The following is a 57,671-nucleotide window of genomic DNA, read 5'->3' on the forward strand; positions in this document are numbered from 1 at the left end:
TGTCGGGAACGGGCGAGCACCGGCGCCAGCTTCCCTTGACGTCGACGCAGCCCGTCTAACGTGCGGGCACGGCACATCGACGCAAAGATACGGACATTCTTATGGCACTCACCCACAGGGTTGTTGGGTAGGAGTACCACCTTACGGCAAGCACTCCCCCCTAAAAACCGTACGTGCAAGTTTCCCTGCATACGGCTTCAATCACAACTAAGCCAAACCCTCCGATTCAGCCAGCAATTTTCCACTTCAAATTGGGGTTAGCATGGTGTTGTCTGTGACAATCTGGATGGAGCAGCCAGAGGTTCGAAACAGCATCGGAACCGCCATCAATTCGACGGATAAGATGATGAACATGCCATCGGGTGATTGCTGTTATAGCCCCGCCACAGACGGGGCAACGCCCAGACTGTCTATGCCACAGATACTTGAGTTTGAATAGACCCGGGTTTCGTAGACACTTTTTTGCCTCATAATGGAGGCCTAATGAAGGAGTGTTTATGTCAGTCAAAACGTTCACTGAAGAATTCAAAATTGAAGCCGTAAAACAGATCACTGAGCAGTGATACCCTGTATCTGAGGTCTCCTCTCGACTTGGTGTATCCACTAATAGTCTTTACGCCTGGGTTAAGCGCTACCAGAAGCCCGAGCCGCAGCGTAAGCAGGACGATGCACTTCAGCATGAAGTAAAGCGCCTCAGGCAAGAACTTAAACGAGTAACTGAAGAGCGGGATATCTTAAAAAAGGCCGCCGCGTACTTTGCAAGAACGTCAGGCTGAAGTACGCCTTCATTAAAAAAATGTCGTCCTTTTATGCTGTACGCAGGTTATGCATGGTTCTTGGCCTCCATCACAGCGGTTATTACCAGTGGCTAAAGCGGCCTAAATCTTTGCGTACCCGGCAAGATGAACGGCAAACAGGCTTGATTAAACAACTGTGGCTTGAAAGCGGTACGGTTTACGGCTATCGAAAAATCTGGCTCGATATGAAAGATCTGGGTGAATGCGTCGGACGTAACAGGATCGCGCGCCTGATGAGGCTCGCTGAACTAGCATCTCAGACTGGATACCGAAAACGACGCTATTACGGTGGCGGAAAGCCTTCTTTTGCCAGTCCAAATTACCTTGAACGCCAGTTCGTTGTCCCAACCCCAAATACGCATTGGGTGAGTGACATGACTTATATAAGGACGCATGAGGGTTGGCTGTATCTGGCTGTTGTTCTTGATCTCTTCTCACGCAGAGTTATCGGCTGGAGCATGGGCGGACGAATGACCGCTGAGTTAGTAATGGATGCATTATTGATGGCGGTATGGCGACGTAAACCAACGGCAGAAGTATTAATCCATTCAGATCAGGGCTCTCAATATACGAGCGAAAGATGTCAGCATTTTATGACAGCTCACAATTTAAAAAGCAGCATGAGTCGTCGGGGTAATTGCCATGACAACGCAGTGGCAGAAAGCTTTTTCCAGTTGCTAAAACGGGAACGCATAAAGAAACGGATCTATAAAAATAGGGAAGAAGCGAAGGCGGATATCTTCGATTATGTCGAGATGTTTTATAATGCTAAACGCCGCCACAGTGCCTGTGAGGATCAACCCCCTGCAGTTTATGAAAGTGCCTGGTTCATGAGGCACGGAACAGTCTAGGAAACTAGGGTCTATTCAGTTTATCAACGATTCACTTATGTTGACCATACCAATCAGCCTAGCCCTGCCCCGGATGAAGCTTCCAGGTCCACGTCTCACCTCACGGCAATACCTGCGATTCGGTACATTGTCACTTGAGCTTCACACCCCACGGTTACCCGCAACGCATGTCAAGTTAGGCTACCTCCCACGGAAGGAAGGGTTTCACTGCCAACTAGCAGTCTAGAAAACCGTCAGTCGCATGAAACAATTACATCATCAGCTTCGAGTCGCACATGCACTGTTTCTGTGGATAGTTTTGGCACCATTTTTTCAGGCAGAACAGCCACCTGGTTGAAACGGGCAAAATTTTCCTTGCAGGACAGCAAATATATCCAATAATACTGTATATAAACACATGTATCATGAGGTGTCCGTTATGTTGCGTTTTCTCTCACCGGCTTCCGATCCCACGCTGTTCACCGCGCCTTTATTTATTGAGCGTTGCCCGGCAGGATTCCCTTCACCGGCAGCGGACTATACAGAGGACGAACTGGACTTAAATGACTACTGTATTCGACATCCTGCTTCTACATTTTTCGTTCGTGCTATTGGCGACTCGATGAAAGACATGGGTCTTCAGTCCGGCGATCTGATGGTCGTCGACAAAGCGGAGAAGCCCCAACAGGGAGATATTGTCATCGCGGAAACAGACGGAGAATTTACCGTTAAGCGCCTTCAGCTTAAACCGCGTATTGCCTTGATCCCGATGAACCCTGCGTACCCTACTCTTTATCCGGAAGAGCTGCAGATTTTTGGTGTCGTGACCACATTCATACACAAAACTCGTGGTAACGACTGATGTTTGCCCTCGCGGATGTAAATTCGTTCTATGCCAGCTGTGAGAAGGTCTTTCGGCCCGACTTGCGCGATAAGCCTGTGATCATTTTAAGCAACAATGACGGTTGCGTAATCGCCCGCTCGAAAGAGGCAAAACGCCTGGGCATAAAAATGGGCGTTCCGTGGTTTCAGTTAAAATCAGCCGACTTCCCGGAGCCGGTTATCGCGTTCTCAAGTAATTATGCGCTGTACGCCTCACTGTCGAACAGGGTCATGTCCCATCTTGAGGAGCTGGCTCCCCGCGTCGAGCAGTACTCAATTGACGAGGTGTTTCTGGATGTCCAGGGCATCGACAGCTGCATGGATTTTGAAGACTTTGGGCGGCAGCTGCGCGAGCACGTCGGCAACGGAACCGGCCTGACAATCGGGGTAGGGATCGGGCCAACCAAGACGCTGGCCAAATCTGCACAATGGGCATCAAAAGAATGGCCACAATTTGGCGGGGTACTGGCTTTAACACCCGGAAATCCCCGGCGAACCGAAAAATTGTTGTCCTTGCAGCCCGTGGAAGAAGTCTGGGGTGTCGGTCGCAGGATCTCAAAAAAACTTGCCACAATGGGGATCACAACTGCGCTGCAGCTGGCGCGCGCCAATTCAGTTTTCATCCGGAAAAACTTCAATGTTGTCCTGGAGAGGACTGTCAGGGAACTCAATGGTGAGCCTTGTATCTCTCTGGAAGAATCCCCTCCTCCTAAACAACAGATTGTCTGCAGCCGCTCTTTCGGAGAACGTATCACCACCTATGAGGCCATGCGTCAGGCGGTTTGTCAGTATGCTGAACGGGGGGCGGAAAAGCTGCGCGGCGAACACCAGTACTGCCGACATATATCGGTTTTCATCAAAACGTCTCCCTTTGCCGCCAATCAGCCGTATTACGGCAACGTAGGCACAGAAAAACTGCATACCCCTACTCGTGATACCCGGGATATCATTAACGCTGCAGTGCGTGCTCTGGAGAGAATATGGATACCAGGGCATCGATACGCAAAAGCGGGAATAATGCTTAACGATTTTACTCCGACAGGTGTTTCGCAGCTGAACCTGTTTGATGATGCCCAACCCAAGGCAAACAGCGACAAACTTATGAAAGTGCTGGACAGTATTAATCACTCAGGTATGGGAAAAGTATGGTTTGCGGGACAGGGTATCAATGCAGGATGGCAGATGAAGCGTGAGATGTTGTCACCGGCATACACAACCAGATGGAAAGAACTACCAGTGGCTATATTACGATGAGCAAGCAACAGATTTCGCATGCGAAATATAAAGAGCCTAGTCACATCATTAGATGTTTATTAGAAAGCCGGTAACGCCGCGCATTGAAAAAAGCAGACTTGTAGTACGCAACCGAGCAGAACTCCAGCATCAACTTAACACAGGATACTGACGACCTATTCGTCAGATAATGTTTTCTCATAATGATGACCTCTCGCTGTAAATGAAGACATTAACAACATCAAGGTGCTCTAAAAAATGGGGCAAGTCACTAATGCAAATTAAGTTGAAGCTGTCATTCGATTGAGGATATATGCACAACTGTCGTCAATAGCTTGAGTAAGTTCTAAAAGATCTTTGCCATTCAAGTTTATGATTTTTGGATCGAATTGTTGCCAATTAACAAGTTCGGTATTTCTGAAACTTTTTGAGTCGTCATGCACAAAAATCTCGATAACTCCATATGGCTCGCCATCTAAATTTTCACCCGTACGGGTTTTAATGTAAAAGGATGCAATAATTTGAGACATAGCCTCTTCATTTTTCTCTACGCGGACGCTAAGACCACCTGATTTTAATTTTTCTTCAATCGATGTTCGGCAAAATTCATCATAAAATTCATATCCTTCCATGATAAGAACATCGTAGTGTTTTTTTGATTCTAAACCCAAAATACTCGGTAAAAAATCTTCTCTATGGAAAAGATACTTTAAAAGAGACTGCAATTCTTCAGTTAAATTGAATATTCTACTCGTTTCAGGATGAGTGGTGTTGACCTCATATATAAGACCCGATGTAATGAGTTTATTAAGCGAACGTAGATTTAGCCCACTCTTTTGGGAAGTGAACTTTACTTGTGCAGCAGTTGCTGATTTAAAACCGCTGATGGATGAGTTCGTCATGATGTAGAGTTTGCGAGCATACTCAATATCCAAGCAAGTAAGATCGCTTAATGCGTTAATATAAAAAAATTTTTCATCGTCGGAGATACAACTTCGAGCCAAACTGACGGTCAATCGAATGTAGTACTCGGTCTTTTTATCTTCATCATCAAGCACCAATTTTTTGACTAATGCTGAAAAATGCTCTCGGGATATTTCAACTTCATCTTCGCAAATTTCACCAATTCCCATGATGTAGTCATCGAAACGTTCACGGCACAACTGAGAATTTATCTCCGAAAACACCTTAAAAAATTGCTCCGCCGCCTGTACATGAGGTCCGGCAATTGGCACCATTTTAGCAAACTCTAAAGCTGCATTTTTCAGGGATTTCCGATGCTGCATCACACCTTTGGATAAGGTTTTCATAGTCATACGCCTTGGTATACTTAATGATTCAGTTTTTTTGAAATCATATATAAGAGCTATAAGGGCTACAACAACTACGTGAATACTTTCATCTATTAACAGATATTTCAGCTGTTATTGATAAGTATCTACTGTTAGCTCTTAGCAGCATTAAAGCATTAATAATTTCTGTGATGTTTTATAACACTGTGCTTTTGAATAGCGTCATGGTCTATCACCGCAACGTAGGCACAGAAAAACCGCATCCCCCTACTCGCGATAACCGGGATATCATTAACGCTGCTGTGCATGCCATGGACAGAATATGGATACCTGGGCATCAATGCGCAAAGGCGAGAATAATGCTTAACGATTTTAGACCGACAAGTTTTTCGCAGCTGAACTTGTTTGGTGATACTCAACCGAGGGCTGGCAGCGACAAACTGATGAAAGTTTTGGACAGCACTAATCACTCGGTCCATGAAAAAAATGTTTTTCAGGAGAGGAGAACAATGCTGTGTAGCAGATAAAACGAGATATATTGTCATCGTCATATACAACAAAATGGCCGGATATTCCTGTAGCGAATATCAGATAAATTTAAAAAATGAAATTAAACTTGGCGATTTCACCGTGAAATCCGAAAAAACACACCATTAAAATCAATTGATTAGACATAAAATCAGCTTGGCGAACATTTCAAGAAAAATCACAATCCAATTTAAAACCTTTGCCGAGGTAAATTACGGCCATTTATTCATAGCTAGGCAAACATACAGTTTCTAAGGCAGGGGATCGGCTAACGTAGTTTGCATATCCCCCCCTGCACATATGAAAAAATAACTGATATTTCTGCAATTATTGTTAGATAGATTTAAAATCTCACAATTTAACGCTTGGCGATTTCACCATGAAATTTACAATATTATTCGTTTTAAATTAATCAGTTACACGCCAAATGTACTTGGCGAATATTTCACATCGAATGGCGAGCTAAGACTTCGTTAATCGCCTGATCAAGTTCATGTTGAACCTCCTTTGACAGCCGACTAAATTCATAACTGAAATTTCTTCCTTTTACCCTTTTGCGAGCAAATTTATCCTTATCACTAAAATTCAATAACTGAGTGATAACTGATTTATCCTTAGAAGGAGGATTGATCAGAGATAACGATGCTCTTTGTATAAGCTTAAGAATATCTGCCTTTTTTACGTCTTCAGGTCGTTCATCATCAGAAATTATCTGGTGTAACGAATTTGATATTTCATCATTCAAAGACAAAAAAGAAATACCTTTCTCACTCAAGTTGCTATCGATTTCCATTAACAGTTTATAATCAGTAAACGACAGTTCAGACTGAACAGGGAAAAGGGAAATAATCTCTTGTGAAACAGATGCAGCCTGTAATGCTCTGGTCACTTTCGCCTGAGACAAGCCTTCAGACAAAGCAATGTCCTTTTGATTGAGACCAGAATTTTTCAATATCATCAGGCGCAATCCAATCTCTCGGATATTATGCTCTTTTGCTGTCTGAATATCTTTTGCAAGTAATCTAGCTTCCTCTGTGCTGAGCTGATCAGAGGTCACCATAACATTCAGACCTGTACCAGCGTGTATTGCTGAAGCTCGTCGACGAGAACCATCTAAAATTTCTATCTGTTCACCATTACGTACACCGATACAAGCAAAAAACTGATTAAATTTTATAGTCCGAAGAATATCCTTGAGAGACTCTTTTGTCAGAGCTGACTGGTCTCGTCCATTTGTTTCTTGTCTTACAAATGTCTTTTTTTCCACTTCAGAGGCAGGGATTACCTCAAGAGTAAACTTAACCCTACGACCAGAATTCAGCGTAAAGTATTGGGTTGTTTCAGCTGCTGAGTTTTCATCTGCATTCGTTTGCGAATTAAACTGTCTACCAATTGTTCTTCTATTTTTTGACATCATGCTTCCTTATTCGCTCTGATAAACTCAATGCGGTCAAATACCCCTTTTGCAAAATCTTCAGCTGCTATTCTGGAACTCTTCAATGCTTCTGAACTGCCATCATAGGTTGCTGGATTTGCAGAAATAACGGTATCAAATGTTTCACCACAGCGCTCAAAACCATCCAGTCTTGGCAAAACTACATCAAGCATATCTGCACCGAAAACTTCTTTTGCCTGACTGTGACAAATTTTGTGGTCGCTTTTATTTAGGAGTTTCGACATAAATCCAATATTTCCAATCAAATTACATTTATGTCCTTCAGCTTCAATACTTTCAATTAAAGCAGGGAGACTTGCTACAAATTTTAAAGAGGAATGAAAATCAACAGTTGCAGGAGGTAGAGGAGTCAATAGTAAGTCTGCTGCAGCGATACCATTTTTTAGAAAAGCATCAAGATGTGGACCGGTATCAACTAAGATGAAATCATAGTCGTGCCTCAGTTTATCAACAATGTTTTCTTTAAGAATGGCATGAACATTTTGTCCTGGAAGATATTCTGCACAGAGATCCTTCCATCTTTCAGCAATAAAGGCATCGTCAATTGATGCTGGAATAATGTCGACTCCAGGAACAACAGATTTAACGATGAAGTCAGAAAGGAGTTCTTCACGGCTTGCATTCTGCAGCATCGCTTGAGCAGCAGTGGTTTCAACCAAACCGATAGCATTTTGATGACTTAAAAACATAGTTAGTGAGGCTTGAGGGTCGAAATCGATTGCCAAAACTCTTAAGTCTTCAAACAACAAATGTGGATGAGCTCTTAAGGCATGCGCCAAAGAAGCAGTTGTTACTGTTTTTGAACCACCACCTTTAAGGTTAGAAACGTAAATGCAAAATGCCTCATGATGGCGATTCCTATACTTAGGCACACCTCGATGGTTATATAAATCAATGACATTTTGCAATGTCATTGCGTACTTAGTGGTATTTCCAGATGGGCGTTTGTTAAAAACATATCCCTGAGATTCCATCTCAGTTACTGCATATTCAACACTCCCTTTGCTTAGTTTCGGTAACTTATATAGTGATGCTTTACTATAAGCTTGGTAAAACTCGTTGAGTTGAAACTCATCTTTTTGTTGTTGAATATGCTCGCTTAGGGAGGACAACATTTTGTTCGCCCTAGAAGCAACTTTTTTTAGCTGTTCCAGATTATCCATGATCTCACCTTTATGATGTTTTTTATCATTTTGTACTAAAAACATCATAAAGCAATAAAAACATTATTTTTTCTTAAAATTTAATCAAAATTTGGATCTGCCTTACAGTTAGAACAAAATTTAGCCATTTAACTGAGAATGAAGCGAGCTATATACGAAACTCAAAAACTAGTAGCGCTCGCCGCAAACAATGACTAGCGGAGTCTGTCATTGTGAGGAAGCGCAATTTCTGCAATCAAGTAAAAACCACGGTCACTCCATACTGCCAGTAGTACTGATTGATTTAGCTGTTATCCACATATCCACGGGATATTTTTTATTAATCTTTTTATGATCATTTTTAAGATCCTTTTTAGAGCATCGATAAATCCAGTCACAGTAAGGCTCTCAGAGGAGTTAGTGTGACAATTTGCCCTTTATCTGTGACAAATAACCCTTAATAGAGCAATGTGTCTGTGACAACCTGCCCTCAACTATGTGACAAACTGCCCTCAGTTATCTTCCTTACCCACAGAGTTATGCTTAAAAGTTGACTATTACTGAATAGATGTGACAATAAATTTACTTGTCACATTTTATATGGAGCAGTAATGACAAACGTTCCTCTGATCAATCAGAAAAAGAGAAAAAACAGCCCACGAATAGTTCAGTCAAATGAGTTAACTGAAGCGGCTTACAGCTTATCTCGCGATCAAAAACGGATGCTGTACCTTTTTGTTGAGCAAATTAGGAAATCAGACGGAACACTTCAGGAGCATGACGGTATCTGTGAAATACAAGTAGCTCACTATGCAAAAACGTTTGGTCTTACTTCTGCAGAGGCTAGTAAAGACATCAGACAGGCATTAAAGGGGTTCGTTGGTAAAGAGGTTGTCTTCTATCGTCCTGAGGAGGATGTAGGGGATGACAAAGGCTACGAATCATTTCCCTGGTTCATTAAACGTGCGCATAGCCCTTCCAGAGGCGCTTATAGTGTTCATATAAACCCCTACCTCATACCTTTTTTTATAGGCCTGCAGAATCGCTTCACGCAGTTCAGATTAAGCGAGACGAAAGAGATTACTAACCCATATGCAATGCGCCTATATGAGTCTTTATGCCAGTACAGGAAGGCGGATGGTTCAGGAGTTGTTTCTTTACGTATTGATTGGATCATGGAACGCTACCAGTTACCACAGAGCTACCAGCGCATGCCTGATTTTCGGCGCAGATTCCTGCAGTCGAGCATAGATGAAATCAACAGCAGAACACCTATGCGTTTGAGTTATATCGAAAAGAAAAAAGGAAGACAAACATCACATATTGTCTTTTCTTTCAGGGATGTAGAATCAATTTAAGGTCAAAGTTTAAGGGGCTTCTGTCACAGTTGTGAGTGCAAATTGTCACAGTTGTAAGTGCAAATTGTCACGGTTAGCAGCTCGTAAGCGACAATTTCATCAATAGCATTACGGCTTATCAACTATTGAGTTGATTGCTATTCAATATAGTTACTCTCAAAGTGATATCTAACATCTTGCTGAATTTAACGCTTCGTATGAGGGTTATTTGTCACAGATTTTCTGAAGGTGATTTGTCACAGTACGTGATTGGTGAACTGCTCCCATTGAATGTCATACCCTGATTGATTACATTCTGATTTCATAACAGTGAACTCATCACAATATGCGTAGCGACTCTTTCATTGGCCTTTCAGTTCATCAATTGTATAAAGATCATATTGAGGACGCGCTAGTAGCTACGCCTACTCGGAACAAAAATTAATACTGTGGTTTTAGCGATACCGCTTGGTATTAGCGTCGGTATGTTTCAGAGGTCACAATGTAAACAGCCATATAGTGAAGGAACGTTACCCACATTGATTTGTCTCACCAACTCAGATAGCCCGTCACTTCGATAATAAAAGTAGCGTAAGTGGCCTTTTTATTGCCTCTCGTTTAATCCCCGCGTTACCTGCTTAAGGTTGTGATTCTACCGACCTTTAAAAAAACGATAAAAGACTTGTTAATAGGTCTTATTTCACGCATTATTAAGACCTATTAAACAGTCTTAAGAGGTGTTCTATGCCTAACATTATTTTGAGTGACACTAGCGCCAGCATCAGCGAATTGAAGAAAAACCCAATGGCAACAATCAGTGCTGGAGATGGTTATCCAGTCGCTATTCTCAATCGTAATCAACCTGCGTTCTACTGTGTTCCGGCTGAACTGTATGAGAAAATGCTCGATGCTCTTGATGACCAGGAACTGGTTAAACTTGTAACCGAACGTAGTAATCAAAAGCTTATCGATGTGGATCTGGATAGCTATCTATGACGTATCAGGTCAAGTTCAGGGAAGACGCTCAGAAAGAATGGTACAAGCTGGATAAGACCATTCAGCAACAATTTGCTAAGAAACTTAAGAAATGTTGTGAAAATCCACATATTCCGTCAGCAAAGCTGCGCGGAATAAAAGATTGCTACAAAATCAAACTACGAGCATCTGGTTTTCGCCTTGTATATCAAGTAATTGATAACCAGTTGATTATTGTAGTGGTTGCAGTTGGTAAACGCGAGCGAAGTGATGTCTATAATCTGGCTAGCGAGAGAGTTAGATAAACTTAGGAAATAACTCAATTAAAGGATTGATATATGGAATTGAAAAATGTTTATGTGAGACTCGAAAAGTTCGCAACGACCGCCCTTAAATCCTTTGTATTCTTTGGGGGCAGTTCAATATTTGCCGTTGCGTTTTTAGTGCTACAAAATTTTTTTCTTGGTCCTAAATTTGAAGAAATTACCATTTCAGTGCTCTTAATCACAGGCGCAGCGGCGGTTGTATCTGCTTTGACAGGGGGACTAATATTTAGTTATTTAGCTTTTTCTAATCCTTTATCAAACAAAAAAATTAAAAAATACAATGCTGAAATATTATATCATTTTAATAGAATTGAATTATTAAAATCTGAAGAATGGGAAGATATTGTTAAAGATTCAATGGGGGGTAAGTATAAGCGCATATCAAGTCAGCAATACCTCATCGATGAAAGGAATCGATTGATAAGACAACATGAGGAACGAATCTCTTTTTATAAAGAAATGCTTTTATGATTTGTTTAAACAAGTGAAACCGATTAAATAACAATCCGAAGCTAAGTGAAGTCACGTCTTTGACCTTAGCTCTACTGGTAGAGCCGGATCTGGCTTGGTAAAATGGCTGTTATGCGTCAAAAAGGGTGATAATTACACAATGAACACAGGATATAGCGATGAAGAACAATAATATTTTAACGCTTATTATCTATAACTATTACTTAGCAAAAGCACGATTTAATTCGATTAAACCGCTATTTATCAGTAAGTTTAATAATAGAACCCCCTTTCTTTGGATGGGTAATTTGAAATCAATCCGCTATTGTTATGCCGATGCCTACTATGAAACATATATTCTTCCTGTTGAATTAGAAGCTCATGACAGGATACAAGAAGAATACTTAGCACTAGCCCCGCATAGAGAATAATGCCACGAAAGTGACCTTTTTATTGCCTCTCGTATTATTCCTCTGACAATCAGATATACATGTTATTCTGTCCTTTCATACTAGCTTTACGAGAATTATCATGCTGTACAAAGAGTGTATTCGTTTTGTGCAGACTTGATTTGAGAAAAATATTTATAGTGACTGCCTAACGGTTATTTTTGAGCATCATCACAGCATCAGCCTCCGGCATATGAAACTGAACCCGGTGGCGTGCCGCGACATCGAGCGCAAACACCTTCGTGTACACTTCAGTCGAACTCAGCGACTTATGTCCCATCAGACTTTGCAATACCTTTAGCGGTATCCCCGCATACAGCATGTGCATGGCATAGGAGTGCCGGAATGTGTGCGGTGTGACGGGCACGGAAAATGTTACGCCATCATTCCCGGCAGCATCCACCGCTTCACTTATCCAGGTTCGGACAGTCCTGTCTGTGATTTCCCAGATACGGGCTTTCTCCGTTCGTCCGGTGCGTTTGTTTCGCCGTTCGAGAGGGATCTTCAGCGTGGCCACCATCATCTGCAGCTGGCTGACATATTGATGATCGGAGAGCGGAACGAGGCGATGTACCTGACTGCCAGCCGGAGCACGACCTGCTGTTCGGGCTGCTTTCTCAGCGCGTTGTTTCAGTGTGGCCAGCTGAACATACGGGTAGGGCGGAGCCAGGGAAAAATCCCCCCTGGTCAGAGCCAGAACCTCATTAATTCGTGCGCCGGTATTCCACAGCGTGGCCAGCAGCATCTTGCGGTGAAGGTCAGGAACATAATGAAGTAGGGCGCTGACTTCTGGTGCCAGTAGATACTTCGGCAATTCATCCTGTATTAAAGCCATTTGACGTAAAGCTAACGCGGCAGGATAGTCGATAGACACTGGCAGTTGCGCAGAAGGAATGGTCATACCCTGAACGGTAAGTGGCGATGGCATCATTATGTGTAACCCATACTGATTAAATCATTATGTTTCATAGCATCTCGTTCAGCCAAAAATATATTATTCAGGGCAGTGGCGCAGCCCGGAGGGTACAGGACATCACGTTGTCACCAGGAGTGTCCGGGCCAGGCAGAACCTCGTAATCGGGCATTGTCGTGATACGGAAAAGGCTGTAATCATCCCAGCTAACGGTCGAATCTTTCAGAATGGCAAGAAGTTCAGCTTCATAGGCGCGCGCATACGGTAGCGACAGTGTGATAGTCTGTGGATCAACCTCATTCCTCAGCCGCGTTTTTTCCAGCGTGGTAGTCAGACGGTATTTTTCCGTCCTGAAGGGTGACTGCCCGCCAATATTCGTCTGAGTGTACGTCATATCAAACACCATCCGGTCGCCTTCGTTCAGCAAAACCACTCCTGTCATCTGGCTTTCAACGGGGATAGGCTTGGCCACATCTTTGACCCGGATTTCAGTTAATCTGTTGCAGACTACCTGGGTTCCTGGCTTCTGAGTTGCGTTGAGTTCCCGCATTTCACTGAGCGTCGCTGCGCCAGCGGGCCCCGTCAGCACCGTGATCATGAGAAGAGGGACCAGTCCTCTCATCGTTGCCATGGTTCTTGCATTTCCAATCATTGCCGTACTCCTGTGATTAAAAATCCCGCTCTCATCTATCGTTATTTTCAGCAGTGTTCACGATTGCATCCACCGCCTTTTCGACAGAAAAGGACAACCTGTCCTTTGGTGAAAAATGCACCCAGTAGCACAGATGCGTGCCATAGTTCTGCCCGGTATGACGAGTTTCATAATCCACACTGAATGCGTAAATTTCCCGGTTGTTTAAATTCCACTGAGTGATCTCGCAATATCGTACATAAAGCTCTTTCAGTTCCTCAAAGAAACTCCCTTCACGGATCGGGCCTGATTCTTTCACAACCTCACGCTGATCCTTAAAATAAGCCACCGTGGCTTTTTTAGATTTGAATTCCTTCTGGCTAAACTTCACAGGTATTGAACGTCCCATCCTGAACTCCTATCTTGTCAGCACAATAATCACTCATCATAATTATTCAGTTCAACATTATTTCTGCCACCCCATAAAACAACGCTTAGAAATAATAACATTAGAATTAATAATCAGACTCATAGTCACCACTGGCAATTACCGGATACCCGTCGAGGCCTGATCCGACTTTTCCTTTATTCTACACTTTCCGGAAGTCACAAACCCGGATAATTGTCTCATCTCGCCATTTTTCACCCCGTAGTGTTATGTCCCGGAAAGGCAGATAACACAACATACAGTGTCATATCCAGCTGAACCACCTACTACATATTGTATCCGGAAAGGAATATACCCGGGAGGACGGGAAGAGATCCGGCTCCTGGGGTTTTCGGATCTTCATAGAAAAAGGAGAAACAGAAAGGTTTTTTTTACACAGGATCACTTGCTAAGAAACTCATTTATGATATTTTTATTTAAGATTACTTAGAAACTTAGAAACTTAGAAACTTAGAAACTTAGAAACTTAGTTCTTGATTCTTGTTTTATAAGTTATCAGGTGACAATAAATAATTTTCTCAGACAGGAGATAGTCATGCCTACGAAACATATCGATGACGGCACAGCCGCCGAACTTGACGAACTCTACGTTCGCTGTGTCACCCTAACGCAACAGCCGGTGAAAGAAGTGGAAGTGTTGCGTCTGGCGATCCAGACGGGGATTGGCAATATCACCGATAACGACATACTTTCTTCCATGTCAGTCAAAGACAGCGTATGGAAACGACTGGCAGAAAAGACCTGGTCGGAGATAACCGCCTGCTGGCCGGAAGACGTGATTGTAGCGCCTAGTTTTGAAAGACTGGCCGGGGAACATTCTGCAACATGGCAGAGTTTATCGTCTAAAACCTGCCGCGTTGAACTGATAAAACGGCTACGTGAAGAGCATTCAGGTTTGTTGTCAGAAACGGAGTGTCAGTTGTTCGGGTATGATTATGGCGGTATGACGGACGAACAACTGCAGGAAAAAGAAGCTGAAGATAAACAGAAAGATACGGAGTTTAGGGGAGGCCTTCCGTCACTGGCCGGGCGTATGTATTCCTCCTTGAGTGAACACGAGAAGTTGCTGGTACGCTATTATCACAAGAACATTAATTTCACCCCAGACGGACAGGGAGATTTTAAGATCCAGTATCAGGAAGACAACCCATGACTCTCCGTCAGATAATGCAGTACATTCGGATAAAGTGGGTCGGTTATCTGATCGTTGGTGTTGTGAGTGCCGGCCTGACCAGCCTGTGCTTGCTGACTTTTATTCTTTTTTATGAGTTATCCCGTACCGGCAGTGCAGCGGACTGGATTGTCTCTCTGGCAAGCGCAGCGATGGCAATCACCGCCGTATTTGCTTTTAAGGTAGCTCGTAGCTGGCTGCCACAGCTGACGACTCAGGAAGGCTACAAGCTGGCCATTGAGCTGGTCAATGACCACTATTTCTGGCTTGATGTGCAAAACCGGATACTGAACGATGTAGAACTTCCTGTCCGTTATATCCGACACCAGAACGACAGAACAAGCATGGGCGAGTCAAAAATTACAGTCGATGAGTTGATAGAAAAACTTGAGCTCACGGTTCTACTGCATAAGGAAAGACGTGACAAAATGCAGCAGATACGTTTTCGCCTTAATACCTATGGTCTTCGTGTTACTGGTGCGTTTGATGCTCGTTTTCGGGCACTGGACACCGCCTATATGCATGCCGCTGATGGTGCCGGTTCAATTTTGCAGATGTTGAAAGAGACGCGTGAACAGTTCAAAATACTTCCGTCGACAGACTCATCTTTATTATCGGATCAGCTCGTTCGAGATACGTATTTACCATTAGCGACCAGGTCGACTGAACAATATGAATTCGTTAGTGAACAATTCAATAAAATGGTAGAGAGCCATGCGTCTATTTTTTCCTCGAACCCCAGTATCGACAAGCTGTTCGAAATTAGAAGATAAAGCCCAGAAAACTGAATCACGGTAAGTATCTTACCCTCATTTCGTAGACGAAAGTTTGGTTTCTGAGTAAGAAATCTAGGCTGCAATCACAATCATATTAAAAAATAAAGGTTTATGACAATGGTAAAACAACGTTATCTTTATATTCTCTTAGGGGTAGCCATAGCAGTCCAAATTATATTTGGGGTTGTCATATATTGTTTTTTTGAGGACTGGGCTAAGAGCGGATCTTTTGGGGATACATTTGGCGCGGTAAACTCACTCTTCACAAGTCTGGCCTTTGGTGCCTTGATTTACACAATCATTCTGCAGTCAAATGAACTTAAAATTCAACGGGAAGAATTGGTCCTCACCAGAGAGCAAATCACTGAAGCCGCAAAGTCTCAAAAAGAGCAGGCAAAGTACACGCTTCTTAGTGCAAAGATTAGTGCCGCAATTTCGAAACAAGAGATTTATGCTAGTCACTATGTGAATGAAAAACAATTTCCAGAACATGAACAATTCAATTTCGGTCAAATTCGCCGCCATCTTGGTGAGTTAATGCAAGAGACTGACAGACTAATTGAGGAGGCTTCAAAGAAGATTGACTAGTTTTCCTGTCGGTAGAACTGGACGTTATAAAGCCGTATCATGACATAAAGGCGCCAGTCTATGTCAAATATACCTTTGTCGGTAATTGGCGCCGTTGCCCAGCATCATCGGTTTCGTTATGACAAGTTCACCTATTCCCCCCCCCCCCGTAAAGCCATACTGATTCCAGTTAGGATGCTCTCAGAAAACATAAGACTAACAATCAACTAGGAATTGTTAGTCTTGCTCTGCCAGCGAGCCACCTGGCGCTCACCAGTATGGCCAGCGATACCTTCACACGTAGCATGCTGAAAGCTGTGAATGGGATGATGTTAGACATGCTTGCGGCCATCGCACGAAAAGACTATGAAGACAGACGTCGCCGTCAAGCAGAAGGTATCAGTAAGGCTAAAGCTGAAGGAAAATATAGGGGCAGGGTGCCTGATGCGCAGAAGCACGAACTGATCCGTACTCTCCGATTTACTAACGGGAAATCACTCCGAGAAACTGCACGTCTGGCTGGCGTGTCAAAATGACAGTAATTCGCGTCTGTAATCGTACTCAAGGAGAGGAGAACGATCCTGTTTAGAGAGGGGTTAATGATGTAAAAAAACCAAGCTAAGCGATATCAAAAATCGATTTTGATACGCATTAGTTTCGAAACGGCTAAAAATTATATTTGAAACCGCTATTTTTTCCGAAATATTCAGTATCATAAACATTCAGGCTTAAGATTATTATTTTTTTAACATATGGTTATTCGCACGGTTGGCCCTCGAAAAGACCATTTACTCAAGTCCTAACAAGTAATAATCTTTCTCTCTTTTTAATATAGTTATATACTTATATATAGGTTGTACTGTTTTCACATATAATAAAATATCTCTTAAAACATCTGGATATTTTTCAATAATTAATAACGCACTCCTTTCTGACTTTTTATACTCATCCCCACCACCAATAAAAATCTCAAGCCTTTTCTGGGACAATATTGCATACTTCGGATTAATGCCATTTTCAAACTCAGTCTTATTCAGCGTATCAATGTCCTTGGCAAGTGCTTCTTTCAATGGTCGTGTTGCCATGAATAGCTCTTCGAATAAATCGTTATTATATATTTCGCTTCGATATAGTTTCCTTTTGCTTCTAACCCTTCTTAATTCCTGTGTATAGATGTCAGACTGCCTTCCATTTTCTTCAATTTTGTTAACAATTTTTTCTTCTCTTATTTTTAATTCATTTTCTTCATCATCAATGAGGAGCATTGAATTTAATGCTTTTATAATTTTCTTCGCTTCAGTGATAAAAAAATCCATTTCTTTTTCTGTCGGTTGATAACCACTATGAACAACTTCATTTCTAATGCGCGCGATTTCCATTATCTCCTTAAAGGAATTATTTTTCCTGAGCCCGAGAGAATTAATTAGCTTTATCATGCCTGTGCCTTTAGCTCCACATTTTTTTAACAACAGCTCAATCTCACTAGCATTATTAACTATAGTTTCAATCATAAAATCGCCCTTAACCTTGTTTGTATGTTTTTCATTATACACTTACATTCCAGAGATCATATGATCTCCATAAATTTTCAGTTAGTTAAACAGATATGTGAAGTAAGATGATGAACTAGATATGGTGATGTGAAATCATTCGGATAGTCGCCATCTTTAGCATCGATTAGAATTACATCAGTGAACAACTAAAACCTCTACTTACCAAAATGATGTCAAGAAACTCTACTGCAGGAATAATCACAACTTGAGCCATCGGAGCGTCGTTCTCTTCTTTTTACCTTTATCAACGGTAACATAAGCACAATTGACAGTAAAAAACTCAAGAATAAAATTGACCAACATCGTTTCTACACTGTTGGCCCTATAATCCCATACATAGATAAGACATATATATTTAAATTGATATCATTTTATATCTTTTTATCCCTTTTATTCTTCTTAGCCTCTGATTTATATCGTTCATTCTCGAAAAACGCCAAGGCAATATCGCTACCAGAAAGATATTTTTTTAAAATCTCATTCTCTTTTTTGTTTAATTTATTTGGTTTTTCATTTAGTTTTTTCATGAGCAGATTCAACGCAGTTATATCATCAGCCCCCATCTCAGAACACATAGCTTTATTTACACTCGAGTTATAAATAAAGACAAGTAATGCATTTTTATTTACTGTGTTTTTATTTATACTGGAAAGAATGAATCCCATATGTTCAGGTGTATATTGCTTATGACCTTTTGAAAATAAATTAATTGTTTTTTCATGATTATGTATGTCTGGTTTTTTACCTGGCAACGGTGTCGGTTTTGAAAAATTAGTTTCTTCTAGTGTATCTAAATAATATGTGAAATGTCTATTTGGACAAGTGGCTGACAATATTTCAATATTGTTGTATATGTAATAAATAGGCAAATTAAGATCATTCACAAAGTGACAGTTCATAACAAACTGATTGCTATCAAATTTAGTTAATTCGTTCTTTTCAAGATCTAAAACTTTGACCTCAAACATATAGATGTAACCATTATCAATAATTGAACAGAAATCTGCTGCGAAGCGATTAAGTCCCTCTCCTTGTTGGTTGGCATAGAAAGATAAATTACTACAGTCAATTTTGTTATCTTGGCAAATTGCTTGTAAAGCTGCCATTATTTGACTTTGAAGTTCATTTTCGGTCATAGAATACCTAATGAAAATAATTTGATTACATTATGTAATCAAAAATAATATCAAATTTTCTTGAAAATAAATAGGCATTTTTAATTATAGATAAAAATCATAAGGCGTTAATCTAATTGATGATGTTAAATAAATACACAATTCAATATTTTCAAGGCAAGAAAAAATATAAATTGCTGAAAAGGTCACTAAGCATCCCCCGAGAATTTTCGTCGGCTGAGGCCAGCTAAAGTCGAAAGGTCAAAAAACAGCCTTAACGTACAATAATTTTCTATATCCAAACTATCCCCTGCAACATAACTTTCCAGCCAAAACACACTGAGTGCGCTTTTACGCTATCAGCCTCCTTGTATCTGCATATCCTTAGCATAAGCCTGTTTTTTGTACATACTGCTATCTACTGAGCGTAACAACTATCACGATTCCTTCATCAGGATATTCCAGTCGGTTGTTCCGTACTCGATGTCGTCGATGATTGTCACCGCGTTAGTATCAAATATTACAGTCGTGGGTCCGTGAAGATATCTGTCCGTAAGTTCGAGTTCCCAGTCATAGATGGGGTTCGAGGGCCTGTGATGTAAAAAACCACGTTAAGGAGATAATTCATTGTTTATGTTGAAATTCAATGGCCTTAACTCCCCGTTCAGAATATCCTCTGATAACGAAAACGTATAATGGCCCAACATATTTATATGACCATGTATCAGCGGCGATAGCCTTGCCAGATGTTCCTCCTCAGGTATTTCGCCCGACTGGCGAAGATGTGACAGCGCCTCTTGCATGTAAAGCGTGTTCCACAACACAACCGCATTGGTCACTAGGCCCAGAGCACCCAATTGATCTTCCTGTCCCTCACGGTAGCGTTTTCTGATCTCGCCGCGTTGCCCGTAGCAAATGGCTCGAGCCACGGCATGACGTCCTTCCCCCCGGTTGAGCTGTGTCAGTATACGGCGTCGATAATCTTCATCATCGATGTAGTTAAGAAGGTACAAAGTCTTATTGACCCGCCCAACTTCCATAATCGCTTGGGCCAGACCTGATGGTCGGGTACTCCTCAGTAGTGAGCGAATAAGCTCAGATGCATGGATGGTCCCCAGCTTTAGTGATCCCGCCATACGCATCATTTCATCCCATTGAGATTCTATCTTTGTCTGCTCTACACATCCCCGCGCAAGCTCATCTAGAGCACCATAATATGCTGTTTTATCTGCCCGCCAGAATACCGCCTCGCCTGCATCTGCCAGGCGAGGGGAAAATTGATAGCCCAGCAACCAGAACAGGCCGAAAATGATATCGCTGGATCCTGCCGTGTCCGTCATAATTTCTACCGGACTTAGCCCGGTCTGTTGCTCAAGGAGTCCTTCCAGAACAAAGATGGAATCTCGAAGCGTACCGGGAACGACAATGCCGTGGAAACCAGAATACTGGTCGGAAACGAAGTTATACCAGGTGATACCACGTCCTGAACCAAAGTATTTGCGGTTTGGTCCGGAATTAACCGTTTTTACCGGTGTAACAAAACGCATGCCATCAGCGGAAGCAACTTCACCACCGCCCCAGTATCCTGCAAGCGGTAGCGTCGACTGAAAATCAACCAACTTAGCATTAGCACTGACCAGCGTTTCTGCCCGCAGATAATTTTGTTTAACCCAGCTCAACCGATGACGAGTAAGCGCAGGAATATTATGTTTTATCAGAGATTCATGCCCTATATTGCAGGCTTCCGCCAACAATGTAGCGCACAGACTGACGTTAAGATCTTGTGCGCGAGCACCTGATTCACTGACGTGGCTGAATTCACGGGTAAAACCGGTTCTGGCATCAATTTCAAGCAACAACTCGGTCAGATCGACGGGAGGGATCAGTTCCCTGATCCTGCGATTCAATTGTATCAGTGCCGGTGGTTCATCTAGTTTATCCAGACTGCTGATCGTCAATGAGGGATACTTACCCTCATTGCTGATGTTGACCGCAGTGTTATGTGCAAAACGCAAAGCGACCGATTTCCATGTTTCATCAAGCCGCGTAGCCAGTTGTTCTGCTGCTTTAATTCCGTCTGTTGGATGACCCAGAGCCCGACATACCGGGATCCGTTGCGCCTGCCATTCAGCCCCCTGAAGCAGTTTCTGACGTGGATCACCCCACCTGTCGCTGTTTTCCAGCCAGATATCACGGCGCCGTAAAGAATCCTGAAGACGTTCCAGCAGGCACAACGAATAACCAGCACGTAGAATCCGACCATCTCTGTCGTAGACCAGGCGTTTCCAGGGGCCGGAAATGATTTGCTCTGGTGCATCGTCGAGAATGCGTTTTTTTGAGCCATTCAGTTCGGCCAGATAATGGATTGCTGACAACGTGTGTTCGCCCGCTGGGGCAGCCTGGAAGTGTAAGTCACGCAACATCGCGTACAGGAACCGTTTTACCCGTCCATATTGTTCCACCATTTCATCCTGAAAGTGGGTATCCTGTGGCCGAGCTAGCTCATTTACCTTACCAACAGACTCGACCAACCTGTCCTTCGGTATACAGCGAAAAATAGCCTGCCGCAATGCTGCATTATCAGTGTTCTCATCAAGTAATAGCGTACATGCCCGCGCCAACAATAATGCAGCACGATCAAGATCCTTCAGGGTTCTGAGTCGCTTTTTTTGTCCGTTATTTTTAGCAGAACGCGTAATATCCAGTATCAGCATATCCAGTACATCCACAGCCTCGTCCAACGCCAAAACTTCCTGCGCTTTCACAAACGCGGTAAGCACCGCCAGCCGTCGCTCTTCAGACATTCGAGCTATATATTTTACCGAAGCCATCCCGGCATAACGGGCCAGATTTCGCAACTGGATAGAGGGAAGACCAGAGAAATTCAGTCGTGAAAATTCCAGGCTGCGCAGTCTGGTATATCGCTCAAGTGCGTCTGTAAAGGCCGGTCCACTGACTGTAACAGGACCTTTTCGCATCTCTTCCAGTATCGATATACGCTGCCCCTCTGGTATTTCAAGTAAACCGTCCAGTTGTGCTTTCTGCCAGCTGTCAGGCAACAAAGCCAGCATCCGCCACAACCGTCGACTTGCCCGTTCACGAATTTCACCAATCAACCGGGTCAGTGTTGAAGCCGCAGGTAACAGGATCTTATTTTGCAGCAACCATGCAGTGGCAAAATCAAACAGCAAGCCAGGACGTTCGTTGCTGAGCCACGCCCGAGTATATAGCAGACGTTTCAACCTGAACGTCCAAGGGAAATCACCAAAATCATGATAATCATAATGGCGCTTGATAAGTCCCTGATGCTCCCAGCGGGTATTCTCTCTTTCGGCATATCGGGAAAGTATCTCTGGTCGACGGATGTTCAGCTGCGTAGCAATGTAAAAACGGATAATTGAGGGAATTTGAAGAGGATCAGAAAGAAATGTTCCCAGGAAGCGTGCTGTTGTTAGCTGTAGAGCGATTCCCAGTCGGTTATGCGTTCCCCGTCGCAGGTTGATAAATGAGAGGTCACGCTCATCGAGATGAAAATACCGGGCCAACTGAACCTCATTTGGCTCGGCCACATAGCGACCGTAGTTTTCTGTCTGCTCTCTGGTCAGAAAGTCATCACTCATTGCGCATCCTTTCGTAAACTGGCGATCTGTTCTATTTTTGATAGTCTCAGATGTTATAAATTTTGAGACCAATGAAAACTGCCCTAAACATGAGTATCAAAAATCGTGATTTATGCCTTATGATACTACGCAGTATCAATATCGATTTATGAGACCAAAATGGCATTATTAGGGTATGCAAGAGTATCAACCAGCCATCAGAAACTGACGAGCCAGGTTACTGAGCTCAACACAGCGGGAGTGAGGGATGATCGAGTGTTTACTGACATGATGTCGGGAGCAACTGATGAGCGCGAAGGGCTGCAGCGACTCCTTGCCAGAGCGGAGAAAGATGACATTATTCTCTGTACAAAAATGGATCGTCTTGGACGTAATACCGCAGATATGATTCGCATCGTGGATACTTGCTATAAAAAAGGCATCGCTATTCGCTTTCTTGAGAACGGCCTTAGTACTGAAGGCACTATGGGAAAAATGGTCATCCAGATACTAGCTGCTGTTGCCGAAGCGGAACGTGAAAGGATCTTGGAACGAACTAACGATGGACGGCAGGCAGCTATGATTAAGGGCGTCAAATTCGGAAGAAAACCTCATAGAAAGGCTGAATTAGCTAATGAATTGATCAATAAGGACGTACAAGTAAAAGAGGTAATGGAAAAAACGGGTATATCACGGGCGACGTATTTTAGGCTGAAAAGAAAAACGGTTACTAACAATATTAATCTTTCCAATAATAAATAAGAAAGATGAGCATTCTTAAAAACCTGAACGGCTTCTATTTAGCAATATTTAAACTCGAAAAAAGGATGTATTCAAATTGAGTCAATATTTAAAGCTTGGCGATGACCAGTCTCCGGTTCAGTTGGACCCACACAGCGAAGTTGGTGCATTTAAAGTCGTTGGACACTGCGCATGGGCAAAACCAGAAGATAAAATCACACCTGACTTTTTGCGTTCAAGAGTAGAACCTTGGTTAACTGCACTTTTTCAGTCTGAACACTTAAATATACTTATTGGCGCCGGCCTTAGTTCGGCTATCCAAGAGTCAGCGACCGGCACCAAACCTCAAGGTATGGGATGGATTGAAGATCTCAAAGTTTGTAAGGCTGAAATAGACAGTTATGTAGCTAAAACAGCAGACGCCTCAGGAAGGGGAAAGGGTAATATTGAAGATCAGATTCGTTCAATTAATGAGTTGATTAAAGGACTAGAGATTTTAACGGTACAAAACCTACCGGTTCCACCATCTCCACCAGGTGCTCCCTCATATCGAAATTTAAAAAGTGAGTTAGTAGAGTTAAATAATGAGCTAACAAGGTGTCTGAAATTATTTTCAGACTCAGTTAGTTATGGTGAAAAATTAATTCGTGATGCAAACAACGATTTAAAAACAGAAACATTTAATTATTTAGTAAGTTTTTTGATGAGTTTTTCAAGTCGAACAGCAACTAGGGATCGATTACATATTTTTACGACAAATTACGACAGGATAATTGAAACGGGCGCTGAAATAGCAGGTCTTCGTTTAATTGACAGATTTGTCGGTACTATAGCACCAATTTTTAGATCTTCTCGGTTAGAAGTGGATTATCATTACAACCCACCAGGGATTCGGGGTGAACCAAGATATTTGGAGGGTGTGGCGCGATTTACTAAATTACATGGTTCATTGGACTGGTATGCTACTGAAGGGGCTATAAGGCGTTTTGGATTGCCATTTGGAGCCTGTTCGGTTGAACCCTTTTTACAGGTGGAAACTACCGGAACTGCAAATTATCAACAATTAATGATTTATCCAAATTCAGTTAAAGACCGTGAAACATCAGAATATCCTTATGTTGAGCTATTTAGGGATTTAGCATCTGCAACATGTCGTCCTAATAGCACCTTGGTAACATATGGTTATAGTTTTGGCGATGAGCATATAAATCGGGTTATTATTGACATGTTGACAATACCCTCAACGCATATAGTAATAATTGCATACGGTGATCCACTTGGTAGAATCATGCGTTTTATAAACGATAGTGGAAGAAAAGCTCAAATATCTTTATTGCTTGGTGATCACTTTGGAGATATAAAGAAATTAGTAGATTTTTATCTTCCTAAAGCCGCGATAGACAGATCATCAATTCGTATGGCGGAGCTATTGAAGTCAAGAGGTTTGTATCGTGCAACTACCTCAAATAATAGTGGGGATTCCGAATGAACTCATTTCCCATTGAACAAGGTGAGCAACTCAGGGTAGGTACTGTAGATTTTGTTTCACCCAATGAAATTAGAGCACTATTAGATATCGATTCACCTGATGCTGTCGCTTTGAATGCAGGCACACCTAGAAATTTTCCTAGAGTAAACAGCTATGTATTAGTCTCATGTGATAATGGTTACTTAGTTGGGCAAATAGAGTGGCTTGCAGTTGAGCATTCACCTTATCCTAAACAAAGAGATATTCAAGATTTTGGTCTAGTAAACCTACCATTTCCTCGAAAAAAAATAAGTTTAAATCCAGTCGGAACTCTTAAACGCTTTTCCAAAGATGGTACTGATTATTTTAAATTTCAACGCGGCTCTGAATCATTTCCTTCTATTGGTTCAGCTATTTTACTACCAACAGATTTACAGCTTAGATCAATTGTCGAGTCTGGTGATAATAGACGAATAGTTATTGGGCAAAGTCCACTTACTAACAATGCTAATGTAGCCGTAGACCCTGATAGATTATTTGGTCGTCATATAGCAGTACTTGGTAATACTGGTAGTGGTAAGTCTTGTTCTGTCGCAGGATTAATCCAATGGTCACTCGAAGCTGCAATGGAGTCAGAAGTAAAACCAAACGCCAGATTTATTATATTAGACCCCAATGGCGAGTATGTACGTGCTTTGGGACCAACTACAAAATTTAAAGGCAGAATTTTTAAAGTCGAAGCTGGGGAAAATGAGCATCAACTCCAAGTGCCATCTTGGTTTTGGAATAGCTCGGAATGGGCATCATTTACGCAAGCGAGTCCTAAAGCCCAACTTCCTTTACTAAAGCGTTCTCTAAGGGCAATGAGAAACGAAGATTTTGAACTTGAAACAACCTCAAATATAGAAATAAAACGTTTTCTAGGGAATGTTCTCATAACCTTAAAACATGATAAAAGTTCAGGGAAACCCTTTGGAGCTTGGGGGCCTGCAAAAGGCTTTAACGAGATAATGGGTAAATGGATTGAAAGCTTTGAAGGATACAGAGATAAACTTGGAAATAACAACTTAACGAATGTAATCACAATAATGTCTAAATATAGACAAGATAGGAATGTACAGTACGCAACCATGCAAGCGACCGTGCCTGAAATAGATAGCATTATCGAGAGTGTTACCTCTGCATTTAGAGAGTTCGGAGGGTTTGAGAAAGAGTTACTACCAAAGAATGAAGATATACCGTTACCATTTGATGGTAATAACTTGGTTGCCTATTTAGAAGCTCTTGCTCAAGAAAATGGCAGTGAACAATATGTTGAATATTTGGTTGCCAGAATACGCACCATGCTCTCAGATACAAGGATGAGATCTGTTACTAATGATGCTGATAATCGGATTGACTTAGCTAAATGGTTAGAGAAATATCTTGGTACCGATTGTTCAAGAGATGATAACAGTTGTATTTCTATAATAGATCTATCTCTAGTTCCAAGCGAAATTACTCACATTGTTACTGCTGTGATTTCAAGGATTATTTTTGAATCATTGCAACGCTATAGAAGACTATATAATAAATCTTTACCTACGGTACTTGTAGCTGAAGAAGCACATACATTTATTAAACGGTATCGTGATGACTCTGAAAATCAGGATGTCGCAGCTGTTTGCTGCCAAGTGTTTGAGAAAATTGCACGAGAAGGCAGAAAATTTGGTCTTGGGATGGTGGTTTCCTCGCAACGACCATCAGAATTATCACCTACAGTTTTATCTCAATGTAATACTTTTCTTCTGCATCGAATTAGTAATGACAAAGATCAGGAGCAAGTTCATAAAATGGTACCTGATAATTTGCGAGGATTACTCCGTGAGTTGCCTTCACTGCCATCCCAACATGCAATACTGATGGGCTGGGCATCTGAGCTTCCTGTCCTGGTTAAAATGAAAAATTTGACGAAAGATCAGCAACCCCATTCTGATGACCCTGACTTCTGGGATGTTTGGACAAGAAAGTATGCTGATGGGAAATTGGTCGAGAGAACTGTCGATTGGGGAGCTGTTGTAAAGGAATGGCAACAAAAGTGATCTGCGGCAGAAAATGAAAGCGGGAGGGCAGATCGGAATTGAAGGAACTTTATGTCATCAATCTACTTGGTGTTGCGTTCCGTTGTCCCTCAGCCCACCATGACGACTGAAGTGGCTGTAAACGCAGTACCTATCAATTTCAATATAAACAATGAACTAACGCTGTTAGCGTGGTTTTTTGCATCATTGGCCCTCAAACCCCACTTATCACGAATTTTGGGAACGCAGAAGCGACTGAATATCCACGGTTACATCATCAGTCTCCTGGTTATCACTGTCCTGGGTCAGCTCATCAATATACTGACGGATTTGTGTCGTCTGACTAAGGTAATAACAAAGTTTAAGGGCTATACGAGCTCTGGACTTTGATTCCCCAAGGCGTTCAAATGCTCTTAGGCGAAGTTGTTCGGGCGAGTATCCGTCTTTCGAAGATGAGGAATAAATATCAATCACTTCAGTATACAGCTTTGCGAAACTATGCTTTTTTTTATCACTCTCATCAGTGTGGTAAATTATTTCCGCATTGCTCAGATCTTGCTGCCTCAACAATATCCAGCCGTACAGAGTCTGGCTTGCCGGTATGTTCTCATATGGTATATGACCATTGCTATTGGCATAGATATACTCATTCAGTAAGTTTTTGAGTCGCGCATCCAGGTTAGCAAGTTTCATACGCAGTTGCCTTTGGGCATTATCAATTTTGTTATGAAGCGCGAGATTCAGTATGAGCATAGGGGTTTGGGGAGCAACGGAACAGTAAACACCGTTAATCGGTTAATTTAAATGGCCATTAATTTATTAATCAATAGATTATACTTCTTCATTAAAAGCTCCCAGCCTGCCTAATCAGATTGATAGTGAATGAGTTTGCAACATTTGGCCTGTCGGACAGCATAACTGAAGGTCATGTCGTCTGAAGCCGCGCTGAAATAACCAAAACCAGCCTCCTTTGTTATCAGGTGTCAGGCCCATATCCCGAAAACCCGCCCGGTAAAGCGTGGGAATAGCATCTGCAAGCGTGCTATTGAACCGGATACGGACATAGACAAGTCGGCTGTAAGGAAGACGAATTATTTCATCTATCACCCTGTGCGTCGTCTGGTAAAGAGTGACTTCTGTACGATCGCCAATGTCGGTAATATCCAGTGGTAAGGCTGTCTGTATTAAAGGTAAAGTTTGCGTATTACCAAACTGAATACCAAGAAGCGACAACCAGGGATGCTGTTCACTTATTTCCTCTATCTGTGGTACTGGCCGTGGCTTTAAAGCCTGCACGCCCAGCATCACGCTTTCACGATCGTCTGGTTTAAATGGCGACACGACGTAATCCCGTAACAGGGCTGTGGTATAAAAACCAAGTTTTTTCGCTATCCGCTGTGAATAAGAATGACTACACACCATTTTTATGGTGAGCGTAGTCAGCTGCTGTTTACGCGCCTCGCAGCAAAGATGCATCCCGAGTCTCGTAGCCACGCCGCGATGCCGGCCCCCCGGACGGGTCGCGAACATCGCAAGTTCGGCGCTGGGTGCATTTTCATCTCGGCATAGTGCCGCATGGCCGATGATGCGGCCATCTTTCACTGCTACCGCGCTTTGCCAGTGACGCTGTGCGTTATGCCAACCAATCATCGTGGGTACATAAAGGTCAGAATAAACGTAGCGGTCGCCGTACACCTCGCGAAACAGTTCACTGATCCCATCAGCATCATCAGGCAGGAAGTTTCTGATGACGATCATTTTCCCTCTTCCCCTGTTGTTACATACGGGCGGCGATCTATCACCCGCTGTAATTTTCCGGTGCGGGAGTTGCAGATAAGCTCATCCTGTTTGCACCACACAATGGCTATTCGAAGCTGGCCTGTTTCAAGTAGAGCAGCGAATGAGTGATCCCTTTCCTGGAGAGAATGATAAAGAGCGTCCGCATGGCTACCACTACCGGTGAACGCAATACATAGAGTCAGCCAATCGCAATTATCCTGATGATCCAGGATCATCTGCCACTGCTGTCTGCCGAACATTTCAGTGATGAGAGCGTCGAACTCATCAGGAAAAACAGAAGAACAAGCTACGCGAATACGGTGCCCGAGACTGCTTCTTCCTTGCAGAACGAACTTACGCGCTGGTTTTCCCGGTGGTTCACGCCAGGCTGCAAGATCGCCAACCGGATAACGAATCAGCGGCATGAGTTTGCGTGTCAGATTAGAGACAACCAGCATGCCGGTGCGCCCCTCCTCAAGGATGGATTCTCCGGTCACTTCATCAATGATTTCGACAATAGTTTCGGGTTCAAAGACCCGATGTTCTCCGGCAAGACACTCTGGAGTACTGGCACCAATCAAACTCGAGTCAACGCCAGCGCATCCAACAGAAGCAATACGGGCATTAGGGAATGCCTGCTTAAGCAGCAACAATTGTTCTGCAAATATGCTCTCACTGCCAAAGAGTAGTAACGTGATCCCTGGCAGTTGCTGCTTCCCCCCTATGCTTGCAGCAAATTGTAATAACTTAGCAGGAACGCCTGCGAGGACGTTGATCTTATGCTGGTTGAGCTGGTCAAATAATGCCTGCGGCTCCATCATCCCGCTGAAAGGATATTCGCATACCGGCGTATCCATATGAGTAAGTGCACCATGAATAAATAAAAAGCTGGAGTAAAGATCCCCGGCGAAAAACAGGTTCGCAACGCGGTCGCCGGGATGCAGCTGGTTTGCCAGGCTACGGCCAAAACTGGTGACAAATGCACGCCATTCGCTGCGGGTATAAACGGACAGTTTGCTGGCACCGGTAGTGCCGCCAGTTTTAAATACGATTCCGTCGGTAACGGGGCCGGTCAAAACCGGCCAATGAGTTAGTTCGCTACTTCCTTCCCAGTAATCACGGGGATTCACCAGCGGCAAGTCGCATAGCTGCCAGCCAGTCTGCGGAATCTGCTGGTAAAGCCGGGCGTAATAGGAAGAGTGTCGACGGGCGAATTCCACAAGTTGTGTAAGGGATAAGACCGCAGCGTCAGCGGTGTTCGTCTCTTGTCTAGCCATGATTTTATATCCTTATAGTTAAATCAGACTGCAAATATTCAGCGACGTTTATCGATAACCAGCGGCGTTTTACCACTTTGAGGATGCCGTTCAAACTCGATGAACGGACAGCTTGTCACCTCCATTTCCAGTAAACCCGCATCCAGACTCACCAACAGTTCAGGATTGCTGCTGACACGGTGCCGCACCTCGATGGCATCTCCTTCCGCCAGGATACGGATACGTTCCAGTCCGCTGGATGAGTTATTTTCAAGGATGAGCTGCACCGGCACCTCTGCCAGCTGCGCAAGCTGCTGTGTCGGAATAAACATCGTGCCAATGCGTACCAGATTGCCGTGGCGGCCCTGCAGTTCAAAACGCGGCGACAGTGCGCCGCAAGCGCAGCGTCCTTCCACCCAGCGGCCAAGATCACCAATATCGTAGCGAACCACTTTATGGCCTTCGCGGGCCCGGGAAGTAAACAGCAGACGACCGGTTTCACCCGGATTGACGGGTTTATCGCATTCCATATCGACGATCTCCAGCCACTGGATATCCGCCATCAGATGAAACACGCCCTCAGGACTCGCGTTGCAGGCATGTCCCAATGGCCCGGCGTCCACGGAGCCGTACAGCGCAGAGCGAATCATTTCAACACCGAAACCGTGGAAAAACTGACGCTGATCGGCTCCCATATGTTCACCACCGGTCAGCAGTTTACGGATGCCGCTGTAGCTGCGCAGCAATGTCTCCTGCTGCCTGAATAGCTGGCTCAGGGTGCTGGGCATACCGAGCAGCGTGTTCACCTTCTGACTGACGATAGTTTTCGCAATCTCTTCATAATCATCATCATGCGGTCCCCCCATCGGGAGATGCATAACACCTGATTTGTCGAGTACGGTGAAGAAACTGAGTAAACCGCCGTACAGGTTCCCGGCGTACATCAGATTCAGCACTTTATCCTGTGCCGGATCCAGGCCCGCGGCGAACATGCCGTCGGCGGCAGCCTGCATCTGGCGGTGATAATCACGGTAGGTAAAACCGGCCAGTTTAGGCGCACCGCTGCTGCCTCCGCTACGGAAGAAGAGCTGGGCGCTGGGCTGCATCGCGTTTTCAGTGAAGACTGATTTATCCATGATCGGCTGGTCGACGGGCAAGCCCGGCGCGGGGGGAGGGAGATCGAGCGTCGCTAATCCTGGCAGGGCGTCTGCGTCGAGGGTGACGGTAACACGCCGCACCAGCTGGCTTAATGCGAACAGACCGTCGTGCGGTTCGCCGCTGTAGCCTGAATGCATGCCTGCAAGCGTTGTAACGCGGTTAACCCCGGCGGCCAGCAGAAGCTGGCTGAGGAAGGTGGTGTCATTCGCTGGCGCCGCCAGGCTACAGGTTTGCAGCCAGGTGCGCCAGGGGCGCAAGGTCTGAACGAGTTTATGCCGGGGCAGCGGGCGCAGCAGCAGCGTACGGTAGAGCGGCGAAGGCTCAAGCCCGACCGTGTTTTCCAGCAAGATGCGCCAGTTTTCACCGCTCCAGCACTGATTATCCGCGCCGGTAAAGATCAGGTCCAGTTCGTTAATGGCCTGCGCGCAGGTGATATCTGCCGCCGACTTTTCGTCCGGCAGTTGGACTGGCCAATGGCCGCTGCGGCGATGCATAGCCGCAGCCAGGCCGTTGCCAGTTTCCTTTAACGTCGCCAGCGACTCGGTATCAACGAAAATAGTCTGCGAGCTGGAGCATGCCTGCTGGTCGAAACGACAGATTTCATCCGCCAGCGCATCCAGTTGCCGGTCATCAACCGCCTCAGGAACCAGCCAGGAGAAACTGATTTTATGTCTCCATGGGATCCAGCGACAGCCGCCGGGAAGCTGCTGGCGTATAGCGTTAAGCGCCGCATCGCCGCCCCATGCGGAAACCCCATCCGCATGCGCCATCAGAAGCGCAAGCTTATCGGTCGTTACCGGCAGGATGGCAAGGTAGTTAGCCAGCGTATTTGTCGCATCGCAGTCAAGAAAGGCCTGCAGCAGTTCATGGGTCAGCCCCTGTTCGCTGGAGCTGGGACGCAGCCAGTTAATATTGCCCAGCAGCAGGCTTTCGACTATTGCCAGAAAAGGAAGCGACTCCGCATTGGCCGGGGTGATATGCAGCACTACGCCCAGCGGACGCCAGCTCTCGAAAGTCGGCTGTGATAAATTAAAACGGCGTAACGAGAAGGGGATTTCACCCAGTTCATGCTCAAGCTTGAAGCGCAGCGCATCCGGCTGGCAGAACTGGCTCACTTCTTCCCGCATCACGGCATCAATCTGGGGTAAAAACGCGGTATCTTCCAAGCGTTTCACAAAACGTTCCGCACAGACAAACAGCGCATCCCCTGGCAGCGGCTGGCTCAGCGTGTCGTGCAGCGGCTCGGTCAGTTGGCTCAGCACCTGTTCGATCGTGGAGGAGGTATACCATTTGCCATAAATAAAATACATATTACTTTCCTTGTATTAATTCCGAGGCCGCCAGTGCACAACTCCGGGCCTGATGCTGGCTGGCGCGGCCGAGCAGTTCAAACCAGTCTGTCTGCACTCCACACCCACATTCGCGGGCGCGATGCAGAATGGCTAAATCGCTCATCACGATGCTGTGGGCCGGGCTTGAGGTAATATATGGCGAGACAAACTGCAAAAACCCCCGTTCGCCGTAGCCTTTAATCTCAAACGTGCGGGTATCGCGGATCCAGGCTCTGGCGTATACCGGGATATGAAAGTGGTGATGGGTACACTCGACATAAGGAACGCAGTGCTCAACGGAGCCGTAACCGTCCCGGCAGCATTCGTCAGGCAGCCCTAACTGTTCGCCAAGCCGTGCGTACAGCATTGCCTTCGGTATTTCTTTATCCGCATGCGTTTTCCAGCCGCCGCCGAAAAACGTTAACGACCCCGGTGGCAGGGTAAGCGGCGGCAAATTCATATCGCGCATTCTTTCAAGAACAAACCACATAAAGGCGGGGAAGCCGAAAATACGTACCGGCGCGTCATCCTGCGCGAAAGCTTGCAATGCCAGGATCACACCGAATGGATCGAACTCATGGCCTTTTCCGGTGTTACGCAGGGCATAAAAGACCTTTTTGACCGGCGCATATTTGCACAGAAATTGATCGGTATAAGCCGTACCTAACGTAATGGTTTCAAAGGGTTCGTAACTTAGCAGGAGATAATTACAGGGCGCGTCTGGCGTATCCCACTCGTAGTGGCGAAAAATATGGTCGACCATGCCTTGTGCGGCCGTAATACTACGATCGTCAAAACGCATGCGGCTTTTTTGCCCGCTGGTGTCTGAGGACGTCAGCTCCAGCGCATCCTGGCCCGTGCTGCTGAGCAAAAGATGGTGCTTGAAGTAATTAGCAAATATTGGCGGCAGATCGCCCCATGAACCCAGCTGCGGATTGTCCGGGTTAATACGGTGATGGATTAACCATTGCGCGTAGCCCGGCGTATTCTCAACATGGAAAGAGACGACCTCCAGCATCGCATTATGGAACAACCGCTCACTCATTGCATCGCACTGATACGGGCGAGTGAGCGCGCACAGCTCATCGACGGCAGGAACGGATATCACGTTATATTTTCCTTAATAGTTTTTACGTCCATTTGATAATCAGAGGTTAGCTGACTCAGCAACAACTGAATTGTTCTTTTTATCACTTAGCAAATTAATAATAAGAAAAGGCGCAAAGCCCGCTGGAATGGCAACAGCAATAATGTAGCTGCTCAGACTATCGCCTGCCCCTGCCATCGCCAGCAGAGAACCACCTATACTGAATACGCTGACCGACACCATTCCCAGCATGGCAGAAATTGCGCCAAGGCCGTGCGAACAGGAAAAGAGTGTAATTCTGTATAGTGTGGCGTTACAAATGCCAAAACCGAAAGCATAAACAGACATTCCAACAATGAGCACAAAGACATTGTTAAACAGCAATGTTAAGGATGAGTGACAATATTAAACCAAAGAAAACCGGGAAGGCGGAAAGTAATAACAGGCGCTCAATTTTAAACTTTTCGGCAATAAAATTGAGCGTAATATTACCTGCAATTATCGCCCCGAAAATCGGCAGTTGCCACAGAGCGTAATGCAGCTTGCTCAGGCCTAAGTTATGCATCAGCAGCAGCGGCGAAAGCGCAATCCAGGCCATTAGCGGTAATTGTTGCCACGCGTTGAGTTGCCTGAACTGATACTGGAAATCGATGCCCGGACACATTTCACCGGTGCCTTTACCCATTCATCAGAGCAAAGCTCCCGCGTCTCGGACCTGAATATCAGCATCTGCGCCATGCTGATGGCAGAAGCCTGTAACACCGGCCCGGAGCCCTTTATACGTAACGATGTCGCAGCACTGAAGCGTGACCGCTTGACCTGGACAGACAGTAATTACATCAGGGATGAAACGATTCGGGCAGCCAACGTCATTCTGGTCGCAGCACAAAGTGGCCTTCCCCTGGCGAACATCTGGGGTGGTGGCGAGGTGGCGTCAGCCGATGGTATGCGATTTGTTGTTCCTGTGCGCACGGTACATGCCGGCCCCAACCCTAAATACTTCAAAGAAGGACGTGGGGTTACATGGTACAACCTGATATCTGACCAGTATTCGGGGATAAACGACATCGTTGTTCCAGGAACGCTCAGGGATAGCCTGGTCATCCTGGCTGTCGTTCTGGAGCAGCAAACGGATCAAATGCCATACCAGATAATGACCGATACGGGGGCATACAGCGATGTTATTTTCGGGCTTTTCCGCCTGCTGGGATATCGTTTTTGTCCAAGGATCGTGGACACGGGGGGAGCCAGATTCTGGCGCACCGACCCTAAAGCAGATTACGGCCCGTTTAACGCGATATCTTCGCATCGCCTGAATTTTGGGAAAAAAACGGAGCCGCACTGGGATGATATTCTGCGGCTGATTGCGTCCCTCAAACTTGGACGACTGAACGTCATGTCCATCATGAAAACACTGCAAACGGGCGACAGGCCAACCAGTCTGGCGCAGGCTATAGCCGAAATAGGTCGCGCCGATAAAACTATCCATATGCTGACTTACCTCGACGATGAAAATAAACGGCGAAGAACATTGCAACAACTCAACCGTGGAGAGGGTCGCCACGCAGTGGCCAGAAATGTCTTTCATGGTAAACGGGGAGAACTGAGACAGGCTTACCGTGAAGGGCAGGAAGATCAGTTAGGATCGTTAGGTCTGGTGCTCAATATTATTGTTCTGTGGAACACGATTTACATGGATGCCGCAATTCAGCAGCTCAGGCATGAAGGTTATCCGGTTCAGGATGAAGACGTTGAAAAACTGTCCCCGTTGCTGTGCGGACATATCAATATGCAGGGGCGTTATTCCTTTACGGTGCCGGAATCCGTTAGTAAGGGTGAGTTGAGAGCTTTCAATGAAGAACTGTAATTTGTTGATTGGTATGTTAATGGCCATTTAAATTGACCGCTTAACGGTGTTTACTGTTCCGTTGCTCCCCAAACCCCAGTTATCACGGCCTGGCGGTAACGAATTACTTCAGGGAAAGAGCTAACATGTCCATAACCATCAGCGTCCTGCTGGAAAACCGACTTAAGCCCGGATCTAAAAATTTGCTGCGTGCTAAAGCCGGACTTAGTCTGTTGATCCAGGATGAAAATGATTCAATTCTGTTTGATACCGGCCCTGATGATAGCTTCATGCATAATGCAGGTTTAATGGGAGTCGATTTGACAAACCTTACCGCATCTGTACTTTCCCACGGTCACTATGACCATTGTGGCGGTGTTCCGTGGATACCTGACACATGTCGGATAATATGCCATCCAATGGTGGCGAATGAGCGCTACTCGGCAGTAAGGTTTCCAGGCTATACCGCCAGAATTAAAAAATTGTCGATACAGAATAATTTTTCACGTTTTCGCATGGAGTACAGCAGTACCCCACTACATATCGGGGAACGTTTTATGTGGTCAGGAGAGATCCCTGTAGCCAAACCGCGTGCTTACGGTGTAATCGGTCATAAGAATACGAAAGCGGATTATGTAAAAGATGAGGGGGTTTTAATTTATAAATCCGACTTTGGGCTGATCATTTTTATCGGTTGTGGTCATCGTGGGTTGATTGATATCGTACGTCACTGCCAGAATATAACCGGGATAAATCATATTCATGCCATTTTCGGTGGTTTTCATCTGCGCTGTGCATCCCCCCTAAGGCTCTGGAAGGTAAGACAGTTTCTACACCTTCACAAACCAGATAAAATAATGGGTTGTCATTGTACTGGTAAATGGGCCGCTTGTGGTTGCCGGAAGCAGTCTCTCCGGCAACAGGTGATGTTTATGGGGTCCGCTTGGAAAACGGAAAATATCCCACGTTAATTTTCTTACACTTGGGCTTCAGACCTCGCGCAAGACCGATACTGACCAGGAAAGCATCGATACGTTTTCTAATTTTTACAGTAAATGTCGTTTATGGTTCATCTGTTGATGCAAAATACGTGCAATCAAAATATCTGTATCACGAACCCTGTAAAAAATGGTGTGTAGCTGAAATTCAATGCGCATAACGCCGGAAATGACATGATAATCCCGTCCCATATCTGGCATTCCGGCCAGTGTTTCGAGAAATTCTTCAAGTGCATCTGTATAGAGGTCAGCCTGTGCCTCTCCAAATGTTAAGAGCGTATAATCATAAATTCCGGCGAAGTCGTCTGCTGCGCGTTCGGTGAGTTTATACACGATGTTTGTTTTTTCTTTGTGCTGCAATTTCCCTCAATGAAAGAGAGCTTTCACCGCTTTCTAGTCCGGCAATAACAGCCAGGCGAACAACCTCATCGTTTGCTTCCTGTTGTTCCAGCAATCGCAGGGCTGAGCGCATCACTTCACTCGTAGAGCCGTAGCGACCACTCTCTATTAATCGACTGATAAACGAATCGAGTTGCTCACCAATCGTCACGCTTGTTGTTCTTGCCATAATGCCTCCTGTGTTAACTATTAACACAAATAATAGAAATACTGGCCCCTAGTGTCAACGACAGGGTTTGTCGCTGGAACCCTGGATGAAAATTGGCGAACAGTGTGCAGTCAGTTATTTGAAGACCGCATTAAGGCGGCTGCCAGTGAGGAGTATTTTTCTCGTGCGCTAATATGCCGCCTTAACAGGCGGCATTGGATTATGCTTTTCTTCCCAGATGCCACTCCTCAGCCATTACTATCGCTGCAGCTAAAAAAAACATCAGCATGGACTGAAAATTGGGGCTATCAAACCAGATACTATATGCGGTGAGCATCTCTGATCCGTTTTGCGAATTTATAATGGAATGCAGGAAATAATTTTTCATTGCTTTATCCTCGTGTCATGTAACAGTTGCAGGAAATAATATTTTACCTCCACACAATGGGAGGTCGAAGTCTTCGGCTGCCATATATTTAAATGCCGCATCGCGGCATAAAGGTGCCAGCCGATGTTGAATGTTTCTCTGTTGGTCAGTGGCGCCGTCGCCCGGCATCGCCGGTTCCGTTCTGACAGGTTTCACCTGTCCACCCCCTCACCCTGCTAAAGCCAACCCTACTAAAAGCGACAAAATAGCCTCTTTACGCGGTCGGAGTGGTCACAACAAGGCTTTGCCGCAGTTGTGGCGTATCTCCGCGTTAGCAGGCCGTGAGGGCTGCTTACGAGCGTGTACCCAAACCTTCCAGCACCACTTCTCACAGCAACACCCAACCTCATTAGTTACAACACTCACTATAAAGCCACACAGTTCCGGGCCAGAGGCCCGGGGCGGCGCGGCTTTTCAGTGGGTCGGGGTGAGCAGAGAAGCTGCCGATGTGCACGGATAAAGTCTGGATTAATTTCGTATGCTGTAACTAAATATGCCGTCCGTCGGGCCCGTCGCGTAGCGATGGGAGGTACCTAATTCCCTTTACCGAACCGGCGCGAACCAGGGTTCGCTGCAAGGGCGGGCATTATATGAGTCTGTCCACAGGGCAGACGGCGAACAGGTTTTCTTTTTATATGAATAAAAGATAAAGGTCTTTAAAAGAAGAACAGAGCTGTTGTTTAAAAGAAACCACGCACTTTAAAAACTCAGCGCCTGGCGGCTTACTCGCATATCGGTTGTAACCTTATGGAAAGTTCCCTTGCAGTTAACTGTGGGTAACTCAAAACAACAGAAATAAGAGACAAGAGCAGGGAATATTACGGCCATAATGACCATCAGGATTTGAAGGGGTTAGCGAAAAACATTGCTGAGTTGTGCGTAAAGTGACCGTTCCGGTATGACAGACGTACGAAATCCTCCGGCGGCAACCGGATTTTCAGAAAAACAAAGGGCTAGGAAGGAACGATATTCAGTCGGGTGTAGTTATTGCCGCGCGACAGCAGCATACGCTCTTTAACGCGTCGCTCCAGTTCACGCTTCATTGCGTCAAGACCACCGGTAAAACGCCCGCTGGCGCATTCTCGCGTCAGCTGCTGCTTCACCAGAGTGACGATATCCTGTCGGAGCCTGTCTTTATCCCGTCGCGCCCGGGCGCGTTTAAGTCCGTGTGCTTTACGTTCGGACTGGTAGCTGCGGAATCGCTCGCGCACAAAACGCCAGGATTTGGCTATCAGTTCATCGATTCCAAGAGGCTCCAGGTTCTGCTTTTTGCGTTGCTGATTTTCCCACTCGACACGGCTGCGGCGGGCGGCCAGTACAGCAACATCAGAGACATCAATCGCGGAGAACAGTGCCGGCGTAAAGGTGATGTCGGTCGGGATATTGCAGCCAATCTGCGGGTCATATTCCGTCTCATAGGTGATGAGGCCCAGCTCCGCCATAAACTTCAGCGCCCGAGTAGCACGGGTGATGGAGAGATTACCGTTTTTCGACTCTGTGGCCAGCCCGCACTCGATAGCCAAATTGGTGATAGAGCGCTGAACACGATTAGCCAGGGGGTCATAATGAAAGCACATTCCCTGCAGCAGAGCATCGATGGCGCGACGACGCAAAAGCGGCGGCATACGGTGACGCTGGCCCAGGGAACGAACAAACGCCACATGGATGGAGAAGTCAAAACGGGAGGTGAATCCCTCGGTTTTTTCCATCAGTTTACGGCAGAACGGCAGGGTCTTTTTTCCCTCTCGCGGAGTGAATTCCGGATTCGGGTTTTTGACCTGTCGGTAGTGAGAGAGCGGGGTCTGAGTGTCAGCCATGCCTTCCTGCGCTTACAATGCACGGAAGGAGTGATGCACACAGAAGGTATTGAACTTTTCTGAGCATGAATCTATACTCCCCGTATAGCTTCTTTGTTGGCTATACAGTTTAAGTAGGCCCCGTTAATCTTCCGACTCGCCAAAGTTAAGAAAGATTATCGGGGTTTTTGCTTTTCTGGCTCCGGGTAGACACCTCATCAGAACCAGTTCCCTGCCACCTTATGGCGTGGCCAGCCAGGAATTCTTAACACAAACAGCAATCTATCATTCAAAGGTCATTCGATCAAGGAATGTGACTAGTCACATAAAAGTTCTCGCTCGATAAGCAGCTCTATTGCTTCTGCTTGAGTAAGCCCGTTCTCCTGGCAAAATGCGTCCAGTTTTTCTTTATGTGAATTGCCTATGAACACATTCAGTGGTTTGTGAGTCTCCCTTTTACGGGATACCGAACGCATTTTCCGTTCGCTTACACTGAGTGGAGTACCTTTCCGGTAAGCGCGTTTCGATGAGGAAGTTACTGATTTTTCTGACTGCGACACCTCTGCTCCCTCAAAGAAAAACACACACATTCCAGGAGAGTACTACAGATTGTTGAAATCAGCGACTGACTTATTTAAGAAAAAATGTGTTGGCGCACAGTTCTCTGTAAAAATACTGTTCACAAGTCAAATATGTTATTTAAAAAACGGGTAGTTAAAAAAAAATAACATTCATACAACGTAGCGATATACAACCAAATTAGCCCATGTACTCTTTATGGAATATGTGAGATTGGTATAACCCTGCGTGCTCGAATACTTCTGATAAGGCTCATATACAGCAGACTGACGGCAATAGTGATGCTTCCTGTTACTATCAGAACAACTTCCATTCAGACGTCCATTTATAAAACAGGATGATTACACCGCATTATTTCCAAGAAACATCATCCGGGTAATATTACGGTTGATGTGCAATCTTCATTTAATAAATGATGTATCTGCAGAGTATAAAAAAGTTGTATCTGGCCGCAGCAAGAGAGATTGAGCGTTGAGGCAAAAAATATCCTCAACGCACCCACTGGTGATGAATAATACTGGCGTATTGTTGAGACGCTTTCTGAAAACAAGGGGCATAACAAAGTCAGGGAGTGAGCTGCGCCCCTGAATATACAGATGCCATTAGCGGTTTTATCCCTGCAGGCGTCTGCTCAATCTTTTTTCCTCCTACATTTGTTTGTTTAAAAGCTAGATACCGTCTTTAGGTGACGCTGCATGCGCTCAGCCCGCAGACGTTCCTTCACTATCCGTTCTTTGGCGTAGCGTTCCTCCTCCTGCGTCACAATAGCCATCACATTGCCGTTCAGGTCATAGCGTGATGCCCCAGCCTGCATCTGTGACAAATAACACTCAGATCGGGTCAGACTCTTCAGGCATTTAATGACCTGCTTGTGCGAGAGCGGTAAAGCCTGCCGTTCAATATCTGCAAACAGATCATCTCGTATGCCCATTGCCAGCAGATGAGGTCTGTCTCCTTCGAAAAGCTGTGGCCAGAACGCCTTCAGCGTACGGATGGCCAGTTCCGGAGGAATCAGTTTCAGATATCGCGGTGGCGGCGGAGGGGAAGGTATTACTGCTTTTACTCTACGTAAAGCGAGGCGAAGTGATGCCTTTTCTGCAGCAGCTCTCGCCTCCTCCCCATGTTTAGCCTGCTCCAGCTGTGCCTTCTTCACCTTCCAGGCTGGAGGCTCCACCACAGTCACAACTTTTTTTCGCCGGGAAATCAGCGGTTGACTGACACTTTCCTGGGCGCTGGCGGGTGCGGAATTTTTGCGTTTCAGAGTCAGGACGGGACGATTATCTTCTGACATAACATTCCTGTACTTACATTCAGATAGAGGATGATTATACCTTTTACTGTACTGACTTACATTGATGTGACAATGCCCAGTACTGCGAGATGGGCAGCATAGAACATCACAAAGAACTGCCTAGGCCAGAAACGTCTCTGATACTGCCCGCTCGAGGAGCAGACCAGCAGAGCCAGTAAGGCAATGGACAGACCCACGACAGACTCACTCACGGCGTTCATATTCATCAGCAGCACCATAGCCGCCCATAATATCGCATATCCGCAACGTTCCGGCGGAGTCTTCGCCCGACAGACGGCCCGACTGGTAATAAGCATTCCCACGCCCGCGAGACCATAACTCGCAGACGACAGGGGTATCCAGGCAGCCAGAATGGCAATACCGGCAAAATAGTGAAGGCGCCTTCCGCTACTGAACGCGCGCAGCGCCTGCCCCGTCACTGCAAAGGCAAACAGAATATTGCCCTCATACCACGGGTACCCGACAAGCATAAAGGAGATCTGTGCTATCCCCGCCCAGCACCACAGGCTGTTGAGCTGTGACTGTCTGATCTCAGCATATCGGGCCAGGTTCATTCCCCACACCAGACCAAACAGCGGAAAACAGCCCCGACCCAGCAGGCGCAGGATTTCATTATTTCCGGCCAGCATTAACCCCGTGTGATCAGCCACCATCAACAGCAGCGCCACCGTTTTAATCATATCCGTCTGACCGGGTGTCCAGGTCAGCAATGCCTGAAGCCAGCGATCGGCATGACTGAGGCGCAGCGGAACAGTTAACATTATTTTTTCCTTTTTATCAGGCCCCGGAGGGATACCTGGTTTTAATCGGGGAAACAGCCGGGGCAGACAAGCCGCAGGCGCGTCAGTCGCCGCCCAGTGTTTTCTCACGCTGCAAATCGCGCACCATCTCCCGCTCCATTTGCTGCAAGCGCTCGCGCTGAAGATTGTCAGAGACCACCTGTTGCACCGCATCCTCCTGCCGTCTGCTCTGTGGGTCGTCTGTCACAACTGTTTTCCCGGTGCCCGGGCGGTCACGTTCAAGGCCTTGAATAACATCACCTACAACGGCCTTAACACGATCTTCAGGCTTGCGAGCTTCCCTGGTAATTTCCCGGGCAGTCTGTTCGGCCTGTTTGTCCATTTCCCTTCGCTGTGCCTCTTCAACGACCTTCTGTGCCTGTACATCAGGCAAGTTAGAAATATCGCCTCCCGCATAAAATGGTGGAGTGACCGATGTCGGATCTGCCCAGATACCTCCGCCTGTGATCGCGCCCGGATTCCACGGCCGTTCATCCCCGGTCAGGCTAACCACCACCCCCGTATCCGGATTGTTCCTCGCCAGCCGGACCCCTTCCGCCATCCCCTCGGCCAGCAAACTCTCCCCGTTGCGGCTGTTCTGCAGTGCCACAAACTGAGCAACCTCGTTTCCCATAATGCGGCCCTCACCGCTGAGCGTCGGCATCCGACTGTCATTGTCGGTCAGCGGGCTGAGCCAGATACCTGCCTTTTTCCCATTTTTATCAAAGGCAGGCAGGGCGACATGCGGCAGCGGATATTTTTTCCCGGGTGCAATGAATTTTCCCGGCGACACGCCACCTGCCAGACCGGATTGCCGCAGGGCTGCACGTCCTGCAGCAGTCTCGTCCAGTGCACGTGCCCGGCTATACAGTTGCATGGCGTTTTTTAACGCGCGATCGTTAAGAGGGGCAAGGATATCGTGCGCTGAGGTTTTCGGCGAAGAGGACTGGATGGCCTTGACCCAGCCCTCCCGGCTATCGGTGTACACCTGAACATGCTGTTTCATGCGCGACAAGCCCACGTAGGCCGACTCAAAACTGGCCATCCTCTCCCGGCCGCCGGCAACGCCTTCCAGTGCTATCACATAGGATTCACTGGCACCCTGCGCACCGTGGGCGGTAATGGCATACGCTAGGTCGATATGTCGCTGTGCCTCGTTTGCTTTCGGGTTAACTGTCCTGGTCGTTTTACCATCCGACAGGGTGACACTGTCACCTGAAACAGACTTTACCGTCCAGACACTATTGGCCACATAGCCGCGCTCCGGGTCACTCTTACTGAAACGCATTCTGTCTCCCTGAGAGACAGTGATAATGTCCTCCCGGTACAAAGTGACGCCTTCCGCAGACGCCTCCCGGGGTGAGATATACCGCGTTTTTCCATCCTCGCCCTGCAACGTGATAAGCTGATTCCCCTTGTCCACACTGCCGATACGGTGATAAGTGTTATCCACCAGAGCCACTGCGCCTTGATTCTCTGCCCATGTCGACAGCTTGCGCAGTTCGCCGTCACGAATATTTGCCGTCACCAGAACAGGCAAAGACACTTCTTCTTTTCCGACCTCACCGTTTTCCCGCCGCGCCTCATGTATAAGGCTGTTCAACGCTCTACGGTCATCATTCAGGTGCGTGACAATAAGGGTTTGCGCTTGCGCCGCAGGAGTACGCCCGGTGTAGTCCATCACCATCGACTCGTACAGGGTGGTTGGCTTACCGTCCGGCATACTTTGCCCGCTCGCTATCGCCTTCTCTTGCTGTGGCGTGAACTCCACAACAGAGTTGTCAGGCACCCATGCATCCTGTTTTCGAGGTACTGAATCTGGTGTGACGGTCTCAATGGTCGCCAGCGCGCTTTTTACGTCCCGGTCAATCAGGCTGTAGACAGCAGGCCGTAATGACGGTGTCTGGCGCACAATTTCTTTCATGATGGCCATATCTGCCGCGCTCCTCTGCTGCATCAGCCCGAACGGCTGACCCGAGGCGACGGGCGGCAGCTGATCATTATCCCCGCTGAAGACTGCCCGACCACCCCCTGCCTCTATCAGGGAAGCCGCCTTTGCAGTGTCAGACAGCCCCAACATCGAGCTTTCATCCACGAGAAACAACGTGTTATTGAAATCCGGCGTTTGGCCATTACGCTGCTGTAGCTGCACGTCATGCAGAAAGGATGCCGTGGTCCGCGCATCAACGCCTGCATCCTGCATTTCGCCCACTGCACGATGTGTCGGCCCAAGGCCGATGATGCGCGGACGTGCTGCTTCCGGTATCAAACTGACCGCCCCCATCACCGCCCGGAACTGGGTGGTTTTCCCCACTCCTGCATACCCCTGCACCAGGGTGAAACGGTCGGTAGTTTCCAGTATCATCCGGGTTGCCGCACGCTGACCGGAGGTCAAATCTTCCATCAGACTACCAGGAACGCTCGCCATAAGCGGATTCACTGCTCCTTTCCCTTCCAGCACCCGGGTCAGAATACTTTTCTCAGCATCCCAGGATTGACGGGAAATCAGCAGGTCGTTACCGTGTCCCTCAGAGACCGCAACATTCAGCAGCTGTCCTGAATTGATTTGTGCCTGGAGGGTCTTAGCGATATCTGCCATCGGGACTTTCCCGCCACCGATTTCCAGTGCCGTGGCCATCAGTTGTGGACGTGTAAAGGTCAGACTGTTGCTTTCCAGCAGGGGAATGGACAAATGAATGACCTGCTCTGCGGGGGTGTGCAACCCGGATTTTTGCCGGGCGATAGCTGCACCCAGGTCGGTTTCTCCGGAACGCGCCTTCAGTTGACCGGAAACCACGCTGAAAGCACTGTGCCTGTCCAACTTCTCCGTTGTCCGGGCAGAATCCTGTGCGGAGTACAGGCGGACATGACTTCCACTCTGCGACAGCTGATTCAGGGTCGCATTGTCCATTTCGTTCTGCTTCATGGAGGCAAACACCGTCGCCGTTTCACTCACCGATCGGCCGGGACTCTCCACCCAGCCATGACCAATTTTAATCCCGTCAAACATGCTATTGCCTACAGTTAGGGTCTGCGTTGTCTTCTGCCCTGGACGCTGAACCGTCAACAGACCTTTCTCAGCCTTCAGAACCGTCACGCCTTCCCCACCTTTCAACCGTGTGTCGGGGATTTTACCCAGCACAGACAGTCGCTCACCCTCTGCCACAGGCAGAGAACCGGAACGGAAAAGGGACCATTGGCTGTCTACCGCCGGGATTTTCAGCATCAGGCTGGCCCCTTCTTTGTCTTTCAGGGTTAACGTGTTGCTCATTGCCGTGACCCGATCAATCACATAGCGATCATGCTGCTTTGTCTCAGGGTTCCATCTCTCCATCATCATACCTTCCCGGTACGAGTCGCGGACTCCCCGACTTTTGCTGTCCAGCCAGACAGGGGTCAGGACGGCGACTGTCATATCCTGCGCTCCCAGTACACCCTCCTGTTTAAGTGACTCACGGATCATCCCATTCAAGATAGGTTGTTCACGCGTTCCGGCAATTTGCGCAACACTGTCCTGCCCGTCCCGCACGCTAACGGCAAATTCCTGTGCCAGTCGGCGATAACGTGCGTCCTTGTCCGGATCGCTGATGATATCCACCGTAGTCTGCTGCCCACCCTGCCAGCGATAGGTATTCACCCCACTGTCCTTCAGCACCGTCAGTGCACTCCCGGTGCCACTGCGCTTTCCGCTGTCCGAGAGCAGCACCTGCACGTTATTTCGCATGGCGCCATCCAGCAGGGAAACAGCCTCCTTCAGACTGAGTTTCTCCGCCTGGTCGACTATAAGTGTACCGCCGGGAATAAAAGCGGTACCGTCATGAAGGGCGCTTTTCCCGGTCACCGTTTCACCGGACAGGCGGTCATCATCGGCAAGAAAAACACGGGAGCGATTATCGGGAGCCACAATAATCACATCACGCCCCTGCTCACGTGCCATCATGGTCAGCTCAGCCACCCTGTCACGCTGTCCGGATGCCCCACCCTGCCCAGAGATAATCCCCATAACCGGCTTATCCTGCGCCAGAACGCTGACAGCGTCGCTGAAGGATACCTGCCGTGAAAATGAGGCATCAGGCGTAACAGAGACATAGTTCTGGCGCTGAATTTCCTGGCTCAGCGCTTTCACCGAGAGTTCATCAAGAACGTGGATACTCGAGGTAAACAAGCCTTTTTCCCGATCGAGGGGAATAAGCTGCTCCCGCTCAATGGCCTTATCGATACCAGTTCTCGCAAGGTCAAACACCCCCGGTTTTGCTTCCAGCTGACTGACCGTGCGCGCCAGCAGTTCCGCATACGTGAACTGCATTTTGCTGTCGCTAAGTCCAGCTACAGACTTCATCACCACATCGTCAATATTGACAACGTTTGCCACTTCCGGAATGGCGGGAATAGATTTCGTCTCTGCGGCACGTGTATCGGCAGCATCACGGTAGCCCCGGATATCAAACCCGGTTTCCTTCAGCGTCCCCATCCACTCCGCCATCTTCTCAGTCGGCTCGATGGATTCCTTGGATTTACGGGTGTCAAGCGCCGCCATGTCCCGAGATTTCAAAGATGCATCTGGCCCCGCAGCCTCTCTGACCTCCCGGGTACGCGAGGAAAACGGTTCTGCCGGGACGCCTTTCATCTCCCACATACCGTGTTTTCCGACCACCTCGGTTTCATACCCGAACTTTTCAACTCGCGATTTCAGTTCTTCGCGGTATATTTTTCCAAACGCAATCTGGTTGGCATACACATTCTCAATAAAGCCGTTCTTACCCACGGTATCGGTACCGAGAGACTGCCATTTATCCCCGTTCCGTGTCGCATTGAGCACGACCGCATGCGTATGTATCAAAGGTTCCTGATTGCGGTTGGTATCATGATTGAATTTCGCCACAATAAGATTGTCAGTCATGACCGTTTCTTTTACCCCCTCCGTCATGACCCGAGTCACAGCAAGGGTTTCCACCTGTCTGATAGCTTCGGTGACCGCCTGATTATGTGCATCAATCAGACGTTTATCCCCGCCCAGCATGGCCAGTATTGACACACTTTTGGGGGCAGAAAACGTCAGATCATATCCAGCCCGGTGTTTATTGACGCCGTTTTCCATCCGGCTCAGGTTGCTGCCGTCCGGCAATTTTCCTTTCAGCAGGTCGGTGAATACCTGTTTATCCACCTTCCCGTCCAACCCCAGAGCCTCTGCACCTTTTCCCTGCCAGCGTTCATCCATGCTGCCAATGACATAGTAATTGTCCTTATCGGTATAGTAACTGGCAGCTCCACCCGCCGACTTAACTTGACTGATACTCAGCATCAGAACCTCTCCCCGACCTCAGCATCACCTCGTTCATCCTTACGGGAGTGATTGATATTAACTTCCTCACGCCGCTGTATATCGCGCTGCGTATGCGACTCTGCCAGATAGGCTTCATAGATCTGCATATCGTCTATTTCACCCGTGTCATTCACCCCCGGAGGCAAAATGTCTCCATCGGCCTCAAGCACCTGTGGTTCAAGCTCCATCTCTGTTCCTCCTGACGCAGCTACCGGAGTGGTCGTCGACGTTCCAGCGCGAACAGTGGGTATTCCAGGTGCAACAGCTACCTTTGCAACCTCATGCGTTGCAGGTTTTTCCTCCAGTGTCGGTTGTATTACAGCAGCGGGAATGTTGTGTTCGGTATCAGGGTGGAGACTGTTTTCCACGGGGTCTAACTCCGGCATTAACGCTTCCGGCGAAAACAACGCCCGGGCATAACTTCCTTCTTCTTCCCTGGCCGCCAGCAAGGCATCAAGCCTCGCGTCCATGCGCGGATTGAGATTACGCTGAATAAAGCCTTCAGCCACTTTGGGCCGGGGTTTGTATTTCAACGCCATCTTCACCGCCGGATAAGGTCCCGGCAAAGTGACATAGCAAGACAAGTCCGGCAGCATCTGAATGTCGGAGTAGCTGACCAGTGTTTCACGCTCCTGCTCTTTTCCGGTCGACACACCGTCACGCACTGGGTCAGCCCCGTAGGAATACTGCTCATTGGCCTTGAGAATTTGTTTTTCACCTATTTCTCCGGCCGCGAACTCGGCAATCTGTTTACTCGGCGAACGGAAGAATGCACGGGTGTTCATCACGTCGAATAATGTGGCAGCAGGCTTCACACCGTAGATATCTTCCATCTGGGCATAGGACTGAATGCCGAACACATAACAGCCCCCGAATTTACGGGCTTCTGGCAAAATTTCGACTAAATCTGGCAACTTGTGCAACGTGGGGAGTTCGTCTGCAAAAATCCACACACGGCGGTCACGGCTTTCACCCATATCGAGCAAACCCCGGATTGCAATACTCAGCCACATCGAAATAACCGGCTTCAGGGAAGCGTGCGTACCGGCATTGGAGGATATAAACAGCCAGCCATTCGGCTGGTCTTCGCGTACCCCGCGCATCCAGTCTCGGATTGTGAACGGCTCGCCGTTCTTTTCAATACCCTGCAAATATCGGATGGCCTTGACGTAGTTGGTCAGTACGGCACGGATGGATATCGCTGTTTTCTCTATTTTTTCCTCAACCAGATTGGCAGCTGGCGTGTTTTGCAGATAGGCACGCAATTTGTCGATTTTGATGGAAAGCATGGTATCAACCAGCTTCTGATAACTACGGTCTTTATCCTCGCGCATAAGATACGCGCCTTCGGCAAAAATGGTGCGGCCAGACCCCTGCCAGAACGGATCTTCCTTGGTACCCATCGGGATAAGTGTGTTCGACACGTTGTCAAAATCGGGCAGAGTCAGGCATTCCTTCCACAAATCCCAGGCCGCGCACCGCGAGTCCAGTGGGTTAAGAATTTTGTCCAGTGCCGGATCGTAGTAACTTTTGACGAACTCACAAGAGCGGTCGTAGATAATGGCCATATCACCCCGGGCACGCACATAGTTCAGCAAACGGCGAATAACCTCTGACTTCCCTGAGCCGACCGTGCCATGGAGACAGAAGTTCTGAATTTCGGAATTTTTCAAAATCGGTAGGTCACCAATTTTGATATCAGAGGCCATACCGTCCCGCTTCATCTGACGCGCGACTTCTTTCGGGTTCTCGGAAAGTTGTCGCCCTCCGGTATTTTCATCCTCACTTTGCTGCTTACCCTGACGGCCAAGAACCCAGCTTGTAACAAAGAACGTCACAATGCAGATAACCAGGGATAAGGTGGCTGCAAAGACAAACCCGGTCCACAACTGCTCGCCACACCAAATAATATATTTGTCGGCGAGGATCTGTTCTGACGTGTATTCCAGGGATTTACCGTAATACTGGATAGTGTAAACAGGCTGAGAACGAATAAGATCACGCATGGGGGCAAGCGTTGTACACCACCAGTAAACACAGCCATTAACAAAAGTTTGCCAGCTAAGGCGGTACATTAATATCAGTCCGTTTAAGACCCAGAATATAATAAACAGTACGTAGAAAATGATATTGGCGATCTGTCCAAACATACGAAAACGCATATTTGCGATCTGACCACCCTGCGTCATATCTTTGGCGTTAAAACTCATCGTGTTTGACCTTTAATAAAAAATGAGAGGTAATACCGTCTGGGGACGGAAACGCCTTACAGGCGCACAAATCAAAGAAATTGTGCACCTGCTCGCCGTTTATAATGAAATCACGAAGTTACTGATTGGAAATGAAAATAAATACTGATCAGATTGATTTGTTAATTATTATCAGGCAAATCACTCTACGGATATTGTCTCTTTGCTTTTGATGGATACAAGCAACGACGTTAATGCCGTCAGCTGGTAACGGTTCAGGTCAACATTCAGATAAATCATGAAACTAAAGGACGATATGATGAGCCCAATGGTTGAATAAATCGCACCATAAACAAACCATGAACACAGCACAATTATGACGGCATAGCTAACCAAGTACGTAAACAAATAACGTCTGAATTTTGTGGATACAAACCGACAAAGCACGGATGTTTCACGAAATGACTGAGGGATAGACAGATACAAGGCTCTGCTATTTACCACCTGTAACATGATAAAAACCCCGGCCAAAAAACCTATTATCACTGAGGCAGCTATTCCTATTGACGCTTTATTCGATAATTCATATTGCATCATTTGATATCCATAGAGCACCAGAGGCCAGCTTGTCATCCATGCCACTACGCTCAATCCCGGCCAGAAACAACGCCACATTCCGGGGACCTCATTCCCGCCTTTCTTAAACAGAATTTTTAATGCCTCAACTTCTTGCAATATTTTATGATTAGATATCATCTTATATTCTTCTATTTAAATTTATCTTCCATTCCTTTGGTTTTTTCTTCCGCTCTTTTTCTAAAGTTATCTTTAATCGACCCCAATGGAGTACTTACTTGCTTATCAGTATCTTTATTATATTGATCGGTGAAATTATTTCCCTCTTTTTTGTGTTGTTTTTCCAGCTCTGTATTCTGCTGTTTAACCTCACGGCCTTGCATATCTATTTTCTGGCTGGTTTCATGATGCGCCTGTTTATTTTGAGCAATCATTCCATCCACCGTCTGTCCCACATTATCTTTAATGTTGGCGTCTCGCGTCATCGCGTCAATACTGCCTGAATGCTGTCCGTAATCGGACATGACAGAATCACGGTCTCCTCCGGTGGCAATCCCCGACATCCCTTGGCCAATCTGCTCACGCCCTTGCTGATACGCTCCGTCCACTTTTGGCTGCACTTCGGCTTTAACAAATTCACGCGCCAGCGCCTCACGCTGCGCGGAAATTTCAGGAGAATTGGCATCAGTGAGAATAGCATCTGCATTGTGTGGTGATTGCTGTCGCACAAAATTGGCAAAGCGCTGTGACAGGTTTTCACTCATCTGACCGCTCATGCTTTCAGTGCGTGAAGCCATTTCACTGAATTCATGGCTTCGTGCTCGGCTGGCAGTGTATTGTTCATAGCTGTTTTTCGCACTGCTGAGTGAAGCTGACAACTGATCCGCTCTCGAGCTGGCATTGTTGTCCGTGAGACTGCCTGATGTTGTTGTTTTACGGTTGGTGTAGTAATCAAAGCCTTCTTTAAAGTCTTTTGCCGCCTGAGTACTGCTATCCTGACGACTGTCCTGAGCGCGATTACCCGACTGACTCACAGAGTCGGTTGAACCCGTACTGCCTGTTCCAGCGACCCCAAAATCCATCTTACCGTACACGCTAGCCCCGGTAGCCCACTTACCGATTTTCCCAATAGCTTGGTCACCCGAATCGATTTTTGCGCCTACATTCAGCTTCCCAGTAATACTTCCGCGCGATGCCTCATCCATAAGGTGCTGGTACGCTTGGTCCTCCCTGATATTATTCGACTTGGCGAAGGATTGAGCCGCACTGCGCATCTGGCTGGCCATTTTAGAATCCTGCGATGATTGGCTGTTATCCGCCCCTTCAGTTGTTGTCGCGCTATTTCCCCTGTTGGTGCTGAACTGACTAAGGGTGTTCCAGGCACTCGTGACGCTGTTGTTATAGCCCTGAAGCGCACTTTCAGACTGCACATCCGACTCTCTGGCCATCTGTTGCTGCGCGCTGGCAACCTGTCTGCTCAAATTAATATCGACTGGCAGGTTTGATATGCCGGTGCTTGCATTCGAGACCATAGTTCCGTCCCGAGTTTCTGTTGTCATCGCCCCGTTAGCCAGCTGGCTGGTCTTCTGACCAAAGCTGGTTGTGCTATTGGTTCCCCAGCTGTATCCGCTGACATTTTCCATTTGCATATTGGCATACGTGTAATTCCCGTCTGCCACAGCGGAGGAGGCCTGAGAGGTAGAGCTGAGTCCGGAGGAGGCAAAGTGACTGTAGACACTGGAAAAACCAGCCCCCATACTTTTCACGATGGCCCAGCTGAGTGGCGGGATCATCATGGCAATATAGCCCGCTGTCGTCGCGATATCCGAGTTTTTCAGCTGCACCTGCGAGAGCTCGGACAACACCACCGGGACACCATTTTGTTTCGCATAGTACGCCATCGCACTGTTCAGAATGGCAAACAGCAGCGGCCATGACTGCAGCCATATCAAGGCAAAGACGTACCCTTTCACAACCTGCAGAGTCATCATATTGAACATCCCAGCCATCACCATAATCGGGAACATACCAATCATGATCCCCAGAATGACCGTCTGCATCATCGGCAGAGAACGCATGGCCTGATGCCCCATCGTGGCCTGTGACAGACGCTGTTTCTCCAGTGAGGAGCTGTTCGCAATATTCACCAGACTGGACGTGTCTCCACTACGTGCAGCATAACTCTGGAACCCACTACGCAAGGCATTCATCGTGACATTCTGGCGGATAATCTGACTCGCATTCTGACTGGATTGATAAAAATAGTTATAGCTGTCACCGATCATCTGGCTGAACAGCAAGTCAGGATTGGGTTTCCCGCCAAACAACTGACGTACATAGTAACTCCATGTTTTCCCACCAGTTTGAGAATCCAGAGCCAAGGCTTTCTTTAATTCCACAGAAGCTTCCTGACAGGTTTTGAACTGATTATTCTTGTCAAAAACGCCACGCAGAGGACTGGGAAGCGAAAAAATCAGAGTGTAGGGATCAGATGAGTTCAGCAAATCCTCAAATGTATACTTGTGGTTGAGAAAGATATCGCCCATAACACAGTTCTGTACATAGTCGGAGAACAGTGTCGTGATCTCCGGGTTCTGCGAAATAAAATCCGTGCTTTTCGCGACCAGATTTCCGCCAAATAACATCCCCGTTTTACTGTAAGTCACACTGTCAGGCAGAGCGAAAATCATCTCATAACTCTGCACTAAAGCATTGCCGATGCGTGTAGTCAGAGAGGCAGGGATAGCCAGGCCAACCGGAATATTATCGACTTTATAGACCTGGCCCACATTGCTGTAATCGATTATCTGAACAGAGGTACGGACGCTAACCAGCATCATGACCAGCGTCAGGGAAAATGCCCAGCCAACGAGGTCCATCACATTGTGTTTTTTTACCCAATTGACCGCAACAATCAGTACTGAGAAGGCGATGCACATTTTTTCGATGGAAGACCAGGTGCTGGTTTGCATAAAAGCAGCGATAGCATTCAAACAGCCCCGGAGCCAGTCTCCCCCGGCGACAGTGTAGATTTCCAGCATCAGAGACTCCCTCCAAAATGGTAATTATTTTGATAGCGGGTCATCATGCGGGCAGATACCTGCTGTCGCATATAACTCATCTGACGATCAACAATCAGCAAGGCATCGTATTGCACCTGTACACGAGTTTGAAATGCCGCAATCTGGATACTTGCCTGACTCAAATTATCAAGGATCATATCCATCGTAGACTGGGGGTAGTTTCCGCTAGCAACCATCACTCTGGCCTGCTGGATGAGTTCCTGGATGTACTGCAACAGAATGTCGTAGCCGATATAGTCCGTCAGTTGGTAAATAAGTGAGTTAGATACCCCGAGCATCTGGGGATCGACAATGTATTTGAAGACAGGGACGGTTGTACTGGAGATGAAGCCCTTTTCCTGTTCTGTCAGTTTTTCATCGGCCACAGCTTTGCTCTGAATACTGCTCAGTAACGCGGATATCTGGTTTTTTAGCGCCTTGTTAGCTGCTATGGTGACGGTTGAGTCAGCCACCACTTTCAGGCACTTGTCCGTGTCGTTGCAGTGATAAATTTTAGCCGTTCCTCCTTCCATCAGTGCCTTTATCAGGTCTTGGTCCATTGTCCGGGCAGGCAGGGGTGTAATCTCGCTGTTCTCACCAAAAACCAAGGTTCCGGTCAGCGTCATCACAAACTCTTTCAGCTCTTTATTTCCGTCAAATAGCCTATTTTTGGACAACGCACTCCACATGATATTGATGTTCTTCATCACGCGTTCCTTGTCCTTGTCGCCAGCCCTGTCCTGCACACTGTTCATCTGTCCTCCTACAGAACATCCTTGCCGGGAAGCCGCCCAGTCAGCGAATATATTGCTCTCTCCTGCGATATCCTGACAGACCTTCTGCTGTGCGACCTGAGTACGGGGAAATAATCCACCAACAATACCCTGTGCAGCCTGACAGGAACTGAGGTTCATACTGTTGACGTCTGACGCCATCTTTTGCAGGAAGTCTTTCGCGGTCTTGATTTCAGGAACTGTAGTCTGTAATGCGAGGTCGAAAAAATAGCCCTGCGAATTGGACATAATTTGTTTTGCGAAACGCTGTAATTGTTCGCTATTAATGAATGAGAACGAGCCAAGATAGGCATCGATGCCCCCACACCCGGCATTGATGTCCGGTAGGGTCATGCTGATCATCTGGATATTTTTGACCTGGGTTCGGGCATAAAGGGAACCGCCAGTGGCATAGCCTGCAGCCTGTCCCTGCCAAACCTGAGGCTGACTGGTATTTGAGGCAAACCCCAAATTGTTGAAGAAGTGATTCATATCACTGTTCACATCGGCCACAGCGGGAAATACCGTGTTCAGAAGAAATGCACTCATCAGTACCGCTTTTTTAATACTGCCCATGTGCCGGCACCTCCATCATCTGAAAAACAGTATCCATTCTGGACATAAAACCCGGTGCATCCGTGGCACCTTGCAAGATGGGATACGCCTCCAGGGTATGCACGTTGACCAGGAACGTGGTGGGCGAGGCTACCGGGATGTTCGGGAAAAAGGTTTGCATCACTTCAGGTGGAACCGGCAGCGCATCCGGATACGCTTCATCACCCTGCCCGTCGAGGGTATAGGGGAAGACTGAGAACCCAAACTGCGCAGACAGGTTCTTCAACAGCGGGTCAAATTTCTGACAGTAGGGGCACTGAGCCTGCATGAACAGCACCACCTTCCAGTCACGTAAATCGACTTGTTTGCCGTTACTCAACCGGAACCAGCGAGGCGGGGAGATGGGTGCCACTGCCTGGGGAATATTTTCTATGGGGGAAACCGTTGGTGCTCCGGAAATCCCTTGTGGGTTCCAGAGTGATTTCAACTCATTGAGCGTTCCTCCCCTAACTATTCCTGACATGGACAGGAGTAACCCCATGACGGCGATACCTGCTTTAGTGGTTTTCTTCAGGCTATTTTTCACGGGCTTTCTCCTGTCGTTCTGCCTCAGCAATCAGGGCATTGATGATGCGATAGCCGCCAAAAATCACCATGCCCAATCCGAAAACTTCACCGGCTTGCACCGCCAAGTCAGGATGCTGCCTGACGAGCCGGGCTATCAGGTGGAAAAACACGCCCACCGCCAGCACCCACATTCCGGTGATATCTAAATCGGGAAAACTAATTTTTCGCATAAAGTACACCTCAGAAATTAGGTTTAAAGTCACTGGAGACATAAAGGAATTGTTTTGCCAGGTCATCCTGACTGATAAATCCGTAGCTCAGAGGCTTCACCTGGCCACTTTGCGGATTTACCAACATCATGGCCGGGAAAAACCTCACACCCAGCTGTGTGGCCTGTCCCTGATCTGCCCTGCTGTCAGGCAGCAAAGGATTGATCACACCATCAACTGACACTGGTATTACGCTCAGTCCGTAGGTTTCCCGGAAGTTTTTAATCACTTCGACGAACTGGCTGTCGATGGGATCACTGCCTCGGTAGAAGAACATCACCCCATAGTGTCGGGCGAGATTCGAGATGGCCTGACGTTGTTCAGCATAATCAGCGGCAAGCTGGTTTTTCACTGTGCCGTTGTAGTGGCTGTGCTGCAGGTTGTAATCGAGTTCCGGGTTCTCAAGCATCGCGCGCTTCGCACTCATCGAGAACAGACCAGCCTGCTGTGTCCAGTAGTTCTGCAGACGAAAATACTTCACGAAATTATCCGATGAGGGGTACAGAATGGCCTCATACATCGCACGTTTCGTGGCACCCTGCAGTGCTGCGAGTTTATCCATAATATCCATCGGAACCGGGGGGGGCGCAGGTACAGGCTTGTTTTCTTGTTCGGTGACTCTGAGCTTTTCGTTATACCACTGCCAGCCTGCGTCCCTTGCGAAGGCCGATATTTGGGTGCAGCAAAGGCACCCCGCCAGAATGGCGGCATGTATGTTTCGCATAGTGGATACCTGTTTTTCTTAGTTAATTCGGCTGGCGTAACAGGCGCTGATAGGCCACGTTCTTATCAAGGATGTGTATCTCTTTTCCGCTCTCGTCACGGGCGGAAAATCTATAACCGCTGCAGTAAAGCGTCAGATTATCTACCGTCAGGGTCACCCGTTTGCCGTCTCTGATAACCCAGGCCGCCCGGGAGTTTCTATCGCACTGGACGCCCCAGGCGCTGTTGGTTGCCAGGAACGCATTGTTCTGTTTATCCCGCCACAGGCTGTAAGACATGTTGATGACCAGAATCGTGACAAATACCGCAACAAATAACATGACGAGTCTGGCTGTATTCTTCTCATCCATCCCTTACTCCTTATTTATTTTTTCACCTGTCCCTGAAAAAGCAGAAAAAGCATAGAACTCATCATCCAGATAAAGCCTATGAAAAGAATGAAAATCACACTCTCAATATAATCGCTGGCAGTAGTACCAATGATTCCGTCCCATGAATAATAGATAACCGGAGAAATAATCACGACTGTAAGCAGTAATCTCAGCAAGAAATCAACGGTCTTATTATTGTTAAAAATAACCTTCATACACTCACCCTAAATATTTATATACCCATTAATAATGGACAGACAGATTAGTATCGGGGGTTATTTAACTGACTGCGTTAACAGCTCTTTAATTCGCTGTGCGGTTTTCTCTGTCAGTTCTTCGTTACCAGGAATATTTTGATTGTTCATCAAATCCTCCATAAAAGGCGTGAAATCCAGGAGATCAAAATCAATTGCCTGAAGTTCATCAACGGTAATACCGCGACAGTCCGGGCTTTTCGCCCCACCAAACCCGATACGCAGCTGGCCGTTACGGCCCTGTTGCTGAACAATTTGCGCCAGCTTTGAGTCAAACTGGCAGTAGCTCCGTTTTTTCTCGAGACACACGCCCAGCACTTTTTTCGAACAAAACTCACCGATACTGATGATCAGTTTTTTCTCTTTTGCTTTTCCTAACGCTTTTTCATCGCTGCTGCAGTGGGCTAACCCCATGCTGTTTCCCCATCCACTGTCAGCACAGCAGTTACTGAACCCGACAGCGAATTTTTTGCAGTACCGGGGCGCACCCGTGAACGCCCTGACGTCGACATTATCAATCTCCGCAACATCCTGTCCCGCTGCTGCTAATGCCGCCAGTTCAGAGACCGCCTGACCAAAATCATTGCTGGAATGGTTCTGGACTTTGTCGCATTCTCCGTCCATACAGAAGACTTCTCCTCCGCATATCATTTGCTTGCCCGTTGTCCGGGTTTCGCAGGAAAAGGTGGCATATTCATGTAAACAGGCAGCGCTGTCTTCATCAAAGAACGCGCACTGACGGCTGGAAAGCGTGCAGCTTTTATCATTCATCAGACTGGAACAGCTTCCTTCATCAGCAGGCTGTAGAAGCCAAGTGTCCTTGTAACCCCAGCAAGCTTCGGTGAAAGAAAATTCTTTTCCGTCCACGATGATGCTTTTCGTACCGCCAGGAATGGTACATTCACTGGATAGTTTGGTGCCTTCTTCTTTATTAAAGGGACAATTTTCCACCCAAACGACTTCCGGCTTACTGACAACAACTTCTTCTTCAATCACATAAGTGACCGTAACGTCAGATTGACTGTCATTGTTGCCATAGGGGTAATTAATAACTTTTGATACCGCTATTGTCTGCCCCCGGGTGACATTGATATCAACATCGGCCTGTTCGTGTATTTTTCCCTTCCCTGCTTGATAGACGGTTGTGCAGTGTTCATTCTTCCCGCCGATACATTTGTCATAAATACTGGGGTAGGTCACAATCGTGACGGGGAAGGTTTTATCAAACAGATTAATCGTTTGTGCCACCGCATTTTTACAACTTGTATCCGGATCTCTTTTGCACTGATAAGTTGGGTCAATAATAATATTATCGCTATCCACCGCTACACTGATAATGCGCCCTTCTTCTGCGACAGAAAATGACGTTACCCAT

The 57,671-nt window shown here is 46.7% G+C and carries 50 protein-coding genes and 5 pseudogenes (1 of these 55 running past the window's edge); 19 read left to right on the plus strand and 36 right to left on the minus strand.

Annotated features, from left to right (window positions below):
- Window positions 1-226 precede the first annotated feature (226 nt).
- Window positions 227-553: an HNH endonuclease gene (locus tag Q1A40_RS16745; protein ID WP_367275757.1), complete on the minus strand. Its 327-nt coding sequence runs from the start codon at window positions 551-553 to the stop codon at window positions 227-229.
- Between Q1A40_RS16745 and Q1A40_RS16750 the strand changes: the two are divergent.
- The 3 genes and pseudogenes from Q1A40_RS16750 to Q1A40_RS16760 all read left to right on the plus strand — a co-directional run bounded on the left by Q1A40_RS16750 (window position 498) and on the right by Q1A40_RS16760 (window position 3,763).
- Window positions 498-1,648, plus strand: a pseudogene (locus tag Q1A40_RS16750) (IS3 family transposase). The gene Q1A40_RS16745 and the pseudogene Q1A40_RS16750 overlap by 56 nt on opposite strands.
- 418 nt (window positions 1,649-2,066) lie before the next feature.
- Window positions 2,067-2,489, plus strand: coding sequence for a translesion error-prone DNA polymerase V autoproteolytic subunit (umuD, locus tag Q1A40_RS16755; RefSeq protein WP_300002243.1), 423 nt, complete (start codon window positions 2,067-2,069; stop codon window positions 2,487-2,489).
- Window positions 2,489-3,763: a Y-family DNA polymerase gene (locus Q1A40_RS16760; RefSeq protein ID WP_300002245.1), complete on the plus strand. Its 1,275-nt coding sequence runs from the start codon at window positions 2,489-2,491 to the stop codon at window positions 3,761-3,763. The genes umuD and Q1A40_RS16760 overlap by 1 nt, the downstream gene beginning before the upstream one ends.
- Before the next feature lie 260 nt (window positions 3,764-4,023).
- Here the strand turns inward: Q1A40_RS16760 and Q1A40_RS16765 are convergent, their stop codons facing one another.
- On the minus strand, window positions 4,024-5,052 hold the full coding sequence (locus tag Q1A40_RS16765) for a hypothetical protein (protein WP_300002248.1): 1,029 nt from the start codon (window positions 5,050-5,052) through the stop codon (window positions 4,024-4,026).
- Between the two features lie 293 nt (window positions 5,053-5,345).
- Between Q1A40_RS16765 and Q1A40_RS23205 the strand changes: the two genes are divergently transcribed.
- Window positions 5,346-5,561: a hypothetical protein gene (locus Q1A40_RS23205; RefSeq protein WP_367275760.1), complete on the plus strand. Its 216-nt coding sequence runs from the start codon at window positions 5,346-5,348 to the stop codon at window positions 5,559-5,561.
- A 446-nt stretch (window positions 5,562-6,007) separates the two neighbouring features.
- Here Q1A40_RS23205 and Q1A40_RS16770 read toward each other — a convergent pair whose 3' ends face one another.
- Together Q1A40_RS16770 and Q1A40_RS16775 are read right to left on the minus strand one after the other, a co-directional pair.
- A complete protein-coding gene (locus Q1A40_RS16770; RefSeq protein ID WP_300002251.1) occupies window positions 6,008-6,979 on the minus strand; it encodes a ParB family protein in 972 nt (323 codons plus the stop codon).
- Window positions 6,976-8,181, minus strand: a complete 1,206-nt coding sequence (locus tag Q1A40_RS16775) for an AAA family ATPase (protein ID WP_300002253.1) — start codon at window positions 8,179-8,181, stop codon at window positions 6,976-6,978. The genes Q1A40_RS16770 and Q1A40_RS16775 overlap by 4 nt, the downstream gene beginning before the upstream one ends.
- Window positions 8,182-8,771: 590 nt before the next feature.
- Between Q1A40_RS16775 and repE the strand changes: the two genes are divergently transcribed.
- From repE to Q1A40_RS16800, 5 genes are all read left to right on the plus strand, one after another.
- Window positions 8,772-9,518, plus strand: coding sequence for a replication initiation protein RepE (gene repE, locus Q1A40_RS16780; RefSeq protein ID WP_300002256.1), 747 nt, complete (start codon window positions 8,772-8,774; stop codon window positions 9,516-9,518).
- Between the two features lie 723 nt (window positions 9,519-10,241).
- On the plus strand, window positions 10,242-10,493 hold the full coding sequence (locus Q1A40_RS16785; protein ID WP_300002259.1) for an antitoxin: 252 nt from the start codon (window positions 10,242-10,244) through the stop codon (window positions 10,491-10,493).
- Window positions 10,490-10,777, plus strand: a complete 288-nt coding sequence (locus Q1A40_RS16790) for a type II toxin-antitoxin system RelE/ParE family toxin (protein ID WP_300002261.1) — start codon at window positions 10,490-10,492, stop codon at window positions 10,775-10,777. Before Q1A40_RS16785 ends, Q1A40_RS16790 begins: the two co-directional genes overlap by 4 nt.
- A gap of 33 nt (window positions 10,778-10,810) precedes the next feature.
- On the plus strand, window positions 10,811-11,269 hold the full coding sequence (locus Q1A40_RS16795; protein ID WP_300002263.1) for a hypothetical protein: 459 nt from the start codon (window positions 10,811-10,813) through the stop codon (window positions 11,267-11,269).
- Window positions 11,270-11,427: 158 nt separating this feature from the next.
- Complete coding sequence (locus Q1A40_RS16800; RefSeq protein WP_300002266.1) at window positions 11,428-11,679, plus strand: hypothetical protein; 252 nt, start codon at window positions 11,428-11,430, stop codon at window positions 11,677-11,679.
- Window positions 11,680-11,845: 166 nt separating this feature from the next.
- Here the strand turns inward: Q1A40_RS16800 and Q1A40_RS16805 are convergent, their stop codons facing one another.
- The 3 genes from Q1A40_RS16805 to Q1A40_RS16815 all read right to left on the minus strand — a co-directional run bounded on the left by Q1A40_RS16805 (window position 11,846) and on the right by Q1A40_RS16815 (window position 13,650).
- Window positions 11,846-12,625, minus strand: a complete 780-nt coding sequence (locus tag Q1A40_RS16805; protein WP_300002450.1) for a site-specific integrase — start codon at window positions 12,623-12,625, stop codon at window positions 11,846-11,848.
- Window positions 12,626-12,695: 70 nt separating this feature from the next.
- Entirely contained in the window at window positions 12,696-13,241 is a 546-nt protein-coding gene (locus Q1A40_RS16810; RefSeq protein WP_300002268.1) for a hypothetical protein, read from the minus strand.
- A gap of 52 nt (window positions 13,242-13,293) precedes the next feature.
- On the minus strand, window positions 13,294-13,650 hold the full coding sequence (locus Q1A40_RS16815; RefSeq protein WP_300002270.1) for a hypothetical protein: 357 nt from the start codon (window positions 13,648-13,650) through the stop codon (window positions 13,294-13,296).
- 574 nt (window positions 13,651-14,224) lie between these two features.
- Between Q1A40_RS16815 and Q1A40_RS16820 the strand changes: the two genes are divergently transcribed.
- From Q1A40_RS16820 to Q1A40_RS16835, 4 genes and pseudogenes are all read left to right on the plus strand, one after another.
- Window positions 14,225-14,842: a hypothetical protein gene (locus tag Q1A40_RS16820; protein ID WP_300002272.1), complete on the plus strand. Its 618-nt coding sequence runs from the start codon at window positions 14,225-14,227 to the stop codon at window positions 14,840-14,842.
- Window positions 14,839-15,633 carry a hypothetical protein gene (locus tag Q1A40_RS16825; protein WP_300002274.1) on the plus strand — a complete coding sequence of 265 codons (795 nt, stop codon included), beginning with the start codon at window positions 14,839-14,841 and terminating at the stop codon, window positions 15,631-15,633. The genes Q1A40_RS16820 and Q1A40_RS16825 overlap by 4 nt, the downstream gene beginning before the upstream one ends.
- Window positions 15,634-15,753: 120 nt before the next feature.
- Window positions 15,754-16,224 (plus strand): hypothetical protein, encoded by a 471-nt coding sequence (locus Q1A40_RS16830; protein ID WP_300002277.1) that lies wholly within the window; start codon window positions 15,754-15,756, stop codon window positions 16,222-16,224.
- A 161-nt stretch (window positions 16,225-16,385) separates the two neighbouring features.
- A pseudogene (locus tag Q1A40_RS16835) lies at window positions 16,386-16,792 on the plus strand (serine recombinase); the annotation flags it as partial.
- Between the two features lie 199 nt (window positions 16,793-16,991).
- Here Q1A40_RS16835 and Q1A40_RS16840 read toward each other — a convergent pair.
- From Q1A40_RS16840 to Q1A40_RS16850, 3 genes are all read right to left on the minus strand, one after another.
- Window positions 16,992-17,756 carry a hypothetical protein gene (locus tag Q1A40_RS16840; protein WP_300002280.1) on the minus strand — a complete coding sequence of 255 codons (765 nt, stop codon included), beginning with the start codon at window positions 17,754-17,756 and terminating at the stop codon, window positions 16,992-16,994.
- Window positions 17,757-18,127: 371 nt separating this feature from the next.
- The gene (locus tag Q1A40_RS16845) at window positions 18,128-18,892 is read right to left on the minus strand and encodes a hypothetical protein (RefSeq protein WP_300002283.1); all 765 of its coding nucleotides are present in this window, start codon (window positions 18,890-18,892) and stop codon (window positions 18,128-18,130) included.
- Window positions 18,893-19,482: 590 nt separating this feature from the next.
- Window positions 19,483-22,491, minus strand: a complete 3,009-nt coding sequence (locus Q1A40_RS16850; protein WP_300002285.1) for a Tn3 family transposase — start codon at window positions 22,489-22,491, stop codon at window positions 19,483-19,485.
- 159 nt (window positions 22,492-22,650) lie between these two features.
- On the opposite strand from Q1A40_RS16850, the gene Q1A40_RS16855 reads away from it, so the two are divergent.
- From Q1A40_RS16855 to Q1A40_RS16865, 3 genes are all read left to right on the plus strand, one after another.
- Window positions 22,651-23,232, plus strand: coding sequence for a recombinase family protein (locus Q1A40_RS16855; protein ID WP_039187469.1), 582 nt, complete (start codon window positions 22,651-22,653; stop codon window positions 23,230-23,232).
- Window positions 23,233-23,308: 76 nt separating this feature from the next.
- Window positions 23,309-24,700, plus strand: coding sequence for an SIR2 family protein (locus tag Q1A40_RS16860; RefSeq protein WP_300002294.1), 1,392 nt, complete (start codon window positions 23,309-23,311; stop codon window positions 24,698-24,700).
- Window positions 24,697-26,760: an ATP-binding protein gene (locus Q1A40_RS16865; protein WP_300002297.1), complete on the plus strand. Its 2,064-nt coding sequence runs from the start codon at window positions 24,697-24,699 to the stop codon at window positions 26,758-26,760. Before Q1A40_RS16860 ends, Q1A40_RS16865 begins: the two co-directional genes overlap by 4 nt.
- Window positions 26,761-26,967: 207 nt before the next feature.
- Here the strand turns inward: Q1A40_RS16865 and Q1A40_RS16870 are convergent, their stop codons facing one another.
- From Q1A40_RS16870 to Q1A40_RS16900, 7 genes are all read right to left on the minus strand, one after another.
- Window positions 26,968-27,432 (minus strand): hypothetical protein, encoded by a 465-nt coding sequence (locus Q1A40_RS16870; RefSeq protein WP_300002300.1) that lies wholly within the window; start codon window positions 27,430-27,432, stop codon window positions 26,968-26,970.
- A gap of 174 nt (window positions 27,433-27,606) precedes the next feature.
- Complete coding sequence (locus tag Q1A40_RS16875; protein ID WP_300002303.1) at window positions 27,607-28,497, minus strand: GNAT family N-acetyltransferase; 891 nt, start codon at window positions 28,495-28,497, stop codon at window positions 27,607-27,609.
- Complete coding sequence (locus Q1A40_RS16880; protein WP_300002306.1) at window positions 28,494-29,795, minus strand: phenylacetate--CoA ligase family protein; 1,302 nt, start codon at window positions 29,793-29,795, stop codon at window positions 28,494-28,496. The genes Q1A40_RS16875 and Q1A40_RS16880 overlap by 4 nt, the downstream gene beginning before the upstream one ends.
- 38 nt (window positions 29,796-29,833) lie before the next feature.
- Window positions 29,834-32,242: an acyl-CoA reductase gene (locus Q1A40_RS16885; RefSeq protein ID WP_300002309.1), complete on the minus strand. Its 2,409-nt coding sequence runs from the start codon at window positions 32,240-32,242 to the stop codon at window positions 29,834-29,836.
- Between the two features lies 1 nt (window position 32,243).
- Window positions 32,244-33,371, minus strand: a complete 1,128-nt coding sequence (locus Q1A40_RS16890; RefSeq protein ID WP_300002312.1) for an acyl-protein synthase — start codon at window positions 33,369-33,371, stop codon at window positions 32,244-32,246.
- A gap of 39 nt (window positions 33,372-33,410) precedes the next feature.
- A complete protein-coding gene (locus tag Q1A40_RS16895; protein WP_300002315.1) occupies window positions 33,411-33,698 on the minus strand; it encodes a hypothetical protein in 288 nt (95 codons plus the stop codon).
- Between the two features lie 25 nt (window positions 33,699-33,723).
- Entirely contained in the window at window positions 33,724-34,035 is a 312-nt protein-coding gene (locus tag Q1A40_RS16900; protein WP_300002471.1) for a hypothetical protein, read from the minus strand.
- On the opposite strand from Q1A40_RS16900, the pseudogene Q1A40_RS16905 reads away from it, so the two are divergent.
- Window positions 33,961-35,217, plus strand: a pseudogene (locus Q1A40_RS16905) (Tn3 family transposase); the annotation flags it as partial. The gene Q1A40_RS16900 and the pseudogene Q1A40_RS16905 sit on opposite strands and share 75 nt — an antisense overlap.
- Before the next feature lie 125 nt (window positions 35,218-35,342).
- Window positions 35,343-36,130: pseudogene (locus Q1A40_RS16910) on the plus strand (MBL fold metallo-hydrolase); the annotation flags it as partial.
- A 112-nt stretch (window positions 36,131-36,242) separates the two neighbouring features.
- Here Q1A40_RS16910 and Q1A40_RS16915 read toward each other — a convergent pair.
- The 5 genes from Q1A40_RS16915 to tap all read right to left on the minus strand — a co-directional run bounded on the left by Q1A40_RS16915 (window position 36,243) and on the right by tap (window position 39,052).
- Window positions 36,243-36,527, minus strand: a complete 285-nt coding sequence (locus Q1A40_RS16915; RefSeq protein WP_300002453.1) for a type II toxin-antitoxin system RelE/ParE family toxin — start codon at window positions 36,525-36,527, stop codon at window positions 36,243-36,245.
- Complete coding sequence (locus Q1A40_RS16920) at window positions 36,520-36,762, minus strand: type II toxin-antitoxin system ParD family antitoxin (RefSeq protein WP_300002317.1); 243 nt, start codon at window positions 36,760-36,762, stop codon at window positions 36,520-36,522. The genes Q1A40_RS16915 and Q1A40_RS16920 overlap by 8 nt, the downstream gene beginning before the upstream one ends.
- Before the next feature lie 199 nt (window positions 36,763-36,961).
- A complete protein-coding gene (locus Q1A40_RS16925) occupies window positions 36,962-37,129 on the minus strand; it encodes a hypothetical protein (RefSeq protein ID WP_300002319.1) in 168 nt (55 codons plus the stop codon).
- Window positions 37,130-38,121: 992 nt separating this feature from the next.
- The gene (gene repA, locus Q1A40_RS16930) at window positions 38,122-38,985 is read right to left on the minus strand and encodes an incFII family plasmid replication initiator RepA (RefSeq protein WP_300002323.1); all 864 of its coding nucleotides are present in this window, start codon (window positions 38,983-38,985) and stop codon (window positions 38,122-38,124) included.
- Window positions 38,978-39,052 (minus strand): RepA leader peptide Tap, encoded by a 75-nt coding sequence (gene tap, locus Q1A40_RS16935; RefSeq protein ID WP_300002456.1) that lies wholly within the window; start codon window positions 39,050-39,052, stop codon window positions 38,978-38,980. The genes repA (Q1A40_RS16930) and tap overlap by 8 nt, the downstream gene beginning before the upstream one ends.
- An 87-nt stretch (window positions 39,053-39,139) precedes the next feature.
- Here tap and Q1A40_RS23210 point away from each other — a divergent pair.
- Window positions 39,140-39,222, plus strand: a pseudogene (locus Q1A40_RS23210) (replication protein RepA); the annotation flags it as partial.
- A gap of 59 nt (window positions 39,223-39,281) precedes the next feature.
- Here Q1A40_RS23210 and repA (Q1A40_RS16940) read toward each other — a convergent pair.
- The 14 genes from repA (Q1A40_RS16940) to traN all read right to left on the minus strand — a co-directional run.
- Window positions 39,282-39,524, minus strand: coding sequence for a replication regulatory protein RepA (gene repA, locus Q1A40_RS16940; protein ID WP_300002326.1), 243 nt, complete (start codon window positions 39,522-39,524; stop codon window positions 39,282-39,284).
- A gap of 680 nt (window positions 39,525-40,204) precedes the next feature.
- The gene (locus Q1A40_RS16945) at window positions 40,205-40,834 is read right to left on the minus strand and encodes a fertility inhibition protein FinO (protein WP_300002329.1); all 630 of its coding nucleotides are present in this window, start codon (window positions 40,832-40,834) and stop codon (window positions 40,205-40,207) included.
- A gap of 56 nt (window positions 40,835-40,890) precedes the next feature.
- Window positions 40,891-41,616, minus strand: coding sequence for a type-F conjugative transfer system pilin acetylase TraX (gene traX / locus Q1A40_RS16950; protein WP_300002332.1), 726 nt, complete (start codon window positions 41,614-41,616; stop codon window positions 40,891-40,893).
- Window positions 41,617-41,698: 82 nt separating this feature from the next.
- Window positions 41,699-46,936, minus strand: a complete 5,238-nt coding sequence (traI, locus tag Q1A40_RS16955) for a conjugative transfer relaxase/helicase TraI (protein ID WP_300002335.1) — start codon at window positions 46,934-46,936, stop codon at window positions 41,699-41,701.
- Window positions 46,936-49,167, minus strand: a complete 2,232-nt coding sequence (gene traD, locus Q1A40_RS16960; RefSeq protein WP_300002338.1) for a type IV conjugative transfer system coupling protein TraD — start codon at window positions 49,165-49,167, stop codon at window positions 46,936-46,938. Before traD ends, traI begins: the two co-directional genes overlap by 1 nt.
- A gap of 180 nt (window positions 49,168-49,347) precedes the next feature.
- Window positions 49,348-49,902, minus strand: a complete 555-nt coding sequence (locus Q1A40_RS16965) for a conjugal transfer protein TraS (RefSeq protein WP_300002341.1) — start codon at window positions 49,900-49,902, stop codon at window positions 49,348-49,350.
- An 11-nt stretch (window positions 49,903-49,913) separates the two neighbouring features.
- Window positions 49,914-52,763 carry a conjugal transfer mating-pair stabilization protein TraG gene (gene traG, locus Q1A40_RS16970; RefSeq protein ID WP_300002344.1) on the minus strand — a complete coding sequence of 950 codons (2,850 nt, stop codon included), beginning with the start codon at window positions 52,761-52,763 and terminating at the stop codon, window positions 49,914-49,916.
- The gene (gene traH / locus Q1A40_RS16975; RefSeq protein ID WP_300002459.1) at window positions 52,763-54,106 is read right to left on the minus strand and encodes a conjugal transfer pilus assembly protein TraH; all 1,344 of its coding nucleotides are present in this window, start codon (window positions 54,104-54,106) and stop codon (window positions 52,763-52,765) included. The genes traG and traH overlap by 1 nt, the downstream gene beginning before the upstream one ends.
- 13 nt (window positions 54,107-54,119) lie before the next feature.
- A complete protein-coding gene (gene trbB, locus Q1A40_RS16980; RefSeq protein WP_300002347.1) occupies window positions 54,120-54,698 on the minus strand; it encodes a type-F conjugative transfer system pilin assembly thiol-disulfide isomerase TrbB in 579 nt (192 codons plus the stop codon).
- Window positions 54,688-54,909 carry a type-F conjugative transfer system pilin chaperone TraQ gene (traQ, locus tag Q1A40_RS16985; protein WP_300002350.1) on the minus strand — a complete coding sequence of 74 codons (222 nt, stop codon included), beginning with the start codon at window positions 54,907-54,909 and terminating at the stop codon, window positions 54,688-54,690. Before traQ ends, trbB begins: the two co-directional genes overlap by 11 nt.
- 10 nt (window positions 54,910-54,919) lie before the next feature.
- Window positions 54,920-55,672, minus strand: coding sequence for a type-F conjugative transfer system pilin assembly protein TraF (traF, locus tag Q1A40_RS16990; protein WP_300002353.1), 753 nt, complete (start codon window positions 55,670-55,672; stop codon window positions 54,920-54,922).
- A gap of 22 nt (window positions 55,673-55,694) precedes the next feature.
- Window positions 55,695-56,021 carry a hypothetical protein gene (locus Q1A40_RS16995; protein WP_300002355.1) on the minus strand — a complete coding sequence of 109 codons (327 nt, stop codon included), beginning with the start codon at window positions 56,019-56,021 and terminating at the stop codon, window positions 55,695-55,697.
- 14 nt (window positions 56,022-56,035) lie between these two features.
- Window positions 56,036-56,257, minus strand: a complete 222-nt coding sequence (trbE, locus tag Q1A40_RS17000; protein ID WP_300002357.1) for a conjugal transfer protein TrbE — start codon at window positions 56,255-56,257, stop codon at window positions 56,036-56,038.
- A 60-nt stretch (window positions 56,258-56,317) separates the two neighbouring features.
- Window positions 56,318-57,671: the 3' portion of a type-F conjugative transfer system mating-pair stabilization protein TraN gene (gene traN, locus Q1A40_RS17005; RefSeq protein WP_300002462.1), read on the minus strand. Its footprint extends 563 nt past the window's final position; 1,354 of the gene's 1,917 nt are visible here — the last part of the coding sequence; its start codon lies beyond the right edge, outside the window; it ends in the stop codon at window positions 56,318-56,320.

The sequence above is a fragment of the uncultured Cedecea sp. genome (genome assembly GCF_947498825.1).
GTDB lineage: Bacteria > Pseudomonadota > Gammaproteobacteria > Enterobacterales > Enterobacteriaceae > JGM124.

Coding starts and splice junctions, on each gene's coding strand:
- umuD (WP_300002243.1), top strand. CDS start 2,067: ATGTTGCGTTTTCTCTCACCGGCTTCCGATCCCACGCTGTTCACCGCG.
- Q1A40_RS16760 (WP_300002245.1), top strand. CDS start 2,489: ATGTTTGCCCTCGCGGATGTAAATTCGTTCTATGCCAGCTGTGAGAAG.
- Q1A40_RS16765 (WP_300002248.1), bottom strand. CDS start 5,052: ATGAAAACCTTATCCAAAGGTGTGATGCAGCATCGGAAATCCCTGAAA.
- Q1A40_RS23205 (WP_367275760.1), top strand. CDS start 5,346: ATGGACAGAATATGGATACCTGGGCATCAATGCGCAAAGGCGAGAATA.
- Q1A40_RS16770 (WP_300002251.1), bottom strand. CDS start 6,979: ATGATGTCAAAAAATAGAAGAACAATTGGTAGACAGTTTAATTCGCAA.
- Q1A40_RS16775 (WP_300002253.1), bottom strand. CDS start 8,181: ATGGATAATCTGGAACAGCTAAAAAAAGTTGCTTCTAGGGCGAACAAA.
- repE (WP_300002256.1), top strand. CDS start 8,772: ATGACAAACGTTCCTCTGATCAATCAGAAAAAGAGAAAAAACAGCCCA.
- Q1A40_RS16785 (WP_300002259.1), top strand. CDS start 10,242: ATGCCTAACATTATTTTGAGTGACACTAGCGCCAGCATCAGCGAATTG.
- Q1A40_RS16790 (WP_300002261.1), top strand. CDS start 10,490: ATGACGTATCAGGTCAAGTTCAGGGAAGACGCTCAGAAAGAATGGTAC.
- Q1A40_RS16795 (WP_300002263.1), top strand. CDS start 10,811: ATGGAATTGAAAAATGTTTATGTGAGACTCGAAAAGTTCGCAACGACC.
- Q1A40_RS16800 (WP_300002266.1), top strand. CDS start 11,428: ATGAAGAACAATAATATTTTAACGCTTATTATCTATAACTATTACTTA.
- Q1A40_RS16805 (WP_300002450.1), bottom strand. CDS start 12,625: ATGCCATCGCCACTTACCGTTCAGGGTATGACCATTCCTTCTGCGCAA.
- Q1A40_RS16810 (WP_300002268.1), bottom strand. CDS start 13,241: ATGGCAACGATGAGAGGACTGGTCCCTCTTCTCATGATCACGGTGCTG.
- Q1A40_RS16815 (WP_300002270.1), bottom strand. CDS start 13,650: ATGGGACGTTCAATACCTGTGAAGTTTAGCCAGAAGGAATTCAAATCT.
- Q1A40_RS16820 (WP_300002272.1), top strand. CDS start 14,225: ATGCCTACGAAACATATCGATGACGGCACAGCCGCCGAACTTGACGAA.
- Q1A40_RS16825 (WP_300002274.1), top strand. CDS start 14,839: ATGACTCTCCGTCAGATAATGCAGTACATTCGGATAAAGTGGGTCGGT.
- Q1A40_RS16830 (WP_300002277.1), top strand. CDS start 15,754: ATGGTAAAACAACGTTATCTTTATATTCTCTTAGGGGTAGCCATAGCA.
- Q1A40_RS16845 (WP_300002283.1), bottom strand. CDS start 18,892: ATGACCGAAAATGAACTTCAAAGTCAAATAATGGCAGCTTTACAAGCA.
- Q1A40_RS16850 (WP_300002285.1), bottom strand. CDS start 22,491: ATGAGTGATGACTTTCTGACCAGAGAGCAGACAGAAAACTACGGTCGC.
- Q1A40_RS16855 (WP_039187469.1), top strand. CDS start 22,651: ATGGCATTATTAGGGTATGCAAGAGTATCAACCAGCCATCAGAAACTG.
- Q1A40_RS16865 (WP_300002297.1), top strand. CDS start 24,697: ATGAACTCATTTCCCATTGAACAAGGTGAGCAACTCAGGGTAGGTACT.
- Q1A40_RS16870 (WP_300002300.1), bottom strand. CDS start 27,432: ATGAAACTTGCTAACCTGGATGCGCGACTCAAAAACTTACTGAATGAG.
- Q1A40_RS16875 (WP_300002303.1), bottom strand. CDS start 28,497: ATGATCGTCATCAGAAACTTCCTGCCTGATGATGCTGATGGGATCAGT.
- Q1A40_RS16880 (WP_300002306.1), bottom strand. CDS start 29,795: ATGGCTAGACAAGAGACGAACACCGCTGACGCTGCGGTCTTATCCCTT.
- Q1A40_RS16885 (WP_300002309.1), bottom strand. CDS start 32,242: ATGTATTTTATTTATGGCAAATGGTATACCTCCTCCACGATCGAACAG.
- Q1A40_RS16895 (WP_300002315.1), bottom strand. CDS start 33,698: ATGTCTGTTTATGCTTTCGGTTTTGGCATTTGTAACGCCACACTATAC.
- Q1A40_RS16900 (WP_300002471.1), bottom strand. CDS start 34,035: ATGGGTAAAGGCACCGGTGAAATGTGTCCGGGCATCGATTTCCAGTAT.
- Q1A40_RS16920 (WP_300002317.1), bottom strand. CDS start 36,762: ATGGCAAGAACAACAAGCGTGACGATTGGTGAGCAACTCGATTCGTTT.
- Q1A40_RS16925 (WP_300002319.1), bottom strand. CDS start 37,129: ATGAAAAATTATTTCCTGCATTCCATTATAAATTCGCAAAACGGATCA.
- repA (WP_300002323.1), bottom strand. CDS start 38,985: ATGGCTGACACTCAGACCCCGCTCTCTCACTACCGACAGGTCAAAAAC.
- Q1A40_RS16945 (WP_300002329.1), bottom strand. CDS start 40,834: ATGTCAGAAGATAATCGTCCCGTCCTGACTCTGAAACGCAAAAATTCC.
- traX (WP_300002332.1), bottom strand. CDS start 41,616: ATGTTAACTGTTCCGCTGCGCCTCAGTCATGCCGATCGCTGGCTTCAG.
- traI (WP_300002335.1), bottom strand. CDS start 46,936: ATGCTGAGTATCAGTCAAGTTAAGTCGGCGGGTGGAGCTGCCAGTTAC.
- traD (WP_300002338.1), bottom strand. CDS start 49,167: ATGAGTTTTAACGCCAAAGATATGACGCAGGGTGGTCAGATCGCAAAT.
- Q1A40_RS16965 (WP_300002341.1), bottom strand. CDS start 49,902: ATGATATCTAATCATAAAATATTGCAAGAAGTTGAGGCATTAAAAATT.
- traG (WP_300002344.1), bottom strand. CDS start 52,763: ATGCTGGAAATCTACACTGTCGCCGGGGGAGACTGGCTCCGGGGCTGT.
- traH (WP_300002459.1), bottom strand. CDS start 54,106: ATGAGTGCATTTCTTCTGAACACGGTATTTCCCGCTGTGGCCGATGTG.
- traQ (WP_300002350.1), bottom strand. CDS start 54,909: ATGCGAAAAATTAGTTTTCCCGATTTAGATATCACCGGAATGTGGGTG.
- traF (WP_300002353.1), bottom strand. CDS start 55,672: ATGCGAAACATACATGCCGCCATTCTGGCGGGGTGCCTTTGCTGCACC.
- Q1A40_RS16995 (WP_300002355.1), bottom strand. CDS start 56,021: ATGGATGAGAAGAATACAGCCAGACTCGTCATGTTATTTGTTGCGGTA.
- trbE (WP_300002357.1), bottom strand. CDS start 56,257: ATGAAGGTTATTTTTAACAATAATAAGACCGTTGATTTCTTGCTGAGA.